Below are 57,671 nucleotides of genomic sequence, written 5' to 3' on the forward strand. Positions count from 1 at the left end.
CTTTCAGGTCGATGTATGACGCCAGACACCTCGGTCAGCTCCCTCTCCTGGGGGAGAGGGCTGGGCGGGCGGCGTTCCGATGAGGGGGCAGGCGTTACTCGGTTACAACTGATAGTTCTTCAACTCCCGAGCAATCACCATCCGCTGTATCTCGCTCGACCCCTCATAAATCTGGGTAATCCGTGCATCCCGGTAGTACTTCTCAACCGGGTAATCCTCCAGATACCCATACCCGCCATGAATCTGAATCGCTGACGAACACACCTTCTCGGCCATTTCCGAAGCAAACAGCTTGGCCTGCGAAGCCTCCGACAGACAGGGTTTGCCCGCCGTGCGCAGCCGCGCCGCGTGCAGGATCATCAAGCGCGCCGCGTTGATCTGCATCTGCATGTCCGCCAGCAGGTTGGCGATGCTCTGGTGCTCGACGATGGCTTTGCCGAACTGCACCCGATCACGGGCGTAACCCAGCGCCGCTTCGAACGCTGCACGGGCGATGCCCAAGGCTTGCGCCGCGATGCCGATGCGTCCGCCTTCCAGGTTGGAGAGGGCGATCGCCAGGCCTTTGCCGCGTTCGCCCAGCAGGTTCGCTTCAGGAATGCTGCAATTGTTCAGCGTCACGGCGCAAGTGTCGGAAGCGCGGATGCCCATCTTGTGTTCGGTACGGTCAACGATGAAGCCCGGCGTATCGGTCGGCACGAGAAACGCCGAGATCCCACGCTTGCCCAGATCCGGATCGGTCACCGCAAACACGATCGCCAGTTTCGCCCGCTTGCCGTTGCTGACAAATTGCTTGGCGCCGTTGATCACCCATTGCCCGTCGCGCAGTTCGGCGCGGGTGCGCAGGTTGTGCGCTTCGGAGCCGGCCTGGGGTTCGGTCAGGCAGAAGCAACCGATTACCGCGCCGCTGGCCAGATCCGCCAGCCAGGTCTGTTTCTGTTCTTCGCTGCCGTAATTGAGCACCGGCCCGCAGCCCACCGAGTTGTGGATGCTCATGAAGGCGCCGGTGGCGCCGTCGCCGGCGGAAATCTCTTCCACCGCCAGCGCATAGGCTACGTAGTCGACATAGGTGCCGCCCCATTCCTCCGGTACCACCATGCCCAGCAGCCCAAGTTCGCCCATCTTCGCCACAAGACCGTCATCGATCCAGCCGGCCTTTTCCCAGGCTTGCGCGTGGGGGGCGATTTCGCCCCGGGCAAAGTCCCGGGCCATGTCGCGGATCATGACCTGGTCTTCAGTCAATTCGAGATCGTGCATCACTCAGCTCCCGCTCTCTTCGAAACCGTGGAAGAAACTCGCGACCTGCTCGGCGTGCAACGCGGCGAGGGTCGGCGGGTTCCAGCGTGGTGATTTGTCTTTGTCGATCAGCAAGGCGCGCACGCCTTCGATCAGGTCGCCGCGCTCGAACCACTGGCGATCCAGATGCAGTTCGAGGGCGAAGCAGTGTTCCAGTGTCAGGTGCCGGCCGCGACGCAGCATCTCCAGGGTCACACCCATGGCCAATGGCGAGCGGGTTTCCAGCAGGTCGGCCGTGGTGGTCGCCCATTCGTGGCTGTCGGCAACCGTCACGGCGCGCAGTTGCTCGACGATGCTCGGCACGTCAGGCAAGGCGAAGAAGTGGTCGATGGCCGGGCGCAAGGCTTCCAGCGGCGCATCCGGCAGGGTTTGCACGGCGTGACGGGCCAACAGGCTTTGCAGATCCTTCAATGGCGTGTCGTGCCACTCCAACTGATCGAGCTGTTCATCGAGGGTGCCGAGTTTGCTGCTGTCCAGATACCAGTCGGCCAGCCCGCAATACAGCGCATCCGCCGCACGAATCTGCACGCCGCTGACGCCCAGGTAAATCCCCAGCTCGCCAGGAATGCGCGGCAGGAAATAACTGCCGCCGACATCCGGGAAATACCCGATCGCCACCTCCGGCATCGCCAGACGACTCTTTTCGGTGACCACCCGCAAATCGGCGCCTTGCACCAGGCCCATGCCGCCGCCGAGAACGAAACCGTCCATCAGCGCCAGCACGGGTTTGCGGTAGCGGTGGATCGTCAGGTCGAGGGCGTATTCCTCGACGAAGAAATCTTCGTGCAGCGTGTCGCCGCTTTTGTGGCTGTCGTACAGCGATCGAATGTCGCCACCGGCACAGAAGGCTTTCTCGCCGGCACCGCGCAGCGCGACCGCGTGGATATCGGCATCGGCGGCCCAGGCGTCCAGGTGTTGCTGGAGCTGGCGCACCATGTCGAGGGTCAGGGCATTGAGGCCGGCGGGGCGGTTGAGGGTCAGATGACCGATGTGATTGCGAACCTCGGCCAGCACTTCGTGTGGCGTGGCATCCATGGACGAAGTCCGCGGGGATGAAGCCTGAGCAGTCATCACTAACTCCCTGCTTTTATTGTCTTTATTCGAGAAGCCCGCGCGCGAGCGTTAGCGGATCGTAACAGTGCAAATTTGCCGTGTACAACGGGGATATGTGCATGGGGTGTCTGCATTTTTGCCTGATCTTGGCCGGGGGAACCGCCGCGCAGAGCAGCACTGGCTGTCACTCCCCGCGAAACTGTGCCTGCAGCGAGCGGACGCATGACAACAGTGCCTGCCGAGCCTCATCATGCGCCGCGGGATGGTTCATGAAACCATGGCGCATGCCTTGGAATTCCAGGTGTTCGACGCTCACACCTGCTGCACGCAATCGCGCTGCATAGGCACGGCCTTCATCCCGCAAAATGTCGAGTTCGCTGGTGATGATCAGCGTCCGGGGCAGTCCGTGCAACGCGTTGTAGAGCAGGGGGGACAACCGCGGATCGGCGCGCGATGTGCCGGGCGGCAGATAGTGGCCGAGATACCATTCGAGCATCTGTGTGGTAAGGCCATGTCCTTGCGCGAATTGCTCGTGGGATGGGTATCGGGTGTGGCAATCAAGCAAAGGGTAAAGCAGCAGCTGAAAGCCGAGACACGGTCTTTGCTGGGCCGAATCGCGCTGACAGATGACAGCGGCCATTGCCCCTCCGGAGCCACCGCCGGCGACCGCGATTCTCGAAGTATCAAGACCATGCTCTCGACCCTGCAGTGCGACCCATTGCAAAGCTGTCCAGCAATCATCCAGGGCTGCCGGAAACAGGTGTTCCGGAGGGCGGGCGTAATCAACGGCGACTACCGCACAGCCAGCCCAGTCACACATCAGTCGGCAGAATCCATCATGGGTATCCAGGTCGCCCGTGACCCAGCCACCACCATGGAAGAACACCAGCACGGCAAAAGGCCCCTTGCCCGCAGGCCAGTAAAGGCGCAGCGGCAACCGGCGACCGTGACTTTCAATCGCCATGTCGTGAACGCGGGTCACTTGAGCCTGGCGCAACGTTGCTCTGGCGTCCTCCACGGTCAAAGAGGCCTCATTCATGACCGCGATCCCCGTTCGAGCGGGCCTCTGCCTCAATCTCGATAACGAATTCAGGGCTGATCAATCGTGCGACTTCCAGCAGCATGGTGGTGGGTGGGTGTTGGTCAAAGAATTCCTTGTGGGCCTGCGCGATTTTCCGCCAGAGTTTCATATCGCTGGTGTACATGCGGGTTGCAATGATGCGCGTGCGATCCTCGCCCAGTTCTTTTAGCGCCTGTTCGATGATCTCCAGGCACCGTAGCGTCTGGGCATATGCATCGCCGGGTTTGAACGGCTTGCCGTCATCATCGAACGCCACCGTGCCGCCTACCAGAAGGGTATTGCCAGCCTTCAAGGCTCTGCAGTAGCCGGCGATGGATTCCCAAGGGGCGGCAGAAAACACGCGTTGAAACTCCATGGTTCAGACTCCTTTCCCAAGATTGATCGGAAGTGCCTTCAAGCCCCGGAATTGAAGGTTGCTGGTGCGCCAGGTCGCAGGGCTATCCGCGACAAGACCCAAATCGGGAAAGCGCTTTAGCAAGGACGTAAAAACGATCTCGGCCTCCAGGCGGAACAGCGCGGTACCCATGCAGAAGTGCTGTCCACGGCCAAATGCCAGATGGTCATGGTCCGCTCGACGGATATCGAAGGTGTCAGGGGCGGTGAATTTCGCCGGATCCCGGTTGGCGGAGGCTCGTATCAGATAGACCAGGTCTCCCGCCTTCATCGTGACGCCTTCGATCGTGACGTCTTCAGTCAGCACTCGATGGCTCAATGAACCGGCGGCATCGAAGCGCAGCATTTCCTCCACGGCCAGGTTCACCAGGGTCGGATCGTTTTTGAGGGCCGCATGCTGCGCAGGGTGTTCGAGCAAGTGCAGCAAGCCGATACAGAGTTGGTCAGTGCTGGTGGTGTAACCGGCAACCAGGATGAAGACAATTTGCGCCAGTACCTCGTCATCGCTTGCCGCACTTTCCATACTCGACTCAAGCACCCGACTGACCAGATCGTCCCGGGGCTGGCGGCGGCGCTTTTCAACGAGGTCGGCAAAGTAGGCGTACATTTCTTCAATCCCTGCCAGTGCCTGTTCAGGCCCATAGTCAGGATCGTGGCTGCCGCCCACAAACATCACGATGTCCCTCGTCCAGCGCCGCAGTTTCAGGGCATCTTCGCGATCGATGCCGTAGAGCTCGGCGAGGATCAGCGCGGGAATCCGGTCGAAAAGGCTGGCCTTGAGGTCGACCTGGCCTTGCAGGCCGGACAGCTCTTGATCGGTGATGTCCTGAATGATCTGGCGCAACGACTCAATGGCGCGAGGTGTGAATGCCTTGCCTAGCAACTGACGACTTTTCTTGTGCGCGTCTCCATCCTGGTCATACATCCATTGCGAGGCCAGGAGGACGAAGACGTTCAGTTGCTCGCGTTGTTCTTTCGATACGCGGGTGTCCACCAATTGCCGCATACGGTTCGAGGAGTAACGTCGGGTATCGGCCTGGGCGGCGTGGACGTCGCCATAGCGGGTCAGAAACCAGGCATGCAAGTGATCGCACCAATAGACCGGTTGATGAATTCTCAGGTACGCGTAGGCCCGATAGGGGTCCTGGATCGTGTAGCGGTCGGAGAAGTCCGGAAAAGATTGATTGGCCATGCTCACGCTTCCTCGTAGAGTGCAGCCGTGAAACGCTCCACGTAATCGGCTGCGTCGATGGGGGCACTGACCAGCTCCGGCGGTGGCTTGAGCAGATCGTCGATCTCACCGAGCCGGGTTCCTGTAGCGCGCAGTTCCAGTTCGTCGCCAGCGACCGACAGCCCCCAAGGGTGCAACACCGGGGAAAAGACGTGGAGTATGTCCTGAAGTGTTCCGGGAGAAACGAGCCGGTTGCGTTCGCCTTCGACGAGGATCAGGTCCAGCGCACGGGCGTAGGTGAGTGCCACGGCCTGACGGTGAGAAAAGTCGGCACTATCGCGGCATTGATCAGCGATGAGCGACTCGATGCGCTGGGCGATGTTGTGGGAGGCAAACCGTGGTCGGGTGATGGCGTCCCTGGCGACCTGAGCGCACAGGATGCTGTTGTCACCGGCGAACGTAGTGCTGATCTCGTGATCCATGCACAAGGTGACGATCTGGTTGTGATGGTGAAAACCCTGCGAACCACAAAGCTCTCTGCACGCTCTCATGACCTCCAGTCCCAGCCATGTACCGACACTTTTGACGATGGCGGCGAGAATATGCAGTTCTGTTCGCCTGGCCGGTTGATGCCAGTTCGCTTCGAACCGCGACAGCACCGCCCGCTCCAGCATCTTCAGGGCCAGCACCTTGAGTTGTACGACATACAGTCGTTGTCGGAACAGTGCCTTGGTCAGAAGAGGCTGGTTGCCCTCGTTACTCTTGACCAAACGATGGGAGCCGAAACGATACGTCAGGTGAGCACACATACTGGCGCCACCACGAGCGGCAGCAATAAGGAAAAGGCGTTCCTGGATGAATGTCTGCATCGCGCTTTTCAAGCGTTCTTTTGGCGGGATGTCGCTGCTGAAATCACCTTGCGCAGAGAACCTGGCATAGCGTTGCATCAGTGCGTCCAGCGGCAGCTTCATTGTGCAAAAACGGATGCCGGCGACTTGATTGGCGTGAATGCCACCCTTGGGATCGCAGGTGGTCATCCTGATACCTGGCAGGAGCGGGCCATTCTCTTGCTCGCGAATTGGCACGCGGAACCAGTGCAACCCCACATCCACACCTTTGACGATCAGACGCCCCAGTACCATGACCACCACTGCTGCGTGCAGTGCGTTGCCGATCCAGAACTTGCACGACTGCGCAGTGGGCGAGTTCAGAATCAGACAATGGTTGTGAGGGTCATGGGTGATCGTGGTTTGCAGGTTACCCACATCGGAGCCGCTGGCGATCTCCGTGCAGCCAAAGGCGTAAACCGCATCCAGCTGACAGATTTCCTGTTGATACTGCGCGATCTGGCGCTGACTGCCGTGGGCAAAAAAAGCGTCACCGGCAATGAAGTGGTCGACGATGCAGGCAATCAATGAATAGTCCCAGGCGCCGATAAGCGCTGCACGTTCAAGCATCAACCGGAATTCAGACTGACGGGGTTGGCTCAGCCACATGGCATTGGTCATGAGCCCGTTGCCGATGATTGCGCGCATCCGATCGATATTCAGATCCATGTATTCGCGCAGAGACACGCGATAGCGCTTTTCGGGGTCGAACAGGGGCTTTTGCAGCAACTTCAGCAATGGGTCGCTCATGAAACGTTCCTCTCGCAGATTTCGAAACCATGGATTCGAAAACCACCAGATTCACGGAGCTGGCGAAAAACACACGTGCCCGCATGCTACAGGCGGGGCATTTGGGCGGACTGCTGGTTACGCAGAAATGCGGTGTTTGAGGAAAGTAACGTTTCAGTCAAAGCGCAAAGCCAGCTCGCTTCTCAACAACATTGAGCGTTTTTCCATAGCCAGACTACCGATGTCATCGCTACTGGACATTACAGCGGGCCAGACTTCCAAGTGAAAGGCAGACAAATCTGTGCGGTACAAAGCTGAAAGGTAGTCGTTGGTCATGTCTTGGCAAGGGCGTTCGACAACCTTCGGTCGGATCACGTATTACCTGCGACCACCCAGCACTTCACCAATGCTCCGCCGTTTGGCGTGCAATTCACTGGCATGAATCAACTGTTCCAGATCCTCGGGCGTCACATCGATAAACGCCTCCATGTCCGCCAGTGCCAATTTCAGATCCTCGGCCGTGATTGCCTGAGAATCGACCGGCGCCAGGGCGGGCGCCGGTTCGGCGGGGCGTTTCGGGTAGCGGATGCGAGTCAGGTTGTTGTAGGCCAAAGCGGCCAGCAGCAGGCACGCTGCGCTGAGCATCACCGGTTCCAGGGCTTTCCAGTCCATGGCGATGGTCGTCGGATCGGCCAGCACCATGGTCAATGCCACCGCACCGGCCGGAGGGTGCAGGCAGCGCAGCCAGCACATCAGGATCAGGGCCATCCCGGCGGCGAGGCAGGCGCTGCCGAGGGTTCGACCGAGCACGTGGGCCACCAGCAACGCGACGACGCCCGCGCACAGGTAGCCGCCGATGATCGACCATGGCTGGGCGAGGGCGCCGGAGGACACGGCGAACAGCAGCACCGCCGAGGCACCCAACGGGCCGATCAGGTGGTAGGCCACTTCGATGCCGAACACCTGACTGCACGCCCACACGCTGAACAGTGTGCCGAGTGCCATGCCGATGGCAGCGCGGCTCCATTCGGTGGGGCGGGTGTTGATGGCAGCGGGCAACCAGCGAGCGAGCATGAAGAAACGATCCTTTGACGAAAACCGAAGGCAAAAAAAAGGACTTGTCCGTCAACCCGGAAAGTCCTTCGAAGCGTTCCAACTATTGGGGGAGGAACGCGTACAGTGTGCCAAGCAATCTCGATGCTGACAAATTCATATAAATGCAGTTTCAATGCATTATTTGTGAAGTAAAGCCACTCGCCGACCGCTCATGAAGCACAGGAACCCGCCCATCGCGGTCAGTGCGCTGAGGGCGTAGAACATGGTCGGCGCCGGCGTATGCATCAACAGGAAGCCGCAGATCACCGGGCTCAGTGCGCCACCCAGGGCTGCGAGGTTCTGTGCGCCGTAATAACTGCCGCGCAGCTCTTCGGGGGCCAGGGTGTCGACGAACAGGAATTCCGACGGATAAATGATCATCTCGCCGAGGGTGAAGATGAACATCGCGATGCACCACGTCAGCAGGCTGTCGGCCAGGCTGAAACCGATCAGGCCGAGGATGAACAGGCTGGTGCCGGCGGCGATCCAGTAGCGCAGCTTTTCCCGGTTGAGGAAGCGACCGATCTGGTATTGCAACAGGATCACCGCGATGGCGTTGCAAGCGAGCAGGGCGGCCATGGTTTGCAGCGCACGTTGCGAGTCTTCGACCACCAGCAGGTATTGCGACAGGTACAGCGTGAAACGTCCGTGAACGACGGTGCTGAGCAGGCAACCGCAGGTGAACATGATCAGCGTGCGGTCGTTTTTCAGGGTCACCAGGGTCTTCAGGAAGCTTTGCGGTTGGCCGATGGCGGCGATCGGGCTGGCGTCCCTGGGAATCCCGACCATCAGGAAGATGCTGGCGAAGGCGATGCCAGCGGCAATCAGGAATGGCGCAATCGGGTACACCCCGGCGATCACTACACCGAGCATAGGTCCGGTGGCGTAGCCGATGTTGGTCAGGGTATAGCGCAGGGAAAACGCCTTGGCCCGCTGACCCATGGGCAGATTTTCGCTGAGGATCGCCTTGGAACCGATCAGGAACAGCGCCGAGGCGGTTTCGGTGATGACCAGCGTTGCCGTGGTCAGGTAGAGGTTCTGCGCGAACGTCAGCAGCACGAAACCAATGGCGCTGGAAAGCATGGCGAGGATCAGTAACCGGCGTTTTTCCAGCCGGTCGATGATGTAGCCGCCGTACAACGCAAGCAGGGTGGCGATGAACACCGCGATGCCCAGTAACAGCCCGACGTCCTGTTGGTTGAGGCCCAGCTTTTTACTCAAAAACAGGGTGAGCAAAGGACTGGTGATGGCGCGGCTGACGACGATGGTCAGCGAAACGATCATCAGGCGGCGGATAACGAGCGAGTAGGTGGCCACGGAAAAACAAATGTCCTTATTTCAGTTATTTTTGTGCCTGGCTTCAGACCGGGTTGATTGCATCGCGAGCAGGCTCGCTCCCACAGGTATCGTGGTGGAAAACGTTTTTGTGAACACCTCGAACCAATGTGGGAGCGAGCCTGCTCGCGATGAGGCCAGTTCAAACGACACATTCATTCCATCAGCCATCGATCCAGACCGCCCACCGAATCCAGCCTCTCGAGTCGCCGCAGTTGAGCGAGCAGTGCGTCAGCCTTTTCCCGTGGCAACACCCGCAACGCCAGACTGAAAAATTTCTCCTCCAGCGCCGCTTCACTCAGCGGATTACCCGGCGCGCCCAGCGGCACCTCGACACACAGGCCCGCCTGACGCCCGTCGCGGGTTCGGACAATGACCACCGGCTCGCCATCCTCCGACAGTCGCTCATCCACTTCAAGGCGAATGCGCGTCAGCCATTGAGCAATGCGCGGATCGTTGCGCGGCTGTTCGTCGTAAGCCTCCAATCGGCAATGACCGTGCACCAGTCGCGCGGCGAGGGCGTAGGGCAGACTCATCTGCGCGGCAGCCAGACTGCGGGTGTCGCGGCCGCCGCACATGTCGAGCAGAAAACCGCACAGGTTGACCTGCACGTCCTCCACCTGATCTGCGCCGATCTGCAATTGCTCCAGCAACAACCCGAGTGCATCGATGGCCGAGTGGGTGCCACGACATGCGGCATAGGGTTTGATCGAACAGCGCGCGAGTTTCCACACCTGGCCCAATTCAGCATCCAGCGCATCCGGTTGCGCGCTGCCCGGTGCCAGGGTCTTGAGAAAACCACCCCAGACATCCTCGAACAAAACCGACGGCCCACTGACACCTTCGCGAGCAAAACGCGCCGCGAGCAAACCACCCTCGGCAGCGCGTCCGCTGTGCAGTTTCTTGCTTTGCGAACCGTCATGAATGAACGCCCACAACCCGCCGCTGAAACTGCCGGCGATGCCCAGTGCCGACACGGTTTGCGCTGCATCCAGGGCAAAGATCCGCGCACAGGCCGCCGCCGCGCCGAACACGCCGCAGGTGGCGGTGGAATGCCAGCCGGCGCCGTTATGCGCCGAATAACTGCCGCAGGCTTCCAGCACCCGCCGGCCGATTTCGTAGCCGATCACCACGGCGGTGATGAACTCGCGACCGTCCACCGGTCGATCCACCAATGACAGCGCCGCCATCACTGCCGGCAGCACCACCGCACCGGAGTGATCGCACCCGCCGGTGTCGTCCAGTTCCAGCGCATGGGCGGCGATGCCGTTGAGCAACGCCGCGTGCCCCGCACCGACGTGCAAGGACGAACCCCAGACCAGCGCGTTGCCCGGCTCGGCGCCGAACACCTGCCGCGCCTTAAGCGCCACCGCACTGTCGGCCCCGGCCAGCGCTGCGCCGAAGGTGTCGAGAATGTGTCGCTTGGCCTGTTCGACCAACGCCGGGGGCAGATCTTCAAACCGCGTTTCGACGCAAAACCGCGCCAGCCGCTGCATGCGTTCCGTCATACGAGGTAGTCCCGATAATGGCGTTCATACACCGAGGCCGGATGATCCTGCGCGACCGGCGATGCGGTTTGCGCCCACCACTGCGCGACGTCGGCGCCGGTGGCGATCCACACGTCGTCATGCTGCTGAATGCCTTGCAGCAACTCACGCAGCACGCCGATGCGCCCCGGCGTGGCGATGATTTCCGGGTGCAGGCGCAGCACGTAGCACAGGCCGAAACGGTGGAATCCGGCGAAGTCCATTTGCAGGTTGCCGAGGGTGTGGCTGTAGGAGGCGATCCGTGATTGCGCCGGCGGCACGGCCGGGCTCAGGTTGAAGGCGAAATAGGGTTCGTCTTCCAGTTCGTAATGCAGCGGCAACTCGACCACTTCAGGGGCGGTCGGGTGCAAGAACGGCAGATCATCGCCGCGCCATGACGAAGACCAGTGAATGCCGTGATCTTTCAAGGCTTCGATGAATCCCGGCGCGCCGTTACCCGCAGGAATCCGGAAACCGGTCGGGCGCACGCCAGTCAATACTTCCAGCGCTGCACAACCCTTGGCGACTTCCGCACTTTGCGCCGCCAGATCCAGCGTGTCGTAATCCTGATGGCGGTAACCGGCGCAGGCGATTTCGTGGCCGGCGGCCAGAATTGCGGCGATGTGCTGCGGGTTTTCCTCGGCAACGATGCCGGGCACGAACCAGCTGCTGCGCACCCCGAATTCCGTGAACAGACCGAGCAAACGCTCGACACCCCGTTGCGTGCCGTAGCGCCACACCGACAGTGTCTTGTCGCGTCCGGCGACTTCCGGGGCCTGAGTGAGGATGCCGTGAATGTCGTTGTAATCGACAGTCAGCACCACCGCGCAGCGTTTGCCGGCGGGCCAGAGAGTGCTGGAGTCAGCCATGGTGATGCTCCTTCAGCCACCAGCGGGCGACGTCACGGCAGGTGGCGAACCACACGTCATCGCGCTGGCGCATGTGTTCGAAGAGTTTCTCCAGCAACAGGATACGCCCCGGCTTGCCGGTGATTTTCGGGTGGAACAGCGTGGTCAGGCACAGGCCTTCGTCCATCGCGCCGTCGTACTCGCGTTGCCAGTTGTCGAGGGTCAGCTCGTAGCTGGCGGTGCGGTCGAGGCCGGACGGGAAGTTCGGTGCGCGGGTGTAGGCGAGGGAGGCGTAGTCGTCCATTTCCCAGCGACCCGGGATTTCCACCAGCGGCGTGTCGTGGCCGGGGACGTTGACCAGATACGGGCGGTCGTCGCCACGCATGCTGCTGGAATAGATGACGCCGTTGTCGGCCAGCATCGCCGGCGTCTCGGCGCGCCAGTCACCGGACGGGGTGCGAAAACCCTCGGCGCGGATGTGCAGGTATTGCCAGAAAACGTCGCGGGATTTGTTCATCACGGCCTGCTGCTGGTCCAGCGTCAGGGCGTAGAAAGATTCGTGTTTGTAGCCGTGGTAGGCGACTTCATGGCCGCGCTCGACGATGGCCTGGCACTGTTTCGGCCAGTTTTCCACGACCCAGGCGGGGACGAAGAAGGTGGTCGGGATCTTGAAGGTGTCGAGCAGATCCAGCAGGCGTGGCAGGGCGCGGTAGGGGCCGTAGCCGCCGAAGCCGAAGTACTCGGGTTTGTGCCAGATCGAGCCGTTGAGCATGGCGTCGCCAGTCGGGCCGTCGAGGTCGAAGGCCAGGGCGAGGCAGGCTTTGTGCTGGTCGGGCCAGGTGGGTTGCAAGGAGGACATCGATAACTCTCCAACTGTTCACGACCCCTGTGGGAGCTGGCTTGCCAGCGATGAGGCCGGTACATTCAACATTGATGTCGACTGATCGAGCGCCATCGCGGGCAAGCCCGCTCCCACAGAGGAACCAGTTACTTGCCCGCGTTAATGGTCACATCCTTGATCGCACCCAACTCCAGATCCCACTTCTTCAGAATCGCGTTATAGCTGCCGTCATCCACCATGCTCTGCAGCGCCACCTTCACCGCCTCACTCAGCTCAGGCTTCTTCTTGCTTACACCCAACCCGGTGAACTGTACGGAGATCGGCTGGCCGACCGTCTTGTACATGTCCTTTTCCTGGGTCTTGAGGTACGACAGGGTTTCGCTGCCCTGCATCGCCGCATCGATGCGGCTCTGACGCAGTTGCGCACGGGCGTCGGCCGAACCTTCGGTGCCGATCACGTTGATTGCAGGTTTACCCGCGGCTTCACAGTGTTCCTTGCTCCACGCGGCGATTTCTGCCGGGAATGTGGTGCGGCGGCTGGTGCCGACTTTCTTGCCGCACAGGTCGATGATCTCGTTGGTCGCGGTGTTTTTCTGCAAGGTGTAGAACTGCGGGCCGCTGGTGAAGTAGTCGACGAAGGTCACGCTGGCCTGGCGCTCGGCGGTATCGGTCATGCCCGACAGGACCATGTCCACGCGGTCGGTGGTCAAGGCGTTGATCATTTGCTCGAAGCCGGTTTCCTGCCACTTGATCTTGATCCCGAGGCGCTCGGCCAGGGCGTTGCCCAGGTCGTAGTCCAGGCCGGTGAGCTTGTTGGTGGCCGGATCCTTGAAGTCCATCGGCGGATAGTTGGGCATGATCGCGACGACGATCTCGCCTTTCTCCTTGATGCTCGCCGGCAATTCGGCGGCCATGGCGAAACCGCAAGACATGAGGGAGGTGAGTACTGCTGGAATGACGAAGTTCTTCATGGACGTTCTCTTATGAGTGTTGTGAAGGCCAAAGGGGCCTCAGGTTCGAACGGCAGAAATGAAGCTTTGGGTGCGCGGGTTTTGCGGACTTATTAGTATTTCTTCGGGGCTTCCAGCCTCCACGATCTGCCCGCCGTCCATGAACACCATGCGGTTGGAAACCTCCCGGGCGAAGCCCAGTTCATGGGTGACGACGATCATGGTCATGCCGGTCTGCGCCAGATCGCGCATCACCGACAGCACCTCACCGACCAGTTCCGGGTCGAGTGCCGAAGTGGGTTCATCGAACAGCATCAGCTTGGGGCGCATGGCCAGGGCCCGGGCAATGGCTACCCGTTGCTGCTGACCGCCCGACAGTTCGATCGGGTAACTGTCGCGCTTGTCAGCCAGACCGACCCGGGCCAGCAGTTCCAGGGCTTCTTCGTGCGCCTCCTTGGGCGAACGTTTGAGCACCTGGCACGGCCCCTCGATGATGTTTTGCAGCACAGTCATGTGCGGAAACAGATTGAAACGCTGGAACACCATGCCGGTGGCCAGGCGCTGGCGGGCGATCTGTGACTCGTTGAGTTCGTGCAGTTTGTGCCCGACCACGCGGTAGCCCACCAGTTCGCCATCGACCCAGAGGCCGCCCTTGTCGATCTTTTCCAGCTGATTGACGCAGCGCAGCAAGGTGCTCTTGCCCGAGCCGGACGGGCCGATGATGCACAGCACTTCGCCTTGCTCGACCTCGATGTTGATGTCCTTGAGCGCGTGGTACTGGTCGTAATATTTGTTCAGGCTCACGGCCTTGACGATGCTTCTCATGACGGATTCCTCAAGAACGCTTGCCGGCGCCGCGAGCGAAACGACGCTCCAGACGGCTTTGACCAAAGGACAGAACGGTGACGGTGGCCAGGTACCAGATACCGGCGACGATCAGCAGCTCCATGACCCGGGCGTTGGCGTAGTAGATGTTCTGGGCGTTGTAGAGCAGTTCCGAGTACTGGATCACGCTCGCCAGCGAGGTCATTTTCACCATGCCGATGAATTCGTTGCCTACCGGCGGGATGATGATGCGCATGGCCTGGGGCAGAATGATCCGGCGCAGCGCTTGCAGGCGCGGCATGCCGATCGACTTGGCAGCTTCGTACTGGCCGGTGTCCACCGACAGCAGACCGGCGCGCACCACTTCAGCGGTGTAGGCGCCCTGGTTGATGCTCAAGCCGAGCAGGGCGGCCACGAACGGCGTCATCAGGCTGACGGTGTCGAGTTCGAACAGGCCGGGAATGCCGATGGTGGGGAAGATCAACGCCAGGTTGAACCACAACAGCAGTTGCAGAATCAGCGGCGTACCGCGAAACAGCCAGGTGTAGGTCACTGCCACGTAACGCAGGATCGGGTTGGCCGACATGCGCATGATCGCGGTGATCACCCCGAACACGATGCCCAGCGCCATGGCCAGAACGGCCATGATGATCGTGTTGAGCAGGCCCCACATGATCGCTTCGGAAGTCAGGAACTGGCCGATGTACGACCATTCGATCTTGCCTTCGGCGAAGGCCCGCACCAGGCCGATGATGGCGATGACGATCACGGTGGCGAAGAAGATCCGCCCGTAATAGCGCCGTGGCACATGCTGGTACTGGGTAATGTCGAACTGGTTTTCCGCCAGTTTGCGCTCCGCCTGGAGTCGTTCTGCCTGAGTCTGGCTCATGGTGTTTCTCCGTACACTGTACTTATCGATCACCCCCCTCCCGGTGGGAGGGGGACCCGGCTTAGAGGCGGAAGCCCTGGTAGTTTTCGGTCCACTGCTGCTGCGCGGCGAGGGCGGTTTTCAGGCGGCCGATCTGCTCGCGCACTTGTTGCGGCGCGGTGCCGCCCCAGCCGCTGCGGGCAGCGATGGCGGCTTCCAGGGTCAGGCTGTCACGCACATCTGCCGTCAGGCGCGGGTCGATCTCGGCCAGCAGCGCCGGCGAGGCTTCCCACAATTCGAGGTCGTGTTTTTCGCAGGCCTGCACCAGTGCGCCGGTGATTTCGTGGGCTTCCTTGAACGGCACGCCGCGCACCGCCAGCCAGTCGGCGACTTCGGTGGCGAGGGTGAAACCCAGCGGTGCCTGACGCCGCAGTTCCTCGACGTTGACGGTCATGGTCGCGACCATCCCGGCCATCGCTGGCAGCACCAGCAACAGGGTGTCGACGCTGTCGAGCACGCCGTTCTTGTCTTCGCTCAGGTCGCGGTTGTACGACAGCGGCAGGGATTTGAGCGTCGACAGCAGACCGGTCAGGTTGCCGATCAGGCGTCCAGCCTTGCCCCGGGCCAGTTCGGCGATGTCCGGGTTTTTCTTCTGCGGCATGATCGAACTGCCGGTGGCGTAGGCGTCGTCCAGATCGACCCAGCGGAACTGGCGCGACGACCACAGGCAGAACTCTTCGGCCAGACGCGAGATGTTGATCCCGAGCATGCTGGCGATGAACAGGAATTCGGCAACGTGATCGCGGCTGGCCACGGCGTCGATAGAGTTTTCACAGACCCCGGCGTAACCCATTTCCTTGGCCGACTGCTGCGGCTGGCGAGCGATGGCGGAACCGGCCATGGCTGCGGCACCGAGGGGCGACAGCGAAGTGCGTGCGTCCCAATCCACCAGGCGTTGCACGTCACGCAGCATCGATTGCGCGTGGGCCAACAGGTGATGGGCAAACACGATCGGTTGCGCCTGCTGCAAGTGAGTGAAGCCCGGGCAGATGCTCTCGACGTGTTGCTCGGCCTGATCCACCAGCGCCGTTTGCAGGGCCAACACTTCCACGGCCAGGGTGCGGACGTGGTCACGCAGGAACAGGCGCAGATCATTGGCGGTCTGGTCGTTGCGTGAGCGGCCGGCGCGCAGTTTGCCGCCCAGAGCGCCGAGGCGCTCGGTCAACAGGCGCTCGATGAAGGTGTGAACGTCTTCGTCGTCCAGCGTCGGGGCGATGCGCCCGGCAGCGAAATCGGCACCGATGCCGTCCAGGGCTTCGATCATCGTGCGGGTTTCCTGCTCGTCCAGCAGGCCGGCACGTTGCAGTTCCCCGGCGTGGGCCTTGGAGCCGGCCAGATCGTACGGCGTCAGGCGGAAATAGCGCTCGGGGCAACGGGACAGGGCCGCCAGGGCTGCGGACGGACCGCTTTTGAAACGGGCACCCCAGAGACGGTCGGTGGTTTGAGACATTTGTTGTTTTCCTCGTCGGTAACGCGAACTGAAATCGGTGTGCCGGGCCCTGAAAATCACGCTGAAGAGTTAGCGGACAGAGTCAGGCCAAAGCAGTTTTCAAGAGGGCAGTTGCAAAGAGACAATAGCTGATCGAAGTGTCAGCTTTTCATGTTTGGCGATCAGTGAGTTGGCACTGATGTTCGAGGTTTTTTGGCGGTTGCCAAGGCCTGTTTTCTGTGATCATTATTATTAGTCGGCGATGTTTTTGTTGTTGGACACAGATTGTTGAACATTGCGCCAGAGGTAAATCAGCATTATGGAAACCCCACTTTCCAATTCCGGAAACCCGCCGCTGAAAACGGCTCACCGAGCACCGCTGGCCCTCAGCGGACTGGATTTCAAACTGCTCAAGGTGTTCAAGGCCGTGGTAGAGGCAGGTGGCTTCAGCGCCGCGCAGAACGAGCTGAACGTGGGCCTTGCGGCCATCAGCAAGCAGATCTCCGACCTGGAAATCCGTATCGGCATGCGCCTGTGTACCCGAGGTCGCGAGGGGTTTCACCTGACCGAAGAGGGGCGTCTGGTTTATCAGGCGTCGATTGATCTGTTTGCGTCGGTTGACAACTTTCGCGACCGGCTTAGTTCGGCGCAGAATGAACTTGTTGGTGACCTTGGTGTGGGGGTTATTGATAATACGATCACGGATGAAAGTTCACCGTTAGTTGCGGCGCTTAAAAGAATCAATGAGGAATCGCCGAAGGTAAGGTTTCAACTTCAATCCACGCAACTGGATGAGGTTGAAAGAGGCGTCGTAGAGGGGCGTCTGGTGGCCGGGATAGTACCTGTATATCAAAAGCGCGAAGAGTTCGATTACTACCCGTTATATGAAGAACGCTCGGAAGTTTACTGCGCTGTCGGCCATCCATTGTTCGACATGCCGGAGTCGCAGATGAACAGCACTGTGCTGCAGGATTACGAGTGCATCAACCACCGCTACGCGATCCATCGTGACAAGCTCAACTTTGCCCGCTACGACAGTTTTTCCGCTTCGGCGACCCAGGTCGAAGCCGTGGCGCTGCTGATCAAGACCGGGCGTTTCGTTGGCTTCCTGCCCCGGCATTACGCGGCCACGCTGGTGGCGGCAGGGCAGTTTCGTGCGGTGCTGCCGGAGCGCATCAACATTGCCACGCCGTTCAATCTGATCCTGCGTCACAACACCGTGCGCAGTCCGTTGGTGAAGGCGTTTGCCCGGGCGTTGGGTGTTGATCTGAAGGCACCGCTGTAATTCAGCCGAGCATCAATCGCATCGCGCAACGTCGCTCGCCGGGCAAACCGTGGGCGATTTCGTCGTTGAGTACCTCGATCAAACGGGGGCCGGCGTCCACTTCGTTCAAAGGCACAAAACCCATGCGTTGATAGAACGGCGCATTCCACGGCAGGTCGCGAAAAGTGGTCAGCGTGACGGCTTCAAGTTGCTGCCGTCGTGCGTGTTCAATCACGCCCGACAGTAACTTGCGGCCGATGCCCTGGCCCTGAAAGTGTTGGCCGACGGACAGTTCCTCGATATGCAACTGGCTGTCGGTTTCAACCGCCCTTAAAAAACCGGCAAGTTGTCCGACAGTATGCTCTGCAACCCATACACGTCCCTGTTCGATGGCCTGCAAATGTTGCGCCTCGTCAGGTACATCGCTGTCGGCCAGCCAGGCCAGCGCAGGGTCGAGGCGAAACAGTTCAGCGGCCGAGCGTTCGATGGCAGGGAGGGCGGCCGCGTCTGCGGGCCGGGCGGGGCGAATGAGGAATGTCATGCAGGAACTGCCGATGGCTGCGATCTTGGGAAGCTCTGCAAGATCGCAGCCTTCAGCGGGGTCTACAAGGGTTTCAGGTACAACAACACGTAATCGTTCTTGTCGAAGCGACCGCTCAGTACCGGTTGCAGGCTGGCCAGCGGTGTGCCTTGCAGTGATTGCATATCCTTGCTGTCCATGATCAGCCAGGCCGGCCCCTGTAGTGCCTCCAGTTGCTGAACGGTCTCGGTGAACTGCGGTTGCAGGTCCTGCTCGACGTTGACCATGAACTTGATCGCCTTGGCGTCTTTGCCCATGCCATGCAACACCAGCGGCGCCGGGTTCTGTTGAACCTGTGCGAACGCCGCACGACTGAAAGAGCGGGTGTCGTAGAGTGCGCGCTCCACCGGCTCGAACACGGCTGCATAGACCGTCCACAACGCCAGGACGGCGCTCAGGGCCAACACTTCGGCACGCCAGCGCGGCTTCCACAGTCGGGACAATGCCAGCAGTTGCAGTGCGCCGAGCACGATCAGCACCGGCATGACACCGGTCAACAACTCCGGGAACTTGCGTCGCGCAACCAGCAGGGCAACGATCAGCAACAGTGGTGTCAGCATCCACACGCCCTGAACGATCCCGCGCAACCAGGCGAATACCCGTCCGTGAACCACCTGGAACGGATACGCCGCGATGATCGCTGCCATCGGCAGCATCGGCAGCAGGTAACGCGCTTTCTTTGCCTGTGGAATCGACAGACCGACCATGACGATCAACCCGGCTGCTGCGCAGTACTGCACCAGGCGCAACGCCGGCCCGCGCTGATGCGGTTTGCTCAACCACGCCGCCGCCAGCGCCACAATGGCCAGCGGATAAGCCAGCGCGTAGTTGCCCATTGAACTGGTGAAGTAATACAGCGAACCGCTGACACCTTCACTGCCATCCATGCGCCCCATGAACTGCATGCGGATCACGTCTTGCAGGAAAGCCTCGCCACCGCTGAGTTTGGCCAGCCACAACAACAGACCGACACACACCGCGAGCAGGATCGACGCCAGCACACCGAACACGAACAGCCGTGTCCACTGACGGTTGAGCAGGTAATAACTGCAGAGCATGCCGGTTGGCACCACAAGCCCGATCGGCCCACGGATGCCGAAACCCAGTAACAACAGGACGAAAATCAGCGGCCAGCGCCGGCCGGAGCCGAAATGGTCGTGTGCGTAGCCCAGGTAGAACACCGACAACGCAACGGCGGCCAGCATCAGGTCCTGCGACACTGCGCGGACTTCCGTGACGAAAGTGCTGGTGAGCATCAACAGCGCAATACTGATCAATGCCCAGCGTTGCGAATGCACCGCCAGCAAGCGGTACATCAATGTCACGATCACACCGCCGGCGATGGCGCTGGGCAACCACGCGGTCAGGGTATTGACCGCGCCGAAGGGCAGCGACAACAGCCAGATGAACAGCGTCGAGACGGCCGAATAGTCAGCGTAAGGCTCGCCGTAGGTGGTCGGAAATACCGTCGGCCCGTGTCGCAGCATTTCCTGGGCAAACAGTACAAAGCGTGAATCAAAGCCAATGGGTGCCTGTCCATAAACCCCGGCGATAAACAACAACAGTGCCAGCAGCCCTGCGATCAGGGACTGCCGGCGGATGGCAGGCGACAACGTAATCAAGCGACGGCCGCAGTGTTGGGCCATTGTTGCAGCGGGATCGGCAATTTGCGCGAGTCCCCGCGACCGATCGGGAAGTACTTGAAGCCGTTGCGCGACAGGCGATCGGCGTCGTACAGGTTGCGGCCGTCGAAGATCACCGGATCCTTGAGGCGTTGCTGGATCAGGTCGAAATCCGGTGCCTTGAACTGTTGCCATTCGGTGCAGATGATCAGCGCGTCGGAACCGGCAAGCACCGATTCAGGGGTGCCCATCAGCATCAGTTTCTCTTCATTCGGGTACAGATGCTGGGTTTCCTGCATCGCTTCCGGGTCGAAGGCACGAACGCTGGCGCCGGCGGCGAACAGCGAGTCGAGCAGCACACGGCTTGGCGCATCGCGCATGTCGTCGGTGTTCGGCTTGAACGCCAGGCCCCACAGGGCAAAGGTCTTGCCGCGCAGATCGCCTTTGTAGAACGCGTTGATGCGGTCGAACAGCTTGTGCTTCTGACGCTCGTTGATCGCTTCGACCGCTTGCAGCAGGTCGCTGGAGCAATGGGCCTGTTCGGCACTGTGGATCAGCGCGCGCATGTCTTTGGGGAAGCACGAGCCGCCGTAGCCGCAGCCCGGATAGATGAAGTGGTAACCGATGCGCGTGTCGGCGCCGATGCCCTGGCGTACCGATTCGATGTCGGCGCCCAGGTGCTCGGCCAGTTCGGCGATCTGGTTGATGAAACTGATCTTGGTCGCCAGCATGCAGTTGGCGGCGTACTTAGTCAGCTCGGCGCTGCGCAGGTCCATGAACATGATGCGGTCATGGTTGCGGTTGAACGGCGAGTACAGATCGCGCATCACATCGCGTACTTCATCGCCTTCGCAGCCGATGACGATGCGATCCGGGCGACGGCAGTCGGAGACCGCCGAACCTTCCTTGAGGAATTCCGGGTTGGAGACGATATCGAACTGCAGCGCGCGACCAGCCTTGTCCAGCGCGGCCTGGATATGTGCGCGCAGGGTGTCGCCGGTGCCGACCGGTACGGTGGATTTTTCCACCAGGATCAGCGGTTGCTCGCGATGACGGGCGACGGCATCGCCTACCGACAGCACGTATTTCAAATCGGCCGAGCCATCCTCGCTGGACGGAGTGCCCACGGCAATGAACGCCACGCGACCGTGAAGCACGGCGGCTTTCTCATCGGAAGTGAAGTGCAGGCGACCGGAATCCAGGCCTTCACGGACCAGGCTCGACAGGCCCGGCTCGAAGATGCTGACGTGACCCTGGCTGAGCAGTTCGACCTTCTTCTGATCGATATCCATGCACACGACATCATGGCCGACCTCTGCCAGAACCGCGGCTTGCACCAGGCCGACGTAACCGCTTCCAAATACTGTGATTTTCATGGAGCACTCCTCAAATCGGGCGCTTGTGCCGGACGAGTGTTGATAGTGATGACACCGAGCATGACCAGTGCCACGCCCAGTGATTTGGTGAAACTGAAGGATTCGTTGAACAGCGGCAGACTGGCCGCCAACAGGTACACCAGCGCATAACTGATACTCAGCAGTGAATAGGCCCGGCCCAGCGGCAGATCACGCAGGGCGGCGAGCCAGCAGAGCATCGACAGCGCATAGGCGACGATGGCCGTGAACACCACCGCCAGCGCCGTCAGGTCGACGGTGCCGGTGGTCAATGCGGACAACCATTGTTCAGGCTGCGGCAGGCGCGTCATGCTCCAGCGCATGCCCAGTTGGGCGCCGCTGACCAGCAGTACGCTGCCTAGCGTGAAGCCGATTCCGCGTTTCTGACTCATGACTGCTGCCCCAGCAGTGCCACGCCGCCGATCACCAGTGCGACGCCGATCCAGTGCCGGCGATCGATCGGTTCGCGAAACACGAAACGCGCGATCAGTGTGATCAGCACAAAGTTGAGGCTGAGCATCGGGTAAGCGATGCCCACTTCAAGGCGTTGCAACACCAACAGCCAGACCAGCAGGCCCGAGCCCAGTGCGAACAGGGCCAGCCACAGCCAGGGCGAGCGCAGTTTGCCGGCCCAGGACGAGTCGACACCGCGCCAGCTCTCTACGGCATATTTCTGTGCAACCTGGCCCAGGCACGTCAGCAGACATGCCGTCAGCAACAGCAACCCACTCATGACGGATCCTTGGGCAGGACGATGATCACCAGGTTGCCTTGCTCGTAACGGGTGCCGTCCTTGGGCAGCAGGTCGACTTCATGCAGCTCGTCGTCACCCTTGACCCGCATGACCACGCCGACCGAGCCGGTGCGGCGGGCATCGCGTACCCACTGCTGGACTTCATCGGTGGTGATGCGCTGTTCCGCGCCTTCTGGATAGCTCAGGCCGTACTTCAGCTCGCCCACGGTGTTGTACAACGCCACTTTGGGTTGCTTCAGGCGCCAGGCCAGTGCCGAAGCGGCACCGAGATCGTTGCTCAGCAGGTGAGCCGTGCCGGACAGTTCGTCGAGGTGATGCAGGATGAACTGGTCCGGAGTCTTGTTGGCTACCACCGACTTTGGCAGCGCGGCCGGCAGGACGCCGATCAGCAACAGACTGCCGAGCGCCGGAGCGGCCCAGCACTGCAGCGGCAGAAACGCTTGCGCCAGGTTGGCGATGATCCAGCCGATCAGGGCAATGAACACCAGCACCATGCTGTGCAGCTCATGGTCGTACACCGGTTTTTTCAGTTGCAGGTAAACCAGTGCGATCAGCGTGACGACACCCAGAACCAGGTTAAGCAAGCCGTTAATGCTCAGTGCCCGGCCCTGTTCCAGACGCAAACGGTCGGCCAGGGCATGACCCAGCAACAGCGCCAGCGGCAGCAGGCACGGCAGGATGTAGGTCGGCAGTTTGCCGTTGGCGGTGCTGAAAAACGCCAGGGGCATCACCAGCCACAACAGCAGGAAAGCAATGCCCGGTTGGGCACGGGTCTGCCAGGCCTGCTTGAAGGCCGGCGGCAGCATGCCGACCCACGGCAGGCTGAACGCGACCAGCAGCGGAAGGTAGAACCACCACGGTGCATCGTGCTGGGCATCGTCACCGGCAAAGCGGCGGATGTGTTCGTGCCAGAAGAAGAACCGCCAGTAGTCCGGTTCCTGCGCGTGAACCGCGAGGACCCACGGCAGGCTGACGACGATCGCCACGGCAACCGCCACCGGACCGTAGATCAGCAGTTCACGCCAGCGCTTCTGCCAGAGCATCCAGGGCAGGGCGATCAACACCGGCAGCAGCCAGGCGAGAAAACCCTTGGTCATGAACCCCATGCCGCAGGCCAGCCCCAGGACCGCCCAACTGATCACACGTTGCCAGGTACTGCGGCTGTCAACGGCAAACCACAGGGCGACAAGGCTCAGGTTGACCCAGAAGGTGAACTGCGGATCGAGGTTGGCATAACCCGCCTGACCGGCAACCACCGTGAAGCTCATGTAGAGCAAGGCGCAGATGAAGCTCTTGCTCGGTTCGTTCCACAGGCGACGGGCGACCAGGAAGCACAGCAGCACGCTCAAACCGGTGCTGAGGGCCGAGGCGAAGCGGACGCCGAACAGGTTTTGTCCGAACAGTTCCTGACCCAGCGCGATCATCCAGTAACCGGCAATCGGTTTCTCGAAATAACGCAGGCCCATGAAATGCGGGGACACCCAGTTGCCGCTCAGCAGCATGTCCTGGCTGATCTGGGCGTAACGGGTTTCGTCGGGAATCCACAGGCCATGGGTGCCGAGTGGCAGCAGGTAGGCAAGCAGAAACAGTCCGATCAGCAGCGGCAATGCCCAGCGTTTGCTCATGCCCCTTGCACTCCCAGCCAGCCTTCACGGCCTTCGAGGACGCCACGTTGCACACGGCCGACAGGCAATGTGTTGAGAAACTCGGGCAACAGGTCACCCAAGGGCTGGAAGTTGATTTCTCGCTGGCGTGCATCGGCCAGCAAACGGCGAAAATCTTCGGCCATCAGAATCCCTTCTACTTCGGCATGAATGGTGTAGTTATTGAGGTTGTCCGGGTGGAACCGGTCAAGAATGAAGGCGTTGAAATCCTTCGCCGCCACGCTCGGGCCGACCACCTCATCGAACGTCGGCATGTCCACCGGAATCTGCGGCGCGCCAGCTGAACCATCGGCCAGCAGCGGTCGAAACAGCCGATTCCCGCGGCAATCGCTGTTATAGCGAAAACCGAAGGTCTCTTTGGCTTCGATCACGCGCTCGTCCGCGCGCCAGCCGGCGGCGGCCGAGCACTGGATCTTCTCGCCGATGATGTCGCTCAGGGTGTCGACGCCGCGACGGATCTGTTCGATCAGTTGCGCGTCGCTCCAGGTCCCGGCATTGGCCTGCCAGCCGTGGTGATCCCAGGCGTGCAGGCCGACTTCATGGCCGGCGTCCCGGGCCTGACGCATCAGGTGCCCGAGATCGCGACCGATCGGTTTGCCCGGCCACGCGGTCCCGGCCAGCAGGATGTCCCAGCCATACAGGCCGGCGGCGTTGGAACGCAGCATTTTCCAGAGGAATTGCGGGCGGATCAGGCGCCACAGATGTCGACCCATGTTGTCCGGGCCGACACTGAAGAAAAACGTTGCCTTGACCTGCGCTTCGTCGAGGATTTCCAGCAACCGGGGCACCCCTTCACGGGTGCCTCGGTAGGTGTCGACATCGATACGAAGACCTGCCTGCATCAACGCTTGTCCGCGATTTCGAGCATGGCTTCACGCAGGAAGAAGTCCAGGGTGTTGCCGATGGTCTGGCGCATTTCCACGGTTGGCTCCCAGTTCAGCAGGCGCTTGGCGTTGGCGATGCTTGGCTTGCGGTGTTCCACGTCCTGGTAGCCGGCACCGTAGAACGCCTTGCTTTCCACGTCGCGGAAACCGGCGAACGGAGGGAAGTTGCTGCGCAGCGGGTGAGCTTCGAACTGACGCAGCAGTTCTTCGCCCAGCTGACGGATGCTGGCTTCGTTTTCCGGGTTGCCGATGTTGATGATCTGGCCGTTGCAGACATCGTTGTCGTTGTCGATGATGCGTGCCAGGGCTTCGACGCCGTCAGCGATGTCGGTGAAGCAGCGTTTCTGCTCGCCGCCGTCGAACAGGCGGATCGGGGTGCCTTCCACCAGGTTCAGGATCAGTTGGGTGATGGCGCGGGAGCTGCCGATACGGGCCGAATCCAGACGGTCCAGACGCGGGCCCATCCAGTTGAACGGACGGAACAGGGTGAAGTTCAGGCCTTTGGCGCCGTAAGCCCAGATCACGCGGTCCAGCAGTTGCTTGGACACCGAGTAGATCCAGCGCTGCTTGTTGATCGGACCGACGATCAGGTTCGAGTTGTCTTCGTCGAAGTTCTTGTCCTGGCACATGCCATAGACTTCCGAGGTCGACGGGAAGATCACGCGTTTGTTGTACTTGACGCAGTAGCGAACCAGTTTCAGGTTTTCTTCGAAGTCCAGCTCGAATACGCGCAGCGGGTTGCGGGTGTATTCGATCGGGGTGGCGATGGCCACCAGCGGCAGGACCACGTCGCACTTCTTGATGTGGTACTCGATCCACTCGGAGTGAATGCTGATGTCACCTTCGACGAAGTGGAAGTTCGGGTGGCTGCGCAGACGATCAATGGCGTCGGAACCGATGTCCAGACCATAGACTTCGTAGCGGTCGTCACGCAGCAGGCGCTCGGACAGGTGGTTACCGATGAAGCCGTTGACACCGAGGATCAGCACGCGGGTGCGGCGTGGTGCACGGCCGGACTCGGCACCGCGCAGCAGCGAACCGTCTACCAGACCGAGTTCGTTGGCCAGTTGCGGGCCGCTCAGGTACAGACCGTTGTCGTTGCGCTGACCGGCATTGATCACCAGCGAGTCTTCACCGCAGGCGATGCGCAGCGGATCGACGCTGATCACGCGACCTGGAGCCTGACCTTCATTGCCCTTGACGACTTCGGCGCTCCAGACGATCAGCTTGTGCTCGCCCACGGCGCAGAAGGCGCCCGGGTACGGACGGGTCACGGCGCGAACCAGGTTGAACAGCTGCTCGGCCGGTCTGGCCCAGACCAGCTTGCCGTCAGCCGGCGTACGACGGCCGAATACGGTGGCCTTGGATTCGTCTTGCGGGGTTTCGGTGATCTTGCCTTGCAGCATGTTCGGCAGAGTGTCACGCAGCAGGTCGCTGGCGGCAGTGCGCAGTTTGGCGTGCAGGGTCAGACCGGTATCGCTGCGCTCGATGGCAACGCGTTGCTGGGCAACGATGGCGCCGGCATCGGCGCGCTTGACCATGCGGTGCAGGGTGACGCCGGTTTCGGTTTCGCCGTTGACCAGCACCCAGTTGGCCGGTGCGCGGCCACGGTAGCGTGGCAACAGCGAGCCGTGCAGGTTGAACGCGCCTTTTTTGGCCAGGGCCAGCAGTTGCTCGCTCAGCAGGTTGCGGTAGTAGAACGAGAAAATGTAATCAGGGTCGAGCTTGGCGATGCGCTCGATCCACAGCGGGTGGTTGGCGTCTTCCGGCGCGTGAACCGGGATGCCTTTGCTGGCGCACAGTTGCGCAACCGAGGCGTAGAAGGCGTTTTCTTTCGGATCGTCGGCGTGAGTGAACACTGCTGCAATGTCGTAGCCGCTGTTAAGCAGGGCTTCAATGCCGGCGCAGCCAATATCGTGGTAAGCGAAGACAACAGTTTTTGCACTCATGAGAGAACCTGATCGGAAGTGGAATTGGAAGTAAGGCCGTCAACGGTGACCGCAGGCGCCGGGGAGGCCGGCTGGCTGCGCAACACCTTTTCAATGAAGAAGCGCGGGCGGGCGCGCACGTCGCTGTACATGCGTCCCAGGTATTCACCCAGCAGACCCATGCCGATGAACTGGCCACCGGTGAACACGAACAGCACCGCAAACAGTACGAACGTGCCGTCACCGGCCCAGACCGCGCCGAATGCCAGGCGCAGGACGATCAGCGCAACGGCGAACAGCGCACCCAGACCTGCCATCGCGAAGCCGACGATGCTCAGCAGACGCAGCGGCGTGGTGGTCATGCAGGTGACCAGATCGAACATCAGGTTGATCAGGCGCATCGGGCTGTATTTCGAATCACCGTGTTCACGCTCGGCGTGGGCCACGACGATTTCGGTGGTGTGGCGGGCGAAGCTGTTGGCCAGGATCGGAATGAACGTGCTGCGTTCGCGGCAGGCGAGCATCGCGTCGATGATGGTGCGGCGGTAGGCGCGCAGCATGCAGCCGTAGTCGCTCATGGCCACGCCCGTGGAGCGTTGCACGGCGAGGTTGATCAGCTTTGACGGGTAGCGGCGCAGGGCCGAATCCTGACGGTTGCCGCGCACGGTACCGACGACGTCGTAACCCTTTTCGGCTTCGGCCACCAGGCGCGGAATTTCTTCCGGCGGGTTCTGCAGGTCAGCGTCGAGGGTAATGACCACGTCGCCCTTGCACTGCTCGAAACCGGCCATGATCGCAGCGTGCTGACCATAGTTGCGGTTGAGGATGACCGCCACGAACGGGCTGTTTTCGCGACCGGCGGCTTCTTCCAGCATGCTGGCCGACTCGTCGCGGCTGCCGTCGTCGACCAGCACGATTTCGTAGTCATGTCTGAGTTGGGCGCAGGCTGCCTCTGTGCGTCGAAGCAGCTCGGGCAAACTGTCCTGTTCGTTGTAGACCGGGATGACGATCGACACGCATTTAATCGGGTAAGGTCTCACGAGCGTTTGTCCATAAGAGTGGCGATGGCGCCGACAACACGATCCAGATCCTGGTCGGTCATGTCGGGGAAAAGCGGAATGGAGCACAGCCGCGCCGAGTTCCATTCGGTGTCGGGCAGGTACAGGTCAGGGTCACGCTGGCGGTACCAGGTGTGCAGGTGGGTGGCGATGAAATGGATACCGGTGCCGATGCCTTGGTCCTGCAGGCCCTTCATGAAGGCTTCGCGATCCATCCCGCAGCGCTCGCTGTCGATGCGCAGGATAAACAGGTGCCAGGCGTGTTGCTGGGCGTATTGCTGCGGCACGGCCAGCGGCTGTACGGGCAGGCCTTCGAGCTTTCGCAGGTATTGACCGGCCAGTTCGGTGCGGCGGGCGTTGATGGCGTCCAGACGCTCCAGTTGCACCAGGGCAATGGCGGCGTTGATGTCGGCCAGGTTGTACTTGAAGCCCGGCTCCATGACCTGGGCCTGCGGCTTGCGGCCACCGGTCAGGCGGTCGTAGGCATCGACGCCCAGACCGTGGAACTTGAGCATGCGCACACGGTTGGCCAGGGCTTCGTCGTCGGTGACGAACATCGCGCCTTCGGCGCAGGTCATGTTCTTGATCGCGTGGAACGAGAAGATCGCGGTGCCCCGGGAACCGACATGGCGGCCCTTGTAGCGGGTCCCGGCAGCATGGGCGGCGTCTTCGATCACGGCGATGCCGTGCTTGTCCGCCAGTGCATAGAGCGGATCCAGATCGAAGGCGGCACCGGCGTAGTGCACCGGAATGATGGCCTTGGTGCGTGGCGTGATGGCGGCTTCGATGCGGGCGGCGTCGGTCATCAGGGTGTCGCGGTCGACATCGACGAACACCGGCGTGGCGCCCAGCAGGGAAATCATGTTGGCGGTGGAGACCCAGGTCTGCGACGGCGTGATGACTTCATCGCCGGGGCCGATACCCAGGGCCAGCAGGGTCATGTGCATGCCGCCGGTGGCAGACGACAGTGCAACGGCGTGCTTGCATCCCACGTACTGCGCGAACTGTTCTTCAAGTGCCTGGTTTTTCGGCCCGGTGGTGATCCAGCCCGAGCGCAGAACCTGCTCGACAGCCGCAATTTCTTCATCGCCGATACTCGGGCGAGAGAAGGGGAGAAACGCCTGACTCATGGACACCTCATTGCGAAAAAAATGGACAGATCCATCTGTTCATCGGATCCAATCCCAGCGTAGACGCAAAAAACAGGTTTTGCATCAACGAGTTGCTTGGTAAGCATGACGTCGGGGGTTGGTTGACTTTTCAGGCGATGCCCGGCAGGTTGGGCGTTACCGACTGAGGACCTATCTAGCTAAGGTTATTCCCGATTTTGTGAAAGGAATATGAAAAACCGGTCGGCGAATCGTTTATCTTAAATTCATACAGCCGCTGTTCAGATTTCCGCGGTTTTATCTGAAAAGTCCTACTAAAAGACTCTTCTTTACATCAAGTTCATTGCAGTTGTTAGTTGTTGTGCTGGACTGTTTTTACTCAAGGCCTTTCGTTTGAGCAGCTTACCCATTACCCCTTCAGAATCCATCGCAAGTAATCCTTTGTCCTTGTATCTGGCGCGTTTGGCACCTTCCAGCCAACTCACAATGCGGTACGTTTTACAAGATGCCGCCGATCGTCTCGGCTTCGAAGACATGAATGTCGAGGACATTGCATGGCACGCCTTACAACCCGAGGATGTTGTGGCGTTAGTGGCGGCATTGCGTGCAGACAACTATGCCCCCAACACCTCTTCACTTTATGTAAACGCCATTCGTGGTGTCATGAACGAAGCCTGGCGCATGAGCCTGATCAGCCAGGATCACCTGTTGAAAATGCGCTCGGTCAAGGGGATTGCCGGTACGCGGCTGTCTCAGGGGCGCAATCTGAAGCGCACGCTGATCCATGAGTTGATGGAAGTCTGTGCGGCGGATCCGCGTCCGCAGGGGCTGCGTGATGCGGCCGTGATTGCATTGCTGTACGGCACCGGCATGCGCAAGTCGGAATCGGTGGACCTGGACCTGAGCCAGGTGGATTTCGCCGAGCGCAGTCTTTGCGTCACCGCCAAGGGCAACAAACAACTGATCAAGTACGCGCCGGCCTGGGCCTTTGCCAAGCTCAACGCCTGGCTGGAATTTCGCCGTTCACAGCTCAACGAAGGCGAGAGCGACGATGTGTTTCTGTTCAATCGCATTCGCCGTGGCAGCCATATCACCCGAGAGCGCATCACCAAGCACGCGATCTATTACATTGCCCGCCAGCGTGGCACACAGGTCGGGGTGAAGATCATGCCGCACGATTTCCGACGTTCCTTCATCACCCGGGTCATTGAAGAGCATGACCTGTCGATTGCCCAGAAACTGGCGCACCACAGCAATATCCAGACCACCGCCAACTACGACGTGCGCGACGACAATGAACGTCGCCGCGCCGTGGACCGTTTCGACCTGTAGAAAAGCGTCACCGCACCTCGAAGACGTGCGCGGCCCCGAGAACCGACAACTGCACCGCGCTGCCCGCCGGCGGCGCGTGCATCCCGGAGCTGCGCACCAGCAATGAACGGCCGCAGGCTTCTCTGGCTCCGGCAAGCAGTTCAACCGTCAACGTGCAGGTATTGCCGCCGAAATCGCGGTCGGTGACGACGGCATTGCAGCCTTGCGGATCGTCGGGGAGATCGGACAATTGCAGCTGCTCGGGGCGCAGCATGATCTGCGCCGGACCGGAAAAGCCGTTGATGTTCACCGCCACCCGTCCCAGATCGCAGTGGGCCCAGCCAGCCTCGATCCGCGCCGGCATGACCACCGCTTCCCCAAGAAACCTTGCAGTCTGCTCGTCGTCCGGGTAGCGGTACAGGTCCATCGGATGCCCCGACTGTACCAGTCGCCCGTCACGCATCACGGCCAACTGGTCGGCAAATGACAGCGCTTCGCTTTGATCGTGGGTGACCAGGATTGTGGTCACGCCGGCGCTCTCCAGCAGGCGGGCGACCATTTTGCGCATGTCGGCGCGCAGGCCGGTGTCGAGGGCGGAAAAGGGCTCGTCCAGCAGCATCAAGCGTGGTTGCTGGGCCAGGGCACGGGCGAGGGCGACCCGTTGCTGCTGGCCGCCTGACAATTCATGGGGCCAGCGGCTGGCCATGCTGGCGTTGAGGGCCACGCTGTCCATCAGCGTCTGAATGCGCTCGGTCCTGGCGCTGCCGGTGACGGCAAGCCCGAAGCCGATGTTGTCGGCCACGCTCATGTGCGGGAACAGCGCGCCATCCTGCGGAACATAGCCAATCTGGCGCTGGTAGGCAGGCACGGCGTGGGTGCTGTCGACCAGCGTCTGGCCGTTGAGCGACAGGCTGCCGGCGTCGGGAAACTCGAAGCCGGCAATCATCCGCAACAGCGTGGTCTTGCCCGAGCCTGACGGGCCGACGATCACCGTGCGGCTGCCGGTCGGGACCGACAGATTGATGGTATCCAGCGCCGTTTGCGCGCCGAAGGATTTGCTGAGATTGATGATGTCGAGAGCGTTCATCGGCCGGCACTGCGCCTGGATTGGTGATAGAGGATGGCGGTGAGCGGCAGCGAAATTACGATCATCAGCAGCGCGTAAGGCGCTGCGGCGGCGTAGTCGATCTCGCTGGTCATGGCCCAGAAACCGGTGGCCAGGGTGCGCGTGCCGTTGGGCGCGAGCAACAGGGTCGCGGTCAGTTCATTGGTAATCGCCAGGAACACCAGTGCTGCACCCGCCGCCGCACCGGGCGCAGCCAGGCGCAGGGTGATCAGCCACAAGGCGCGCAACGGCGAGCGGCCGAGGCTTTGCGCGATGTTTTCCAGCTCCACGGGCGCCTGAGCGAAACCGGCACGCAGGCTGACCAGCGCCCGCGGCAGGAACATCAGCAGGTACGCCAGCAGCACGGTGATGGTGGTCTGATAGATCGGCCGGGCGAAGTGGATCGTCACGGTGACCAGCGCCAGCGCCACGACAATCCCCGGCAGAGAGCTGGTGATGTAGTTGCAGCCTTCGAGCAGACGTTGCAGTTTGCCGGGCGCACGGATCGACAGCCAGGCAATCGGGATCGCCGCAAGGCTGGTCAGTAATGCACCGGCCACGCCGAATGACAGGGTTTGAAGCAAGGCCGGCAACAACTCTTCGCCCTGCCAGACTTCAGCGCCCCCGGCGATCAGCCATCTGCCCAGCGTGAGCATCGGGACACCGAGGGCCAGCAGGCAGGTCAGGGTTTGCAGGCACAGGCCCAATGTGGCGGTGCTGCGTTTCAGGCCCACGGTCCGCTGTTCCCGGGCGCTGCCGGAACCGACCCGGGCATATCGTGCATGGCCACGAGCGGCGGATTCCACGGTCAGCATCGCCAGACAACACAGCGCCAGAACACTGGCAAGCATGTTGGCGGCCGGGCCGTTAAAAGTGGATTTGAACTGATCGAAAATGGCCGTGGTGAAGGTGTCGAAGCGGATCATCGCGTACAGACCGTACTCGGCAAGCAAGTGCAAGCCCACCAACAGCGCCCCGCCACAGATCGCCAGCCGCAATTGCGGCAGCACCACCCGGAAGAATACGGCCCACGGTTTTAGTCCGAGTGATTCGGCAACGTCTTCTATCGCCGGGTCGAGACGACGCAATGTCGCCGCGATCGGCAGATAAAGGAACGGGAAATAGGCGATCACCGACACCAGCACGCCAGCCGGCAGTCCATTGATCGATGGAACCAGACTGACCCACGCATAGCTGTGTACAAACGCCGGTACCGCCAGCGGCGCGACGGCCAGCACTGACCACAATCGCCGTCCCGGCAGGTCGGTACGTTCGGTGAGCCAGGCCAGAGTGATGCCGAGCACAATGCAGATCGGCAGGGTGATCAGTACCAGCAGCACGGTGTTGATCAACAGCTCTGCTACCCGTGGGCGAAAGATCATGGCTTCGATCGTCGCCCAGCCGGTGTACCACGACACCCCGATGACAAATGCGATCGGCAGAAGTGACAGCAGCGACACGCCGACCGCCAATACGACCACCCAGGGACTTCCGCGCCCGTTGAGGGCGCGGGGTCTGCGTGACCGTTTGGCGGGGGGCGCCACAGCGATCCCCGCCGGTAGAGTTTCAGGCATCAATTAAAGCAGTCCCGCCTGAGTCATCAGTTCGACGGCTTTCTTGCTGTCGAGCTTCGACGCATCGACTTTCGGCGCGTCCAGATCCTTCAACGGCACCAGTTTGGGGTTGGAAGTTGCGTCCTTGCCAACGGCGTACTCAAAGGAGTTGCCGGTGCGCAGCACGTCCTGGCCTTGTTTGCCGGTGATGTACTGGAGGAATTTCTGGGCCTCTTCCTGGTGTTTGCTGGACTTCAGCACGCCACCACCGGAGATGCTCACGAACGCGCCCGGATCCTGATGCTTGAAGTAGTGCAAAGCAGTGTTCTTGCTGTTCTCGCCAGTCTTGGACTGATCGACGAACGCGTAATAGTGATAGATCACGCCGCTGTCCACCTGGCCAGCGTTCACCGCTTTGAGCACGGAGCTGTTGCCACGGTAAGCGGTGGAGTTGGCTTTCATGCCCTTGAGCCATTCGAGCGTGGCGGCTTCGCCTTTCTGCTCCAGTACGGCGGCGACGATGGCCTGGAAGTCCGCACCGGCAGGGGATGCAGCCCAGCGACCTTTCCACGCCGGGGTCGCCAGATCCATCAGCGATTTTGGCAGGTCTTTCTCCGGCAGCTTGGCCGGGTTATAGACAAAGACTGTCGAGCGAGCGGCGATGCCGACCCACTGGCCATGGGCCGGGCGATAAGCCGAACCCACTTGCTCAAGGGTGGCCGGTGCCACCGGGGCGAACAACTTGGCATTGTCCACCAGCACCATGGCCGGGGAGTTTTCCGTCAGGAACACGTCCGCCGGAGAGGCTGCGCCTTCCTGCACGAGCTGGTTGCCCATTTCCGTGTCGTCACCGTTGCGGATCGTGACCGGGATCCCGGTTTCCTCGGTGAAACCGGCCACCCAGGCCTTGGTCAGGGTTTCGTGCTGGGCGTTGTAGACCACGATCCCGACGGAATCGGCCGCAAACACCTGTCCGGCTGCAAGCAGCGCGGTTGCCAGAGTAGCGTGCTTGAGAAAGGACGGAAGGGATGGACTCATGACGGAGCAGCTCCTGTTTTTCAGACGTTATGGGCAAGCATTCGCCGAAAATCTTCAATGCGAATGATTTGCATATATTGGCTGGCTGGCAATGTAGAGCGGCAAATGAGAAAAAAACGTCAAAGAAACCATTAATACATGTAATTTTCATTCAGGTTAGCAGTCGCGGGGCGGGGACGCCGGGTGAACCCGGCGCTGTCTTTCAGGAGCCTTGGGGCAGGTAGGCGACGCTTTGATCCTCGCGGCCATGGAACACTTGTTCGCCGCGAGTCGGGGTGGTCGTGATGACTTGATGGTCTCGACCGAGTTGAGAGAGCGGCACAGGATCGCCGGTGCGGTACTGGGCGACAAAGATCGTACGTTGCGGATCCCAGTGTCGGCCGCTGTTGCGTTCCAGCCATTGGAACATCGCGCCGGCATCGCCATCGCGAGGGAAGTCGCGGGTTTCCGGCACGTAGTAGAACGGCTCGCCGCCGGTCTGCAGGTACATCGGGACCTTGTTGTCCACCTCGACCATGACGAAGTGCCATTGATTCAGCGGCGCCCGCTGGCTGGCCTGCAGGCGCACGGTCTCGCCGAAACGGATCACGCCGCCACCGCTGTTGGTCCAGGGGTAGAGCACGCCGAGGATCCCCAGCAACAATACCGTGGCCACGGCAAAACCGATTTTCAGGCCACGCCCGCCGAACGGGCTTTCGGCATTGCGCGCGGCCATGCGCCGGGTGATCCACCAGGCCCCGAGCAACTGCGCGAACGGCACCAGTGGCAGCACGTAATAACTGCGTCGGCTGCCGCTGGCGGTGAAGAACAGCATCAACAACCCGAGGCCCTGAATCAGCCAGCGGGTATCCGGTTCGATGTGTTTCCAGTTCCGCGCCGCGACCCACAGGGCAATGATCCAGCACGGTGCCCAGGGCAGGGTGTAGATCGGCAGGTACAGCAAATAGGTGTAGATCGGGCCGATGTTGTCGAACGGCTGGAAAAACCGCACGACGTTTTCCCGCAGGACCAGTCCCAGGCCGCTTTCCCCGTAGTTCGGCGCACCGTAGAGGTGGGACAGGAGGAACGGCGTCATGTAGAACGCCCCGGCAATCACCAGCGCTGCGAGCAGGCGCAGGTTGAGATGGCGCCTCCAGCGACCTTCATTCAGAAGGTGCGGCAGCAGCACCAGCCCGGGCAGGATGAAACCGATCAGGCCTTTGAATAACGAGGTCAGGGACAGCAACACGCAGAACACCAGATAGCGCGAAAACCGCGTGTCGTCCGGCCCCCGCCAGTACCACCAGACCGCTGCCAGAACACCACACACCGTCAGGATGTCAGCGGTGGCGACCCGCGCCCAGAACACGAAATAGAACGTGGTTGCCAGCATCCACCCGGCGATCAGGCCCGTGCCTTTGCGAAACAATTGCTCGCCCAGCAGATACACCAGCCAGACGCTTAGCCACGCGGACACCACCGAAGACAGGCGCAGCGACCAGTGATCGAGACTGCCGGTCAACCAGGCGGTCGCGGTGATCAGCCAGTACGACAGCAACGGCTTGTCGTAGTAGGGATCACCTTTGAGGTACGGATCGAAGTAGTCGCCGCTTTGCATCATCTGCAAGGCGATGTTCGCCCAGCGGGTTTCTGCGCCCCACAGTTCGCGGCTGCCCAGACCGAGCAGCAGCATCAGGGCGCTGGCAGCCAGCAGGAGCAGCAGGGCGCCCCGGTCGTTATTGCGCAAGGTCATGGCTGGCGCTGCGGGAAGATGAAGATCTGCAGAGTGCCGCGACGATAATGCTTGCCGTCTACCGGCAGCAATTCGACTTCCTGCTCTTCCTGCGTACTGTTGACGCGCATGACCACCCCGACCGCGCCTTTCTTACGCGCTTCGGTCATCCACTGGCCGACACCGTCCATGGTGACCTTGCGTGCTGCCATGGCCGGGTCTTCGAGGCCGTATTTCAGTTCACCGATGGTGTTGAACAGATCCACTTGCGGCCGCTTCAGGCGCCATGCCAGCGCGGAGGCCGCTCCCAGGTCATTGCTCAGCAGGGACGCGGTTTCACTCAGTTCCTGTTGATGCTCGGCAATGAACTGGTCGGGCATCTTGCTGTTGACGATCTGCCCCGGCATGGCCGCCGGCAACAACGCCACCAGCAGCCCGATACCCAGCGCCGGCATGGCCCACAGCGTCACCGGGCGCAGCACTTGCAGGGCGTTAACGATGATCCAGCCCACCAGCACGATATAGGCCAGCGACAGGCTGAACATCTCGGTGTTTTCGTAGATTTCCTTGGTCGCTTGCAGATAAAGCAGCGCCACCAGCGCCGCGCTGGCGATGAGGGTGTTGATCACGCCGTTCAGGCGCAGGACGCGGCCACTGTTCTGATCCCGCCAGTTGACCACGGTCTTTCCCATCAACAGGGCGATCGGCAGCAGGCACGGCATGATGTAAGTCGGCAGCTTGCCGCTGCTCAGGCTGAAAAAGGCCAGTGGCAGAAGGAACCACAATGCAAGGTAGGCGGTTTTGGCTTCACGCTTTTCACGCCAGGTGCGCAGAAGCGTCGAAGGCAGCAGAACGGCCCACGGCAGGGTGGAGGCCAACAGCAACGGCAGGTAGAACCACCACGGGCGAGCGTGCTGCGCGGCATCGCCGGCGGCAAAGCGACGAATGTGTTCGTGCCAGAAGAAGAAGCGCCAGAAATCAGGTTCCCGATAATGAACGGCCAGTACCCACGGAAGGCTTACGAGGGTGCAGACCACCACCGCGACCAGTCCGTAACGCACCAGTTCGCCGAAACGGCGTTGCCAGATCATGTACGGCAGGGCGATCAGTACCGGCAGCAGCAGGGCCAGAAATCCTTTGGTCATCAGGCCCATGCCGCACGCGACACCGAGCAGCGCCCAGCCACCCAGGCGCGCCCGAGGCGTCTGGCTGTCGATGGCAAACCACACGGCGACCATGCTCAGGTTGACCCACAAGGTGAACTGCGGATCGAGGTTGGCGTACCCGGCCTGGCCGGCAATCAGCCCGAAGCTCATGTACAGCAGGGCGCTGGCGACGCTGATGCGCGGGTTGTTCCACAGTCGGCGCGCCATCAGATAGGTGAGCCAGACGCTGGCACCGGTACTCAGTGCCGACGCAATGCGCACGCCGAACAGGTTTTCGCCGAAAATCGCCTGGCCGATGGCAATCATCCAGTAGCCGGCAATGGGTTTTTCGAAATAGCGGATACCCATGAAATGCGGCGCGACCCAGTTCCCGCTGAGCAGCATTTCCTGGCTGATCTGTCCGTAGCGGGTTTCATCGGGGATCCACAGGCCGTGAGTCATCAACGGCAACAGGTAAAACACCACGAAGGCCAGAATCAGGCCGGGAATGGCCCAGCGTTCGAAGGTCGTGGTGGGGGAGAAATGACGGGCAGCGTGTCGCAGCGGGATGTTTTCAGACGTCATGACAAAGCCTTGGTACCGAACGAAGTTCTTGTGTCGATGGCCTGCCCGGCGCGTTCCTGAGCGGGCGGGGTCACCGTGTTGAATGAATGCAGGTGTGCGATCGAGCGACGGGCATTTCCTGTATCCAGAGAACTGCCGAACCTCCAGGCCGGAGTTCTCGCACTATAGCCAAGCTTAAAAAAAACCGTTGTCCAGTAAATCGGGGGCAGATACATCTCTCATTACAAATTAATGAAATTCGTTACTGGCTAGTTAAAAAAGTGCAACGTTGCCGCGCCGCCCCAACTAAAGCATTAATGACTATTGAGTTGAGACCAGGCATTCGCATTCATGATGCCCAATACTTTAAGTTCGCCTTTGTCATCAATGCGTGCAAACAGAGTACTGCCATATTCGGCGGCGACCGCGTGAGGAAAACCGGTCTGTTTTTCGAAATCACTGATGCATCCGCTGTGGGTGATCAGCACCAGATTGCGCCTGGCAACCTTGTGCGCCACCACATCGTTGCGCAGAGAGGAACCGCAGGACTCGAGCCAGATCTGGGCGGTAGCGTCCTGACCGAACATGGCTCGCGCTGTCTGTACGGTACGGGTCAACGGGCTGGTGAACACCTGCGCCTGCTGCATGCCCAGACTCATGAAGCCTTTGCCTACCTGCGCTGCAGAGTCGTTGCCCGCCTGAGTGATGCCGTCGGCCGGGCCCAGGCAAAGGTTGTCGGAACGGTCGCACCGCTCGGCATGACGCACCAGTGCCACGACTTCTCCAGCCTGCCAGGCCCGGGTCCAGTCAGCCCGGGCGGCCTTGCCGGCCTGGCCCAGATCGACGGGCGAGCGGGTCACCCAGACGAAGCCGCTGACCAGCGCAATGGCGACGACTACACCGATGCCGGTCAACAGTTTTCCAAGTCGCAGCGTACGGCGTTGTTTATATGTCGCTGTCAATTGCATCTGTCGCTCCACGGCATGCCCCTTGACGTCGCAGGCGAGATTGGCCGGCGATTTAATCAACTTTTATAGTTGTGTACTTGAATAATGGCTGAACATTACGTTCGTGCACGTCGGGGGGCGGTGAAGAACATGTGAAAATTTTGCGAGAGTTGAAAGTGCGCAATTAATCCGGTGTTTGATAACCAGACTCAAATACCCTTTTTTTACCGGCCAGTCTTAACAAATGTTTATGTTTGCGGTGAAGCTGCGCAGGTTCGGTCAATGTGGCGGTGCTCGCCTGTTGTTGACCGCAAAGTCTGAATTCAGCCGTGGAGTCATCGACCCGAATGGATCTCAAGCAAAGCCTGACGAAACGGATCGTCATCGTGTTCGCTTTGATGAGCGCCCTGGTCGCCGGGGTGTTTGCACTGGGCATCGTTGCCGCCGTGCATGTGGTCGAGCACAGACTGGCCACCAGTACCTTGAGCGGTGGTCTGCACCGCTTGCTGGCGATGGAGGACATCAATCGCTGGAGCCATCAGCCGGAAAAGAGCGAACTGTTTTTCTTCGAAGGCGGACCGGGCCCGATGGCCCTCATTCCTTCGCTGGCGGCACTGGCGCCCGGTTTTCAGGAGATCAGCTTCAATGGCGATGACTTCTTTGCCATGGTCGAGGTGGTCGGTGGACGCAAGTACGTGTTGTTGCGCGATCAGGAAAGCCTCGAACATCGCGAGCGGTTGTTGTTCATGGTGGTCACGGTCGGTTTTGTCCTGAGTGTTCTGCTGGCGCTGGTGCTTGGCCGTTTGCTGGCCCGGCGAGTCATGGCACCGGTCATTCGTCTGGCGCGTCAGGTGCGCCACCGCGATCAGTTGCTGGTGCTGGCGCCGCCGCTGCACCCGGACTACGCAGCAGACGAAGTGGGGGAGCTGGCGCTGTCGTTCGACCAGACCCTGGGGCGCCTGCGTGAAACCCTGAGTCGCGAAAAACTGTTCACCAGCGATGTCAGCCATGAGCTTCGCACGCCGTTGATGGTGCTTGGCGGCTCCTGCGAGTTGCTGCTGGCCAACCCGTCGCTGGACGCCCGCTCGACCGCGCAGGTCAACCGGATCGCCCGCGCCGCCCACGAGATGCGCCAACTGGTCGATACTTTTTTGATGCTGGCCCGGGCGGAGGATGATGCCGGCAATGATGTCTGCGTGACGCTCAAGGAAGTCGCGGACGCTCAATGTGAAATCTGGGGCCGGTTGATCCGCGAAAAGGGCCTGCAGTTTTTCTACGAGGTGGATCAGCCGTGCAAGGAGCGCTTCAACCTGACGTTCCTGCAATCGGTCATGGGCAACCTGTTGCGCAATGCCTGGCACTACACGGATCACGGGTTCGTCCGACTGACCCTGACGAGCAACGGTTTTGTAGTGGAAGACAGCGGCATCGGCATTCCGGAGGAACAGCGTCAGGCGGTGTTCCAGCCATTCGTGCGTGGTGATGAGGGCCGCGGTGAAGGCCTCGGTCTGGGGTTGTCGCTGGTGCAGCGGATCTGCAGGCGCCAGCACTGGCGGGTGCAGTTGAGCAGCGGCCAGTCCAGTGGCAGCCGTTTCAGCGTTGAATTGAAGCCGGCGACTCAGGACGGCGGGCAACTGCGCACATTGCCGGCGGCCTGACGGATCAGCGCGGCGAGGCGTTTGACGTTGTTCTGCTGAGCGTTCACCAGATCGTCGATGCTCGATCCGGACGGCGTCTGCAGAATCGAGCGGCAGGTGAGCAGGCCGCTGTCGCCTGCATCGGCCGGACGCAAGCGCCATTTCACGTCCATCAGCCCGTATTGCCCGGGAATCGAATCGAAACGCTGCACATCGATGCGCACCGACGTTCTGCGCGCAACGCCAGCGTTGCTCAGCTGATCCACCAGTGCGCTGCGCAGCTCATCGCCGAGGCTGGCGCCCCACCATTGGGTTTCCAGAATCGCCAGGCCGTTGTTGCCTTCGCGGATGACGATTTGCGGGCGGTCGACCTGGGGCGGAACGCTGATGCTTTCAATCGCGATGTCCTGCCCTGATCGGCCAGGCATCGGCTGTGCCGGGGTCAGGGTGTGGAAGCTGATCGGGTCGCTGCGACAGGCACCCAACAGCAGGCACGCAGCGAGCACGGTGAACTTCAGCGGTAAAGCCATGGCAAAGCTCCTGTGCTCAATTGCGCGGCGGGCCTTTGAGGTCCAGTGGCGCAGCGTTGTCGGGGCGACCGCGAATCAGCGATTCCGGATGGCGACCGAGGTAATCCGACAGTTCACGCAACGAGCGCGACATGCGCCCGAGCTCGTCGAGGGTCTGGGTGAGTTTCTCCCGCTGCGGCGAGTCCTCGGCCAGGGTCGAGCTGGCCGATTGCAGGGTCTTGCTGACGTCGGCCAGGGTGTTCTGGACGCCGGGCAAGGTCTTGGCGTTGAACTGGGTCAGGCTTTTACGCAGCTCGACGAGGTTGCCGTCGAGATTGCCGGCAATGCGCTCCACGGGCAGTTTGTTGAGCTTGTCGACCATGGCCTCGAGTTTTTCCTGCAGCTGTTCAAGGCTGCCGGGGATGGTCGGAATGACGATCGGACGGGCCGTCGTGTCAAACGCGACTTTTTCGGCCTTGGGGAAGAAGTCCAGAGCGATGTACAGCTGCCCCGTCAGGAGGTTGCCGCTGCGGGCCTGAGCGCGCAGACCGTTGTCGACGAAGGTGCCGATCAGGCGCACGGCGGCGGCTTCGTCTTCGGGGTTGTGGTTGAGCACCTGGAGCATCTTCTCGTGGGCCCGTCCGAGGCGTTGCGGGTAGATCACGATGCCGACGTTGACCGGGAAGCTGCGTTTCTTCTCGTCGTAGTCCAGGTTGATACTCACCACCCGGCCGATTTCCATGCCGAGGAATTCAACCGGCGCATCGACCTTGAGACCGCGCATCGCTTGATCGAAACGCAGTCTCAGGTACTGCGGCTTGCCGGCAGGCGGGGCGAGGGCGGTCTGCTGGTCTTCGAACAGGTCGAAGGTCTTTTCTTCAGCGGCGGCGACATCGTTGGGGCTGTACTCCGGGGCGCGGAAGGCGACGCCGCCGATCAGCAAGGTCGACAGCGATTCGGTTTTCACCGCAAAGCCATTGGCGCCGACATTGACGTCAATGCCGCTGGCGTTCCAGAACCGGGTGTTCTCCGTGACGTAGGCATCGTTCGGCGCATGGATGAACACCTCGACATTGACACCCTTGCCATCGGCATCCAGGGCATAGGCCACGACCTGGCCGACCGGGATCTTGCGGTAATAGACCGGTGAGCCGATATCCAGCGACCCAAGGTCCTGGGTGTGCAGATTGAAGCGCTTGCCCGGTTCGCCATAAGTGATCGGTGGCGGGTTTTCCAGCCCTTTGAAGTGTTTGGCGCGCGAGTCGGACTGGCCGATATCGGCTCCGATGTAGTCGCCGGACAGCAGCGTATCGATACCTGAAACACCGCCAGCGCCGATACGGGGTCGCACCACCCAGAACTTCGAGTCTTCGCGGGTAAAGGTTTCGGCCTGCTTGGCCAGTTTGATCGTGGCGTTGACGCTTTTCTGGTCGCCGCTCAGCTCGACGTCCGAGACCTGGCCGATCACCACGTTACGGTATTTGACTTCGGTCTTGTTGGCGGTCAGACCGCTGCCGGTCTTGAAGGTCACGACGATGGTCGGGCCTTCCTGCATCAGGTTGTGCACCACCAGTGAAATGCCCACCAGCACCGCGACGATCGGCACGATCCACACCAGGGAAATGCTGAAACGCCGGGTCTTGACCGGGGCTTGGCCGGGTGCTCGCGGTTGATCGGCGGCTGACGACTCCATCCATGACCTCCAGAGTGTGTTGGGCACTGAGCGTCAGGAACGCAAAAGCACTTCATCAATATAGAAGTGCTTTGCGATAGAGCAAATCGGCGAGCCTCAGCCCAGCAGTTCCCGCAGGCGATACCAGAGCATGCCCAGCGCCAGCAGCGGCGAGCGCAACGCCGGACCGCCGGGGAAGGTCATGTGCGGCACGCCGCTGAACACGTCCATGCCTTGGCTGTGGCCGGTATGAATCGCTTCGCCCAACAGCCTGGCGCACCAGTGCGTGACGTTCAGGCCATGGCCGGAGTAACCCTGGGCGTAGAACACGTTCGGGTGCTGTTTGAGCCGCCCGACCTGCGGGAAGCGATTGGCAGTGATGCCGATCTTGCCACCCCATTGATAGTCGATGCGCACATCCGCCAGTTGCGGGAACACCTTGAGCATCTTCGGTCGCATGTAGGCTGCGATGTCCGCCGGATCCTTCCCGGAATAATGGCAGGCGCCGCCGAACAGCAAGCGCCGGTCCGCCGAGAGCCGGTAATAGTCGAGGCCGACTTTCTGATCGCAGAGCGCCAGATTCTGCGGGATCAGTTCGGCAGCACGCTCTTTGGACAGGGGCTCGGTGGCGATGATGTAGCTGCCCGCCGGCAGGACCTTGCCGCTGAGCTGTTGCTCGAGTTCGTCCAGATGCGCGTTGCAACCGAGCACCAGACTGCCGGCGCGCACCGTGCCCGAAGCGCAGCGCACTTGCACCGTGGCACCGTGGACGATTTCCAGCACCGGGCTCTGCTCGAAGATCCGTACCCCGAGCGACGCCGCCAGCCTCGCTTCGCCCTGGACCAGATCGAGCGGGTGCAGATGGCCCGAACCCATGTCGATCAGGCCTCCTTTGTAGACACCTGAATTGACGACTTGCCGGCGCATGTCTTCAGGGCTGACCAGTCGCGTTTCGTGGGCATAACCCGAGAGCGCGAGACTGTCTTGTTCGGCCTTGAACGCCTCGAACTGCGCCGTGGTGTTGGCCAGTTCGCAGAAGCCCCAGCGCAGGTCGCACTCGATGGCGTTGTCGCCGATGCGCCGGCGCACCAGCTCAACCGAGTCGACGCCGGCCTGTTGCAGATAGCGCACGCCTTCTGTGCCGACATGACGGGCGAAGCCCTCGACCTCATGGCCGATGCCACGTATCAACTGGCCGCCATTGCGTCCGCTGGCGCCCCAGCCGATGCGCCGACCTTCGAGCAGCACCACCGAGAGGCCGCGCTGCGCCAGCTCGATGGCGGTGTTGACGCCGGTAAAACCGCCGCCGATCACGCAGACATCGGCGATCAGGTCGGCTTCAAGCGCAGGGTACTGCGTGCTCGCCCGGGCCGACGCGGCGTAGTAGGAGCGAGCATGTTCCTGGGTGTACTGATTCATTTGTTCGACTTCACTTTGCTCCAGGAACGGGTCATCAGACGCATGATCGACTGGGGCGGGGTGGTGGAAATGTAGAGTTTGTCGAGCACTTCCTGAGTCGGGTACACCTCTGGATTGCTGACCAGTGCCACGTCCATGTACTGCTTGGCCGGCGGATTCGGGTTGGCGTAGCCGACCGAGGCGCTGACCTTGGCGATCACTTGCGGGTCGAGCAGGTAATTGATGAAAGCGTGGGCTTCTTTGGTGTTGCCGGCATCGGCGGGAATCGCCAGCAGGTCGAACCACAGGTTCGCGCCTTCCTTGGGGATCGCGTAGGCGATGTTCACGCCGTTCCTGGCTTCCTTGGCGCGGTTGGCGGCCTGGAACACGTCGCCGGAGTAACCGAAGGCCACGCAGATATCGCCGTTGGCCAGATCCGACACGTATTTCGAAGAGTGGAAATAGGTGATGTACGGGCGGATGCTCAGCAGTTTGGCTTCAGCTTTCTTGAAGTCTTCCGGGTTCTCGCTGCGCGGGTCCATGCCCATGTAATTGAGGATCGCCGGGAACACTTCGTCCGCCGAGTCCATCATCGATACGCCACATTGGGTGAGTTTTTTCAGGTTCTGCGGCTCGAACAGCACGGCCCAGGAATCGATGTGATCGATGCCCAGCACTTGCTTGACCTTGTCGACGTTGTAGCCGATGCCGTTGGTGCCCCAGAGGTACGGCACCGAGTGTTCGTTGCCCGGGTCGTTTTTCTCGAGCAGGGCCAGCAGTTTCGGGTCGAGGTTCTTCCAGTTCGGCAGTTGCGAGCGGTCCAGTTTGAGGAACGCCCCTGCCTTCACCTGACGGGCCAGGAAGTGGTTGGACGGCACCACCACGTCGTAGCCGGTGCGTCCGGCGAGCAATTTGCCTTCGAGGGTTTCGTTGGAGTCGAAGACGTCGTAGATCACCTTGATCCCGCTGGATGACTGGAAGTCGGCGAGGGTAGTTTCGCCAATGTAATCGGTCCAGTTGTAGACGCTGACCTGCGGTTGGGCGAGGGCACCGGCACTGCATGCCAGGGCCAGAGCCAGAGCCAGAGCGGCGGGGATCACGGATTTCAACAGACGCATATCGACACCTCTTCGAATTATTGGATTTTTCAGGTGATTCTCTGGTGTGCCATCGCGAGCAGGCTCACTCCCACAGGGGAATGCATTTCAAATGTGGGAGCGAGCCTGCTCGCGATAGCGATGGATCAGTCAATGAAGGTCTCAGACGCTCAGCAACAGGAACTCACGCTCCCAGGAGCTGATCACGCGCTTGAAGTTTTCATGCTCGGCACGCTTCACCGCCACATAACCACGCACAAACTTGCTGCCCAGGTACTCGGCGACGGTGTCGCACTCTTCCATCTGGGTCAGGGCCTCTTCGATGGTGATCGGCAGGCGCAGGTTGCGGCGCTCATAGGCGCGACCTTCGACGGCAGCGCTCGGTTCGATGCCCTCGACCATGCCGATGTAGCCGCACAGCAGGCTCGCGGCGATGGCCAGGTACGGGTTGGCGTCGGCGCCCGGCAGGCGGTTTTCCACGCGCATTGCCTCAGGACCGGAGGTCGGAACCCGCAGGCCGACGGTGCGGTTTTCTTCGCCCCATTCGACATTGACCGGCGCCGAGGTGTCCGGCAGGAAGCGGCGGAACGAGTTCACGTTGGGCGCAAACATCGGCAGCACTTTCGGGATCAGCTTTTGCAGACCGCCGATGTGATGGCGGAACAGGTCGCTCATGGTGCCGTCGGCGTTGGCGAAAATCGGCTTGCCGGTGGCGATTTCCACCACGCTCTGGTGCAGGTGCATGGCGCTGCCGGGTTCGTCGCCAATCGGTTTGGCCATGAAGGTCGCAGTGACGTTGTGCTTGAGTGCGGCTTCGCGCAGGGTGCGCTTGAACACGGTGATCTGGTCGGCCAGATCCAGCGCGTCGCCATGACGGAAGTTGATTTCCATCTGCGCCGGGCCGTCTTCGTGAATCAGCGTGTCCAGGTCCAGGCCTTGCAGTTCGCACCAGTCGTAGACATCTTCGAACAGCGGATCGAATTCGTTGGCCGCATCGATGGAGAACGACTGACGACCGCTTTCGGCACGCCCGGAACGGCCCAGCGGTGCCTTCAACGGCAAGTCCGGGTCTTCGCAGCGCTGGGTCAGGTAGAACTCCATTTCCGGCGCCACGATCGGCTTCCAGCCCTTGTCGGTGTACAGCTGCAGGACTTTCTTCAGCACGTTGCGCGGTGACAGTTCGATCGGATTGCCGAACTTGTCGAAGGTGTCGTGGATCACGATGGCCGTTGGCTCGATGGCCCATGGCACCACGTACACCGCGTCGCTCACCGGTTTGCAGACCATGTCGATGTCGGCCGGGTCGAGCAGGTCGTAGTAGATGTCGTCGTCGACAAAATCCCCGGTTACCGTTTGCAGCAGCACACTTTCCGGCAGGCGCATGCCTCGCTCATGCAGGAACTTGTTGGTCGGTGCAATTTTGCCGCGGGCGATGCCGGTCAGGTCGCTGACCACGCATTCCACTTCGGTAATCTTGTGATCTTTCAGCCATGTGAACAGCTGATCGAAAGGGGCATTCATAAAGACCTCGTCGTTGGTTTTGTTGACGCGGGGGAATCGCGATTTCATCTTTCGCAGGCTTCCCCTGTGGCGCGTTGACGACTATCTTGGGCGGGCCTTGCCGTTCCATCTATCCACTTTCAGCAGCACCAAAGCGCACCAAAAGAGTGCGCAAGGTCCCCCATGACGACGTGCAATCCGCTACAGGTTCAAGCTTTCAATACCGCCGATGTCGCCGAGCAGATCCGCGCGACACCGGGCTGGGTCCAGCAGTATCAACAGATGTCGCCGGGGCATTTCGCCGGGCGAATCCGCTATCTGGACCTGGAAGGCGTGGAGGTCTACGAAGAACAGATGAACACCCGGGTCGAGCAGAATTTCAGTGCGCCGCCGGGGTCTCTGGCGTTCTGCTTCGATCGCAGTGACAACGCGCTGTATCTGCTGAATGAAGAGAGTCGCAACATCTGGATCACCCCGGAGAACTACCAGGAAATCGCCGTGGTGTTCGGTCCCGAATTCGTCCGCCAGAACGGTCTGGACGTGGCTCGGCTGGAAGGTCTGTTCATGGCGCCACTCAACGGCGCGCAGAATGCGCTGTTCAGCCGCTGGTTAAGCTCCACGCTCACGAAGTTGTCGCAAGCCCTTGATCAGCCAAGCAAAGAAGCGCTGACCCAGCAGTTGCTGGAGGACTGTCTGTTCATCCTCGATAACGCCTGTGTGTGTCTGGACAGCGGTGGTTTGCAGCGCCGCGCCGAAGAGCGGACGACCATGAAACGGGTGGGGGAATGGGCGGCGGATTCGCCGGAAGAAACCCTCAATCTGCTGGAACTGGCCCAGGTCGCCGGGGTGTCGTTGCGGCAGTTGCAGCAGACGTTCAAGGCCTACACCGGGATGTCACCGACTCAATGGCTTCGTCTGCGGCGGCTCAACGGGGCGCGCCGGGAATTGCTCGGCGCAGCCGCTTCAGGCACCACGGTGGCGGAGGTGGCGATGAACTGGTCGTTCTGGCATCTGGGGCGGTTTTCCAATAGTTATCGGGCGCTGTTCAATGAGTTGCCGAGTGAGACTTTGAAGCGATCCTGCCGCTAACAGAAAGCGATTTCCCTCTCAGGCGCCCTTTCTGAGCAACTGCCCGAGCGCTTCCAGTTCGCCTTTTTCCACATCGGAAACCAGTACGAACCGCATGTGGTTTGCCTGCCAGGAAACCACGTTGAAGCCGCGAATCGCCTGGCTCTGCAAGGGTTTGTCGGCCTCCGGCGTCGGCAGGATAAACACATTGATGATGTGTTTGGCCCGGCCGTAACTCAGGGCGGCGGTGGTCTGGTGTCGCAGGTAATCCAGCCGCCCGCCGAGCAGTGGGAAGCCCTGTGCCGCGTAGTCCGCGACCGGCGGCGAGAAATCGAGCTTGCCGGTGAACCAGGGTTTGACGGTATGGCGGTCGGAAGACACCACGTCGTTCAAGTGTTCGCCCATCAACGAGCGGACATGGCTGGAGACGGCTTCGTCCATCAACGGTTGTTCGCTGCCGGGCGTTGCCACGTAGAGCACCAGCGCCATCGCCAGTGCTGCTGCGGAAAATGCCGGGGCGAACCAGTTTTGCCAACGCCGACTCGGCGAGGCGGGCGTTTGCGCGGCCAACACACTGGCGAGCAGTGATTCCGATGCCGCGTAATAGGGCGCGTGGCGCTTCACACTGATCTTCAGCACCTTCGCCTCGGCATGCCGTCGGGAACACTCGCCGCAGGTGTTCAGATGCGCAGCCACTTGCGCAGCCACCTCCGGATCAAGTTCCTGATCCAGAAAACCGTGCAGTTGCGTGCGGCAAATCGCGCAATCGAGTTCATTCATGTTCGTGCCACTTCAGTAATTCGAGCTTGAGCATCGCACGGGCCCGGGCCAGCCTCGACATGACCGTGCCGATGGGAATATCGACCACCAGGGCGATGTCCTTGTAGGGCATGTCTTCGAGCTCCTTGAGCACGATGACCTCGCGAAAGGCCGGCGGCAAGGCGCTCAATGCCCGCTGGATCAGTGCCGCGTTTTCCGTGTGAATGGCCAGCAGTTCCGGCGTCTGGTGGTGGCTCAAGGCGCCTTCGTGGTGATCGGTTTCGTCGTCGACAGGCACCCAGTGGCGCCCGGCCGAGGCCTTGAGCCAGGTGTAGCTTTCGTTGCGCACGATGGTCAGGAACCAGGCCTTGGCATTGCCGTCAGTGAAACGCTGCAAATACCGGAAGGCACGCAACGCGCTTTCCTGCACCACGTCTCGCGCGGCGCTGTCGCTGCCCGTAAGCCAGCGCGCGAGGTTGTAAGCCGCGTCCAGGTGCGGCGCAACCAGTTCCTCGAATCGATTCATAGTGATTTCCGCACCGTCACACCCCCTATAACCGTGATGCGTCGTGTTTTATTCCCTGGAAAATTTGTGTTGCGGCGCGGAATAAACGTTCGTCCCGCAAGGTTCTTCCTGGTGTCAGCTACATCACTGTAGTCCGCCCTCGAGGACATACCGATGGACAATCAAACAAAACATCCACTGCGCACCGACGGCTTGCTGCATAACCCGGACCGGCGAACGCTGCTCAAATGCTCGGCATGGGCCGGGGCCGGTGTCCTCTGGGCCTTGAGCGGCGGCATTCCCAGAGCCTTTGCGATGGATGAAGCGGGTAACGTCACCGACCCCAAGGCGTTGGCCAGCACCTTTCATTTCGTGCAGATCAGTGACTCGCACATCGGCTTCAACAAGGACGCCAACCCGGAGCCGGTGAAAACCCTGCAAGTGGCAATCGACAAGGTCATCGCACTGCCGAAACGGCCGTCGCTGATCCTGCACACCGGCGACATCACCCACCTGTCCAAGGCCGAGGAATTTGACACCGCAGCGCAGGTACTCAAAGGCCTGCCGTCGACCGTGCATTACATCCCCGGCGAACACGACACCCTCGACGAGGGCGGCGGCAAGCTCTATCTGGAACGCTACGGCAAGGGCACCAAAGGCAATGGCTGGTACAGCTTTGATGACCACGGCGTGCATTTCATCGCGCTGGTCAATGTCTTCAACTTCCAGGCTGGCCATGAAGCCAGCCTCGGCGCCGATCAACTGGCGTGGCTGGCCGATGATCTGCGGGCAGTTTCGACCAGCACGCCGATCGTGGTGTTCACTCACATTCCGCTGTGGACGATCTATCAGCCCTGGGGCTGGGGCACCGAGGACGGCGATCAGGCGATTGCGATGCTGCGCAAATACGGCTCGGTCACGGTGTTGAACGGGCATATTCATCAGGTCATCCAGAAGATCGAAGGCAACATCACCTTCCATACCGCCCGTGGCACGGCGTATCCGCAACCCGCACCGGGCGCGGCACCGTCGCCGGGGCCGATGACGGTGGCGGCCGATCAGTTGCGCAACTATCTGGGGATTACCGAGGTGCGGGCGACACAAGGCGATCATCCGTTGGCACTGATCGATTCGACACTGGTCCAGGGGAGGGCGACCCAATGAAAGCGCGACTGTTGGCAATGCTGTGCCTGTTTTTGTCGATGCCGGTCTGGGCACAGGAAGTAAAGGTCGATATCAAGGAGTTCATGTTCGGCCCCAAGGACCTGACCGTGGCCGTCGGCACCCAGGTGACGTGGGTCAATGACGACCAGATCCCGCACACGGTGGCCGAAACCCACAAGGTGTTCCGCTCGGGGGCGCTGGACACCCATGACAGTTTTTCCTGGGTGTTCAATACGCCGGGCGAGTTCGAGTATTTCTGCGTGCTGCATCCGCAGATGATCGGCAAGATTGTGGTCACTCAATAAACAGAAGGCTCGCCTCTTACAGGGGCGCGCCTTTTTTTCAGCTGTTTTCAGAGCTGTACCCGACGCAGCCTGCCACTCAACGCAACGACTTTATTGTCTGGCGTGGGCAGGAGGCGCCCCGTCAATCCCATGCCTTCGCTCACCAGTACCGCGTCCTGCACCAGACACAGATTGGACGGGGTATCCAGGTCACGGGCGAGCACGGTCACTTCGCCCGTTTGCAGATTGCAGCTCAACAGTCGCCCGCTGAATCGAGTGAATCCGCCATGCAGCGGTTCGCCATTCCAGTCAGGCGGCAACGGTTGTTGCAGACGGCTACAGAGCTCCAGCACCAACACATCGCCTTGCGGACACAGTGCCAGCCCGGTGGGCAATTGCAGGCCACGAATCAGCACTTCGATCCGGCCGGTGTCGGGCCAGACCCGAATCACCTGACCGGCCTGATCGTCAAAGTCGATGCCTTTGCGGGCGGGGTCGTTGTGCAGCTCTCCGGAGAACAGGCTGAGCAGCACGGCGTCTGTCGCCGGTTCGTGGATCAGTGTGACGGGAACGGCTTCCTGTCCCATGTCCAGATCGGGCAACTGGACCAGGACCTGTTCATCCTCGCCGCTACGGAATTCCACCAGTTGGTTGGTATCGGGTTTGACGGCCAGCCAACTGTGGCGGGTCGGGTGATAACACAGTGCATTGAGATTGCCCCGACTGTGAAACACCGGCTCGGGCGGGGTGTATTGCAGGTCCAGCAGTTTCGAGCCCGCGACATAATCGGTCTGGCTGACCAGACAGCGTCCTTCACCGCAGGCGATGTCCGACAGGCCCATGATTTCATCGCGCAGCATGCGGGCCTGCATGTTCATCGAGCGAAAACCCGGCGCCAGTGTTTCAGGGGCGAGATACGCGCCGGGCTTGAGCGGGTCCGGTCGCAGTCGGCTGATGCGGCCGCTGAACGTCTGGTCCGGCAGGCCTGATCCAGCCTCGACCAGCAGCAGGCTGCCATCGGCCTGCACACAGGCGCCACGTGGATTCAGCAGGCCTTCGGCGATGATAGTGCTGGGGCGCAGCGTCTCGCGGGGGCGCGCAGGAACATGAACAGTCATAGGTTTCTCTCCATGGGCTGAGGGATGCGATTACTGCGGTGGCTGCCAGGGTTCGCCCGTGAGGTAGGCCCGCAACAGTGCCCGCTGACAAGGCGACATCGAGCGCACCACGGGCATGAACAGCGTGGTGCCTTTGTAGGCATCCGAAGTGCGGGCGAGGATCGGATTTTTCGCGCCCATGATCGCGTCGGGCTGGTTCAGCGGGATGTAGCGCGACATGGCTGGAAAGGCCAGGTAGTGAAAGCGCAGGACGTTTGGATACATCATTTCCCAGGTGATGCTGGTGCCTCTGGGGATACCGAAGTCGGTCTGGGCGTATTTGCGGAAGTTGGTGAAATACGTGCCGCTATCCTGACCGTTAACGGTGTAGGTCAGGGCGACGAACCCTGCCAGGGGCGCCGCTGCGGGTTTTACGTTGACGGAGAACGTGACGGACAACTGACCGGGGCTCACCGTCAGGGCCGGGGGGAAATAAAGGAAGTCGCAGTAGCGCTGTTGTGTGTAATACGGTCCCGAGGGCGCGGCGGTGAGATCGATTTCGGTTGTGCTGGTCACCGCAGCACCCAGATACCGGACCTGTAGCGTAATCGACAGGCCCTGCGGGTAGTCCTCGGTATAGACACTGCGTTGATCGGCGTAGACCCGATAGACCGACTCTGTTGCCTGCAAGGTAGTCCCGGCGACCTTGCCGGGGGCGCTGATGGCCAGTGCCGAGGATCTGACCGCCGACTGTTGGGCTGTATTGAGAGGCAGATCGACAATGCCGCCATACACGTAATAGTCGAGCAGGGGACTGCTGGTCGGATCGAGTGTGGAGAGGTTGGTGTCACCGGCTGCGAGGGTGACAGGACCGTAATTGCCGTTAGGTCCGATAGGGCTGGTGATGTCATCCCGGACGAGCCTGAACGTCTCTTTCGGAATGATGTTGACCATGTCGACGCTCAGCATTGCCGCGCTGCTCAGGTCGGCATAGCCGGTGCCGCCCGTGCCCTGATTGACGATCTGACGGCCCGCCTGACAGTCCAGCGGCTCATTGGCGAACGCCGGCGCCAATGTACCGATGACCCGGCCGATGCTCGGGTTCGGGGTGTCTCTGCCGGCGGCATAATCGGCTTGCAACTGGGGCGTGGTCATCGTCGGGCACATTTCGAACATCACGAAGCGCAGGACGATACCGGTGGCACCCGGAGCCTGAATGATCGATCGCAAGCCACTGCTGTTCTGGTTCCAGCTGACAATACTGCTCAGCTGGAAGGTCAGCTGGAAGGTGCCGCTTATACGGCAGGAACCGGGTGCATCCAGCTCCTTCGGCGTTGGCTGCAGCACCCGCTTGCCGAGATCCTGGCTGCTGCAAACTGCATTGTCGTGAATCAGCAATTGGATGTTGTTACTGCCACCGATTTGCAGGCCACCGACAAATATCTGGGTGGTGGTGGTCGAGGTGGGATCGAGGTCCACCATCATCGGGCCCGATACCGGCCCTTGTCCGGTCACCGGGTCCACGGAACCCAGCAGATAGACCGGCTGGCCCACCATATCGCCAGTGGTACTGACGCTGCCCGGGCTGCCCTGAGAACTGATCAGCGCGTTTTGCATGTCGACGACATGCTGCCCGTAATGATTCCAGCCGCCAGCGGTGTAATAGTCGCCCGTAGGCGCATTGATCATGCTGTTCAACTGATCGTCGGTATAAGACCGGGCCCCCGATGCCAGGGTCGAAGTGGTCAGGTCAAAGATCGGCCAGTTGTCATCGCCGTCATAAGGAATGGTCGGGGAGTTGTTCGGCAGGCTGACATCCGTGCGGATGCCGCCCCAGAAATTCAGTCGCGGGCCATTGAGGATGCTCATGATTTATTTCCCGTCCTTGATGGTTTTGCCGAGCGGCGAATGGGCGAATTTGAACAGATAGGAGTAATCGGACTTGTAGGGGCTCTTGACCGGCGTCGCCATGGAGTGACAGTTCATGCAACTGCTGTTGGGCTGGATGTAGCTTTCCATGGTCACGTTGGCCGAGAGTGCTGGCGTCGGCTGGCCCAGCGGGTTGCTCGGGTTATCCGGCATCAACGGGCGTTGGGTGGTGATGAGCTGGTAGTACTTCAACACGCTGTTTTGCAGCCCCGGGTCGGCCTGGTAACGGGCGTTGATCTGGTTTGTGATGTCAGCGATCGGCGTGACCCGGTTCAGCGGGTTCGGGGTCTGGAACGTGGTGCCGGGTTTGGGCACGCAGACCTGATGCGGGCCCTGAGTCTGCCAGTCGCAGGGTGACTGGTTGAGGGATGCGGCGGGCGCAGCGACGTTGAAGTAGGAGTAGGCCGTGCCTGCGACAGGCTGATCGACCCATTGGCCGTTCACCAGTGCCTTGGGCGGAACGTTGTCGACCTGTTCGAACGTCGACCAGATCCACTGCGGATAACCGTTGGCCTTGGTGATGATGTGCAGGCCGACCAGCCCCAGAAACGCCTCGGTGACACCGTTCTTCTGGCCCTGATCATTGAAGGTCGCCACCCGGGCGAGCAGGGTCAGGTAACGGCTGGCGTTGTCATGGGCGGTGAGGATTCGCCAGCTCGACTTGATCTCGATGACGCCCCACGGAAACGTGATGTTGTTGGCTTTGGAGACGACATCGGCGTTGTAGAAGTTGTTGCCCACGATGTAGTTGTATGAAGTCTCGTTGGCCGAAATGTCGTAGTAGGTCGGGTTTTTCGCCTGATCGATCAGCCAGCCGCCGACCGCCTGATCGACGGCGTTGACCTGAGCGCTGTTTTTCAAAGAAGCGATGTTGATGATGTTGAAGCTTTTTGCGATCTGCGGGGAATTCCACGGCCCCGGATTGGCAGCGTTCGGCAGAAAGATTTCCCCGACGGTCTTGTAGGTCTGCCACACGGTATAGCCGGCTGCACCAGGCTGCTTGGTGCAGTCGGGATTGCCGCGCTGCCCGCTCTTTGCCGGCCAGCTCAGGGCGATGAACATCTGCCAGCTGTATTGATCGAACTGATCCTGCCCGGCCGTGGCGGCCGGTGCGGTACCGGGCGGCTGGCAGTTCAACTGGCTGGCCTGCACCGATGGCATGGCTTGTTCCCTGGCCAGCGCCGGCAGGCTGGCCAGGCCCAGCAACATCACGGAAAAACAGAGTGTGGTTTTCATGGCGATCCTTCGTCGTTGATCACGGTTTACGCTGCATGAGCTTGTTCCACTGCGCCTTTTGGCCGTTGCTCTGCGACGTCGGCGGCTCGAACAACTGGCAGGGCGGCGGATTCGACGGGCACATGGCGGCAACCTGTGCCCAGGTCTGTTTCGGGTCCGGTTTGGCGATGCGGAAGTCGGTGTAGTTCTGGCTGACGATCGGTGCGTTGGCGACGCTGGTGTCACCGGAAAAGAAGAACGACTGCGGCGACCGGTAGGGTGGTTGCCCCGACATTTTTTTGTAGAAGGCATAGCCGAACAGGATCGGACCTTGCGGCGAGTCGAGATCCAGGGCGTAGGCCTGCACGCTGCCATCGAGATTCTTGCTGCGCTCGGCGCTGTAGGGCAGGTGTTCGATGAAATCCTGCCGTGGCGGATGATTCATCGGTGAGAACATGCAGCAGGCCGGCATGTCTTTCGGGCGATCCTGCGGATAGGTCAGGAAGTACGCCTTGTTGCCCAGGGAGACGAACGAGCAGGTGTAGTTGTTGTTCTTGATCGGGAAGATCGGCAGGCAGTATTTCTCGTAGTGCTCCATCATCGCGCCGAAGCCGTCGCCGTCCGGCGCAATGTAGGTCGTGTCGTAGTAGCTGGTCCCCCGGGAGACGGTGTAGTCCGCAGGCTTCAGGGTCGTTGGCGGGTTGCTGTAGGGCGGCGGGTTGTTTTCGTAGTTATGCATCACCCGGTACATGGTCCAGTTGCTGATCCAGAACGCCGGAAAGAACGGGTCGGAAGGCTCACCCGGATTGCGTTTGGCGATGCAGTTGCCGTTCTGTTCATTGCACCCCAGCGTGTTGTGTACGCCATTGGTGAAGTAGACGGCGCCGCTGTCCTGGGCGAATGCGGATGGACAGAACAACAGGATCAACAGCAACAGACGGTTCAAGAGGCTGACGTTCATGGGTCACTCCCTGGCAAGGCGCACTGCGGGTCTGAACGCCCGCAGTGGCTCATCTTTCCTGATGGATCAGAGGTCGTCGTAATCGCTCATCTTCAGTGGCATGGGCGGGAAGTTGCGCTTGACCAGTTTCTGCGCCCACAACTCCAGCACGGCGCGCCGGCTCTGCGACAGGTCGCGGGTGATAGGCATCGCGAGGGTGCTTTCTTCCTGGTACTCCTTGCTGATCAGCCGGATCAACTGGTCGACCGCGCCTTCCACTCGCGTCCGGGAATTGAGCGGCATGAACTTGTTCATGATCGGGTACAGGTAATAGAACGTCTTGAGGACCCTTGGGTAGATGAAGTCATCCCAGATCGCTTCGGGCGCATTCTTGTCCTTGTAGATGTCGTTCCAGTAATTGACGAAGTCCTGTTGCAGCTGCATGTCCAGAGGCAGGACGCGCAGCGGGGCGAGGAAGTCGGTCTGGGCGTCCGTGAGCGGGAAGCTGAAAGGGATGACCGGGTCGCTGGAGTCTTCCTTGACGATGAAGCGCAGCGTCGGGAAGCCCGGGGCCACAGCCTTGAAACTCACCTGGGCGATGCCATTGGCGTCGGTGGTGGTGGCGACGTAGGAGTAATCCACCGTCTGATCGTTATCCAGCGTTCCGCTGACGTACACGCCGGCGTCGAATTGCAGGCAAGGGCTCAGGGGGGCCGTGATCGGTTGACTTGGGCCATTCATGAATGACTGATAACTGACCTCAACGCCCACCGGTTTGTCTTTGGCTTCCAGATTGACCAGTCGACGACCGCTGCCGGTGGCCAGGTAGTTCGCTACCGGCGCCGTGCCCTTGAACTGTGGCAGGTTGGCGGTGTTTTTGTTGCGGTCTGCGTTGTCGTAAAACAGCGTGAAGTCGGGGTTATTCAGGAACGTCAGGTAGTAGTCGCTGGTGGTCACGTTGTAAGGGTTGCCGTATTCCACCACCCAGAGTGTGGTGTTGGCAGCCGGTTGACCATTTTTCTGCACCATGATGTTCAGCGTCTTGCGGTCGTTCACGTCGACGAAGGTGCCACTTTCTACCACCTCGGCGGTCCAGACTTGCTGAGTGGCGGCTTTCACGGGGCCTGATGACGTCTGTTGCTGCAGCTCCAGCGGGCCGGATTGCAAGGTGGTCGCTTGCGTGGCGCTGAGGGGGATATCCAGCAGGCCCGAGCGCTTGTCGAACGCCGACTGTCGATACTGCTCGAAACCGATGTCGACCACCGGCACGAAATTCCCGTTCTGCGATACGCCCAGCTTGTAGTCGCCGGCCTGGAACTTCTCGGCCGTCAGGACATCGGCGTTCTTGTCCAGCGGATAGAACGGAAACGTGTTGGCCAGATCCAGCGACAACATGTTGTTGGTGATCTGCGCCGAGGTCACACCCAGATTGGTGCTGGTCGGCTCAGACATGCCGGGGCGAGTGACCATGATCTTCTGGTCGGTGACCAGACGCGGGCCGGCGGGCGCCGTAGGGTATTCGTGGTCGAACCACAGACCCAGGGTCGCTACGGTACGGTTGTAGGCGGGGTTGAAGAAAATATCGGATACGTTGTCCAGCCCCTTCTGATACATCGCCGTCAAACGGGCCTGCGCCGATTTGTCATTGTCGCGGGTGTCGACGTACGGGAAGTCGTTGAACACACCGTTCCTGTCGTAACAGGTGAGGTACGTGGCGAACCTGAACATCAGGCCCTGAGCGTTTTGAGCCTCCATCTGTTGCTGAAGATTGCGCAGCAGGACGGAATCGCCGATGACCCATTCCAGATTGTCCCGGGGAAAGCAGGTCTGCCAGGTGGTGGTGACATACGCCAGACCACCGAAGTCGCCGGCCCAATTGAACGTCAGGAAGCGGTCGAGCATCCGGTATTCACGGTTCAACGTCAGGCCACAGGTGGCATCCCCGAGCTGCAGCTTGTCGAAGTACAGCGCTGTGAAGGTGTTCTGCCACGGGCTGATATCCACGAAACGCGCGGCCGTCGGACTCTGACTGCCAAAAGGATTGCCAAGCAACTGGAAGTCTCTGCCGACCAGTGCGTCCTGAGCAATGTAGGTGTTGGCCTGCAACTCGCCGCCAATAATGGTCGAGCGGGTACTCTGGTAACTCACGGTCCCGCAGGCGTTGTCGCCAAACAGGTCCCATTCGCCGGGTATGAACGGGAAGGTTTTTGGGCTTCCGTTGGTCGGAACCTGCTGCACATAGGGCGGCAGATCATTCTGCTGCACGGGTGAAATGATCCAGGGCATCAGAGTGGTGGAAGCGTTCGCCTGGGTGATGTCGTAGTAGCGGGTGAACGGCCAGTTGATGTCCATCTTCACCGCGTCATAGAGCGGCAGCACATCATTGTTGTTGGCCGTTGGCGGGTTCCAGAACATATGGCCGTTGAGGTAGATCCGGGGGAAGTTCAATACGCTCATGTCGTGCTCCTTAGCGTTGCCACTGGGCGCGCTTCAGCGACCAGACAAAGTCCAGTTTTTTGTAGCCGTCGAAAGCGGACGGCGGCAGCGGGGTTGTCGGGTAGACGATGCCGCCATCCTTTTTGATGGCGAAATCGAAATAGCCCTTGTCGTTCGAATAGGCCGCAGTGCCATGGCAGGCCAGGCAGGACGAAGTGTTCTGGAATGCCGATTCCAGCTGCGAGTTGGCCAGTACCTGAGTGATGGGCTGGAACTCGACCCCGATCAGCTCGTACTTCGACAGCGTCGGGTTGTTGGCCTGGAAACTGACGTTCACCGGTTTCGCGGCCGGGGTCGGCCCGGTGGTGTTGGTCATCGGTTTCGGTGTGGGGTCGTTGGTCACCGTGTATTTGCTGTTGTTGACGTTTTCGAAGGTGGTCCAGACC

General features: G+C 60.8%; 49 protein-coding genes and 1 pseudogene (1 of these 50 running past the window's edge). 6 read left to right on the forward strand and 44 right to left on the reverse strand.

Going from position 1 to position 57,671, the window contains the following annotated elements; all coding sequences use genetic code 11:
* Positions 1-102 precede the first annotated feature (102 nt).
* The 15 genes from J5M72_RS03800 to argH all read right to left on the reverse strand — a co-directional run bounded on the left by J5M72_RS03800 (position 103) and on the right by argH (position 16,405).
* Complete coding sequence (locus tag J5M72_RS03800) at positions 103-1,254, reverse strand: acyl-CoA dehydrogenase family protein (RefSeq protein WP_039768643.1); 1,152 nt, start codon at positions 1,252-1,254, stop codon at positions 103-105.
* A 3-nt stretch (positions 1,255-1,257) separates the two neighbouring features.
* Positions 1,258-2,364 (reverse strand): enoyl-CoA hydratase/isomerase family protein, encoded by a 1,107-nt coding sequence (locus J5M72_RS03805; RefSeq protein WP_169430496.1) that lies wholly within the window; start codon positions 2,362-2,364, stop codon positions 1,258-1,260.
* Positions 2,365-2,530: 166 nt separating this feature from the next.
* Entirely contained in the window at positions 2,531-3,385 is an 855-nt protein-coding gene (locus J5M72_RS03810; protein WP_207864080.1) for an alpha/beta hydrolase, read from the reverse strand.
* Positions 3,378-3,782 (reverse strand): RidA family protein, encoded by a 405-nt coding sequence (locus J5M72_RS03815; RefSeq protein WP_207864082.1) that lies wholly within the window; start codon positions 3,780-3,782, stop codon positions 3,378-3,380. Before J5M72_RS03815 ends, J5M72_RS03810 begins: the two co-directional genes overlap by 8 nt.
* Positions 3,783-3,785: 3 nt before the next feature.
* Positions 3,786-5,012 (reverse strand): cytochrome P450, encoded by a 1,227-nt coding sequence (locus J5M72_RS03820; RefSeq protein ID WP_207864084.1) that lies wholly within the window; start codon positions 5,010-5,012, stop codon positions 3,786-3,788.
* Between the two features lie 2 nt (positions 5,013-5,014).
* On the reverse strand, positions 5,015-6,628 hold the full coding sequence (locus tag J5M72_RS03825) for an acyl-CoA dehydrogenase family protein (protein WP_207864086.1): 1,614 nt from the start codon (positions 6,626-6,628) through the stop codon (positions 5,015-5,017).
* 357 nt (positions 6,629-6,985) lie between these two features.
* Positions 6,986-7,681, reverse strand: a complete 696-nt coding sequence (locus J5M72_RS03830) for an HPP family protein (protein WP_207864088.1) — start codon at positions 7,679-7,681, stop codon at positions 6,986-6,988.
* A gap of 159 nt (positions 7,682-7,840) precedes the next feature.
* Positions 7,841-9,019: an MFS transporter gene (locus J5M72_RS03835; protein ID WP_207864090.1), complete on the reverse strand. Its 1,179-nt coding sequence runs from the start codon at positions 9,017-9,019 to the stop codon at positions 7,841-7,843.
* Between the two features lie 173 nt (positions 9,020-9,192).
* Positions 9,193-10,545: an MmgE/PrpD family protein gene (locus J5M72_RS03840; protein WP_207864092.1), complete on the reverse strand. Its 1,353-nt coding sequence runs from the start codon at positions 10,543-10,545 to the stop codon at positions 9,193-9,195.
* Positions 10,542-11,432 carry a polysaccharide deacetylase gene (locus J5M72_RS03845; protein WP_207864094.1) on the reverse strand — a complete coding sequence of 297 codons (891 nt, stop codon included), beginning with the start codon at positions 11,430-11,432 and terminating at the stop codon, positions 10,542-10,544. Before J5M72_RS03845 ends, J5M72_RS03840 begins: the two co-directional genes overlap by 4 nt.
* Positions 11,425-12,270, reverse strand: coding sequence for a polysaccharide deacetylase (locus J5M72_RS03850; protein ID WP_096821471.1), 846 nt, complete (start codon positions 12,268-12,270; stop codon positions 11,425-11,427). Before J5M72_RS03850 ends, J5M72_RS03845 begins: the two co-directional genes overlap by 8 nt.
* 128 nt (positions 12,271-12,398) lie before the next feature.
* Positions 12,399-13,223, reverse strand: a complete 825-nt coding sequence (locus tag J5M72_RS03855; protein ID WP_207864096.1) for an ABC transporter substrate-binding protein — start codon at positions 13,221-13,223, stop codon at positions 12,399-12,401.
* A 39-nt stretch (positions 13,224-13,262) separates the two neighbouring features.
* A complete protein-coding gene (locus J5M72_RS03860) occupies positions 13,263-14,027 on the reverse strand; it encodes an amino acid ABC transporter ATP-binding protein (protein ID WP_064381510.1) in 765 nt (254 codons plus the stop codon).
* Positions 14,028-14,037: 10 nt separating this feature from the next.
* The gene (locus J5M72_RS03865) at positions 14,038-14,916 is read right to left on the reverse strand and encodes an amino acid ABC transporter permease (protein ID WP_207864098.1); all 879 of its coding nucleotides are present in this window, start codon (positions 14,914-14,916) and stop codon (positions 14,038-14,040) included.
* A 61-nt stretch (positions 14,917-14,977) separates the two neighbouring features.
* On the reverse strand, positions 14,978-16,405 hold the full coding sequence (argH, locus tag J5M72_RS03870; protein WP_085745592.1) for an argininosuccinate lyase: 1,428 nt from the start codon (positions 16,403-16,405) through the stop codon (positions 14,978-14,980).
* 298 nt (positions 16,406-16,703) lie between these two features.
* Here argH and J5M72_RS03875 point away from each other — a divergent pair, with 298 nt between their 5' ends.
* The gene (locus J5M72_RS03875) at positions 16,704-17,669 is read left to right on the forward strand and encodes a LysR family transcriptional regulator (protein ID WP_207864100.1); all 966 of its coding nucleotides are present in this window, start codon (positions 16,704-16,706) and stop codon (positions 17,667-17,669) included.
* 1 nt (position 17,670) lies between these two features.
* On the opposite strand, the gene J5M72_RS03880 is transcribed toward J5M72_RS03875, so the two are convergent.
* The 10 genes and pseudogenes from J5M72_RS03880 to arnB form a co-directional block, all read right to left on the reverse strand.
* Positions 17,671-18,189: a GNAT family N-acetyltransferase gene (locus tag J5M72_RS03880; RefSeq protein WP_207864102.1), complete on the reverse strand. Its 519-nt coding sequence runs from the start codon at positions 18,187-18,189 to the stop codon at positions 17,671-17,673.
* A 62-nt stretch (positions 18,190-18,251) separates the two neighbouring features.
* On the reverse strand, positions 18,252-19,850 hold the full coding sequence (locus tag J5M72_RS03885) for a glycosyltransferase family 39 protein (RefSeq protein ID WP_207864510.1): 1,599 nt from the start codon (positions 19,848-19,850) through the stop codon (positions 18,252-18,254).
* A pseudogene (locus J5M72_RS03890) lies at positions 19,836-21,226 on the reverse strand (UDP-glucose/GDP-mannose dehydrogenase family protein); the annotation flags it as partial. The gene J5M72_RS03885 and the pseudogene J5M72_RS03890, both read right to left, overlap by 15 nt.
* Entirely contained in the window at positions 21,223-21,636 is a 414-nt protein-coding gene (gene arnF / locus J5M72_RS03895; RefSeq protein ID WP_207864106.1) for a 4-amino-4-deoxy-L-arabinose-phosphoundecaprenol flippase subunit ArnF, read from the reverse strand. The pseudogene J5M72_RS03890 and the gene arnF, both read right to left, overlap by 4 nt.
* The gene (gene arnE / locus J5M72_RS03900; protein WP_169430482.1) at positions 21,633-21,977 is read right to left on the reverse strand and encodes a 4-amino-4-deoxy-L-arabinose-phosphoundecaprenol flippase subunit ArnE; all 345 of its coding nucleotides are present in this window, start codon (positions 21,975-21,977) and stop codon (positions 21,633-21,635) included. Before arnE ends, arnF begins: the two co-directional genes overlap by 4 nt.
* Entirely contained in the window at positions 21,974-23,623 is a 1,650-nt protein-coding gene (gene arnT, locus J5M72_RS03905) for a lipid IV(A) 4-amino-4-deoxy-L-arabinosyltransferase (RefSeq protein ID WP_207864108.1), read from the reverse strand. The genes arnE and arnT (J5M72_RS03905) overlap by 4 nt, the downstream gene beginning before the upstream one ends.
* Positions 23,620-24,504, reverse strand: coding sequence for a 4-deoxy-4-formamido-L-arabinose-phosphoundecaprenol deformylase (arnD, locus tag J5M72_RS03910; RefSeq protein WP_207864110.1), 885 nt, complete (start codon positions 24,502-24,504; stop codon positions 23,620-23,622). The genes arnT (J5M72_RS03905) and arnD overlap by 4 nt, the downstream gene beginning before the upstream one ends.
* Complete coding sequence (arnA, locus tag J5M72_RS03915; protein ID WP_207864112.1) at positions 24,504-26,495, reverse strand: bifunctional UDP-4-amino-4-deoxy-L-arabinose formyltransferase/UDP-glucuronic acid oxidase ArnA; 1,992 nt, start codon at positions 26,493-26,495, stop codon at positions 24,504-24,506. Before arnA ends, arnD begins: the two co-directional genes overlap by 1 nt.
* Positions 26,492-27,514 carry an undecaprenyl-phosphate 4-deoxy-4-formamido-L-arabinose transferase gene (gene arnC, locus J5M72_RS03920; protein ID WP_169430478.1) on the reverse strand — a complete coding sequence of 341 codons (1,023 nt, stop codon included), beginning with the start codon at positions 27,512-27,514 and terminating at the stop codon, positions 26,492-26,494. The genes arnA and arnC overlap by 4 nt, the downstream gene beginning before the upstream one ends.
* Positions 27,511-28,662, reverse strand: coding sequence for a UDP-4-amino-4-deoxy-L-arabinose aminotransferase (gene arnB / locus J5M72_RS03925; protein ID WP_207864114.1), 1,152 nt, complete (start codon positions 28,660-28,662; stop codon positions 27,511-27,513). The genes arnC and arnB overlap by 4 nt, the downstream gene beginning before the upstream one ends.
* Positions 28,663-29,049: 387 nt before the next feature.
* Here arnB and J5M72_RS03930 point away from each other — a divergent pair, with 387 nt between their 5' ends.
* Positions 29,050-29,973 (forward strand): tyrosine-type recombinase/integrase, encoded by a 924-nt coding sequence (locus J5M72_RS03930; RefSeq protein ID WP_347709513.1) that lies wholly within the window; start codon positions 29,050-29,052, stop codon positions 29,971-29,973.
* Between the two features lie 7 nt (positions 29,974-29,980).
* Here the strand turns inward: J5M72_RS03930 and J5M72_RS03935 are convergent, their stop codons facing one another.
* The 6 genes from J5M72_RS03935 to J5M72_RS03960 all read right to left on the reverse strand — a co-directional run bounded on the left by J5M72_RS03935 (position 29,981) and on the right by J5M72_RS03960 (position 38,036).
* Positions 29,981-31,039 carry an ABC transporter ATP-binding protein gene (locus J5M72_RS03935; protein ID WP_207864115.1) on the reverse strand — a complete coding sequence of 353 codons (1,059 nt, stop codon included), beginning with the start codon at positions 31,037-31,039 and terminating at the stop codon, positions 29,981-29,983.
* The gene (locus tag J5M72_RS03940; protein ID WP_169430474.1) at positions 31,036-32,631 is read right to left on the reverse strand and encodes an iron ABC transporter permease; all 1,596 of its coding nucleotides are present in this window, start codon (positions 32,629-32,631) and stop codon (positions 31,036-31,038) included. The genes J5M72_RS03935 and J5M72_RS03940 overlap by 4 nt, the downstream gene beginning before the upstream one ends.
* Before the next feature lie 3 nt (positions 32,632-32,634).
* On the reverse strand, positions 32,635-33,648 hold the full coding sequence (locus J5M72_RS03945; RefSeq protein ID WP_207864116.1) for an iron ABC transporter substrate-binding protein: 1,014 nt from the start codon (positions 33,646-33,648) through the stop codon (positions 32,635-32,637).
* 202 nt (positions 33,649-33,850) lie between these two features.
* Positions 33,851-35,380 carry a glycosyltransferase family 39 protein gene (locus tag J5M72_RS03950; protein ID WP_207864117.1) on the reverse strand — a complete coding sequence of 510 codons (1,530 nt, stop codon included), beginning with the start codon at positions 35,378-35,380 and terminating at the stop codon, positions 33,851-33,853.
* The gene (gene arnT, locus J5M72_RS03955; RefSeq protein ID WP_207864118.1) at positions 35,377-37,089 is read right to left on the reverse strand and encodes a lipid IV(A) 4-amino-4-deoxy-L-arabinosyltransferase; all 1,713 of its coding nucleotides are present in this window, start codon (positions 37,087-37,089) and stop codon (positions 35,377-35,379) included. Before arnT (J5M72_RS03955) ends, J5M72_RS03950 begins: the two co-directional genes overlap by 4 nt.
* Before the next feature lie 293 nt (positions 37,090-37,382).
* Positions 37,383-38,036: a histidine phosphatase family protein gene (locus J5M72_RS03960; protein WP_169430470.1), complete on the reverse strand. Its 654-nt coding sequence runs from the start codon at positions 38,034-38,036 to the stop codon at positions 37,383-37,385.
* Positions 38,037-38,362: 326 nt separating this feature from the next.
* Between J5M72_RS03960 and J5M72_RS03965 the strand changes: the two genes are divergently transcribed.
* Positions 38,363-39,673: a HAMP domain-containing sensor histidine kinase gene (locus tag J5M72_RS03965; protein WP_169430469.1), complete on the forward strand. Its 1,311-nt coding sequence runs from the start codon at positions 38,363-38,365 to the stop codon at positions 39,671-39,673.
* Here the strand turns inward: J5M72_RS03965 and J5M72_RS03970 are convergent.
* The 5 genes from J5M72_RS03970 to J5M72_RS03990 form a co-directional block, all read right to left on the reverse strand.
* Entirely contained in the window at positions 39,634-40,182 is a 549-nt protein-coding gene (locus J5M72_RS03970) for a PqiC family protein (RefSeq protein ID WP_169430468.1), read from the reverse strand. The genes J5M72_RS03965 and J5M72_RS03970 overlap by 40 nt on opposite strands.
* Positions 40,183-40,198: 16 nt before the next feature.
* Complete coding sequence (locus J5M72_RS03975; protein ID WP_207864125.1) at positions 40,199-41,854, reverse strand: MlaD family protein; 1,656 nt, start codon at positions 41,852-41,854, stop codon at positions 40,199-40,201.
* A 96-nt stretch (positions 41,855-41,950) separates the two neighbouring features.
* On the reverse strand, positions 41,951-43,252 hold the full coding sequence (locus tag J5M72_RS03980; protein ID WP_207864127.1) for an FAD-binding oxidoreductase: 1,302 nt from the start codon (positions 43,250-43,252) through the stop codon (positions 41,951-41,953).
* Positions 43,249-44,349 (reverse strand): polyamine ABC transporter substrate-binding protein, encoded by a 1,101-nt coding sequence (locus J5M72_RS03985; protein ID WP_207864130.1) that lies wholly within the window; start codon positions 44,347-44,349, stop codon positions 43,249-43,251. The genes J5M72_RS03980 and J5M72_RS03985 overlap by 4 nt, the downstream gene beginning before the upstream one ends.
* Positions 44,350-44,490: 141 nt before the next feature.
* Entirely contained in the window at positions 44,491-45,849 is a 1,359-nt protein-coding gene (locus J5M72_RS03990; protein ID WP_169430464.1) for a glutamine synthetase family protein, read from the reverse strand.
* Positions 45,850-46,011: 162 nt separating this feature from the next.
* Between J5M72_RS03990 and J5M72_RS03995 the strand changes: the two genes are divergently transcribed.
* A complete protein-coding gene (locus J5M72_RS03995) occupies positions 46,012-46,917 on the forward strand; it encodes a helix-turn-helix domain-containing protein (RefSeq protein WP_207864132.1) in 906 nt (301 codons plus the stop codon).
* A gap of 18 nt (positions 46,918-46,935) precedes the next feature.
* Here J5M72_RS03995 and J5M72_RS04000 read toward each other — a convergent pair whose 3' ends face one another.
* Positions 46,936-47,676: an anti-sigma factor gene (locus tag J5M72_RS04000; protein WP_207864134.1), complete on the reverse strand. Its 741-nt coding sequence runs from the start codon at positions 47,674-47,676 to the stop codon at positions 46,936-46,938.
* Positions 47,669-48,181: a sigma-70 family RNA polymerase sigma factor gene (locus tag J5M72_RS04005; RefSeq protein ID WP_207864136.1), complete on the reverse strand. Its 513-nt coding sequence runs from the start codon at positions 48,179-48,181 to the stop codon at positions 47,669-47,671. The genes J5M72_RS04000 and J5M72_RS04005 overlap by 8 nt, the downstream gene beginning before the upstream one ends.
* A 153-nt stretch (positions 48,182-48,334) precedes the next feature.
* Between J5M72_RS04005 and J5M72_RS04010 the strand changes: the two genes are divergently transcribed.
* Positions 48,335-49,324, forward strand: coding sequence for a metallophosphoesterase (locus J5M72_RS04010; RefSeq protein ID WP_207864138.1), 990 nt, complete (start codon positions 48,335-48,337; stop codon positions 49,322-49,324).
* Complete coding sequence (locus J5M72_RS04015; protein WP_207864140.1) at positions 49,321-49,629, forward strand: plastocyanin/azurin family copper-binding protein; 309 nt, start codon at positions 49,321-49,323, stop codon at positions 49,627-49,629. The genes J5M72_RS04010 and J5M72_RS04015 overlap by 4 nt, the downstream gene beginning before the upstream one ends.
* Before the next feature lie 47 nt (positions 49,630-49,676).
* Here J5M72_RS04015 and J5M72_RS04020 read toward each other — a convergent pair whose 3' ends face one another.
* From J5M72_RS04020 to J5M72_RS04045, 6 genes are all read right to left on the reverse strand, one after another.
* Positions 49,677-50,726, reverse strand: coding sequence for a hypothetical protein (locus J5M72_RS04020; RefSeq protein WP_207864142.1), 1,050 nt, complete (start codon positions 50,724-50,726; stop codon positions 49,677-49,679).
* Positions 50,727-50,756: 30 nt separating this feature from the next.
* A complete protein-coding gene (locus J5M72_RS04025) occupies positions 50,757-52,574 on the reverse strand; it encodes a hypothetical protein (protein WP_207864144.1) in 1,818 nt (605 codons plus the stop codon).
* Between the two features lie 3 nt (positions 52,575-52,577).
* Positions 52,578-53,870 (reverse strand): hypothetical protein, encoded by a 1,293-nt coding sequence (locus J5M72_RS04030; protein ID WP_207864147.1) that lies wholly within the window; start codon positions 53,868-53,870, stop codon positions 52,578-52,580.
* A gap of 19 nt (positions 53,871-53,889) precedes the next feature.
* Positions 53,890-54,810 (reverse strand): hypothetical protein, encoded by a 921-nt coding sequence (locus J5M72_RS04035; RefSeq protein WP_207864149.1) that lies wholly within the window; start codon positions 54,808-54,810, stop codon positions 53,890-53,892.
* A gap of 66 nt (positions 54,811-54,876) precedes the next feature.
* On the reverse strand, positions 54,877-57,246 hold the full coding sequence (locus J5M72_RS04040; RefSeq protein WP_207864151.1) for a hypothetical protein: 2,370 nt from the start codon (positions 57,244-57,246) through the stop codon (positions 54,877-54,879).
* 10 nt (positions 57,247-57,256) lie between these two features.
* Positions 57,257-57,671: the end of a hypothetical protein gene (locus tag J5M72_RS04045; protein WP_207864153.1), read on the reverse strand. The gene runs 728 nt beyond the window's last position; the window shows 415 of its 1,143 coding nt (coding positions 729-1,143); its start codon lies beyond the right edge, outside the window — the gene reads right to left on this strand; its stop codon occupies positions 57,257-57,259.

Origin of the sequence: Pseudomonas sp. 58(2021) (assembly GCF_017491585.1) — a bacterium.
Taxonomy (GTDB): Bacteria; Pseudomonadota; Gammaproteobacteria; order Pseudomonadales; family Pseudomonadaceae; genus Aquipseudomonas; species Aquipseudomonas fluorescens_BT.

What these genes read in the sequence shown, in the direction of transcription:
- arnT (WP_207864118.1), bottom strand. Translation starts at nt 37,089, where the DNA reads ATGACGTCTGAAAACATCCCGCTGCGACACGCTGCCCGTCATTTCTCC.
- J5M72_RS03990 (WP_169430464.1), bottom strand. Translation starts at nt 45,849, where the DNA reads ATGAATGCCCCTTTCGATCAGCTGTTCACATGGCTGAAAGATCACAAG.
- J5M72_RS04030 (WP_207864147.1), bottom strand. Translation starts at nt 53,870, where the DNA reads ATGAAAACCACACTCTGTTTTTCCGTGATGTTGCTGGGCCTGGCCAGC.
- J5M72_RS03880 (WP_207864102.1), bottom strand. Translation starts at nt 18,189, where the DNA reads ATGACATTCCTCATTCGCCCCGCCCGGCCCGCAGACGCGGCCGCCCTC.
- J5M72_RS04025 (WP_207864144.1), bottom strand. Translation starts at nt 52,574, where the DNA reads ATGAGCATCCTCAATGGCCCGCGACTGAATTTCTGGGGCGGCATCCGC.
- arnB (WP_207864114.1), bottom strand. Translation starts at nt 28,662, where the DNA reads ATGAGTCAGGCGTTTCTCCCCTTCTCTCGCCCGAGTATCGGCGATGAA.
- J5M72_RS03825 (WP_207864086.1), bottom strand. Translation starts at nt 6,628, where the DNA reads ATGAGCGACCCATTGCTGAAGTTGCTGCAAAAGCCCCTGTTCGACCCC.
- J5M72_RS03840 (WP_207864092.1), bottom strand. Translation starts at nt 10,545, where the DNA reads ATGACGGAACGCATGCAGCGGCTGGCGCGGTTTTGCGTCGAAACGCGG.
- arnF (WP_207864106.1), bottom strand. Translation starts at nt 21,636, where the DNA reads ATGAGTCAGAAACGCGGAATCGGCTTCACGCTAGGCAGCGTACTGCTG.
- J5M72_RS03995 (WP_207864132.1), top strand. Translation starts at nt 46,012, where the DNA reads ATGACGACGTGCAATCCGCTACAGGTTCAAGCTTTCAATACCGCCGAT.
- arnA (WP_207864112.1), bottom strand. Translation starts at nt 26,495, where the DNA reads ATGAGTGCAAAAACTGTTGTCTTCGCTTACCACGATATTGGCTGCGCC.
- J5M72_RS03860 (WP_064381510.1), bottom strand. Translation starts at nt 14,027, where the DNA reads ATGAGAAGCATCGTCAAGGCCGTGAGCCTGAACAAATATTACGACCAG.
- J5M72_RS03865 (WP_207864098.1), bottom strand. Translation starts at nt 14,916, where the DNA reads ATGAGCCAGACTCAGGCAGAACGACTCCAGGCGGAGCGCAAACTGGCG.
- J5M72_RS04035 (WP_207864149.1), bottom strand. Translation starts at nt 54,810, where the DNA reads ATGAACGTCAGCCTCTTGAACCGTCTGTTGCTGTTGATCCTGTTGTTC.
- J5M72_RS03945 (WP_207864116.1), bottom strand. Translation starts at nt 33,648, where the DNA reads ATGAGTCCATCCCTTCCGTCCTTTCTCAAGCACGCTACTCTGGCAACC.
- arnT (WP_207864108.1), bottom strand. Translation starts at nt 23,623, where the DNA reads ATGAGCAAACGCTGGGCATTGCCGCTGCTGATCGGACTGTTTCTGCTT.
- J5M72_RS03985 (WP_207864130.1), bottom strand. Translation starts at nt 44,349, where the DNA reads ATGCGTCTGTTGAAATCCGTGATCCCCGCCGCTCTGGCTCTGGCTCTG.
- J5M72_RS04020 (WP_207864142.1), bottom strand. Translation starts at nt 50,726, where the DNA reads ATGACTGTTCATGTTCCTGCGCGCCCCCGCGAGACGCTGCGCCCCAGC.
- arnD (WP_207864110.1), bottom strand. Translation starts at nt 24,504, where the DNA reads ATGCAGGCAGGTCTTCGTATCGATGTCGACACCTACCGAGGCACCCGT.
- argH (WP_085745592.1), bottom strand. Translation starts at nt 16,405, where the DNA reads ATGTCTCAAACCACCGACCGTCTCTGGGGTGCCCGTTTCAAAAGCGGT.
- J5M72_RS03815 (WP_207864082.1), bottom strand. Translation starts at nt 3,782, where the DNA reads ATGGAGTTTCAACGCGTGTTTTCTGCCGCCCCTTGGGAATCCATCGCC.
- J5M72_RS03830 (WP_207864088.1), bottom strand. Translation starts at nt 7,681, where the DNA reads ATGCTCGCTCGCTGGTTGCCCGCTGCCATCAACACCCGCCCCACCGAA.
- J5M72_RS03975 (WP_207864125.1), bottom strand. Translation starts at nt 41,854, where the DNA reads ATGGAGTCGTCAGCCGCCGATCAACCGCGAGCACCCGGCCAAGCCCCG.
- J5M72_RS03845 (WP_207864094.1), bottom strand. Translation starts at nt 11,432, where the DNA reads ATGGCTGACTCCAGCACTCTCTGGCCCGCCGGCAAACGCTGCGCGGTG.
- arnE (WP_169430482.1), bottom strand. Translation starts at nt 21,977, where the DNA reads ATGAGTGGGTTGCTGTTGCTGACGGCATGTCTGCTGACGTGCCTGGGC.
- J5M72_RS03820 (WP_207864084.1), bottom strand. Translation starts at nt 5,012, where the DNA reads ATGGCCAATCAATCTTTTCCGGACTTCTCCGACCGCTACACGATCCAG.
- J5M72_RS03940 (WP_169430474.1), bottom strand. Translation starts at nt 32,631, where the DNA reads ATGCCTGAAACTCTACCGGCGGGGATCGCTGTGGCGCCCCCCGCCAAA.
- J5M72_RS03980 (WP_207864127.1), bottom strand. Translation starts at nt 43,252, where the DNA reads ATGAATCAGTACACCCAGGAACATGCTCGCTCCTACTACGCCGCGTCG.
- J5M72_RS04010 (WP_207864138.1), top strand. Translation starts at nt 48,335, where the DNA reads ATGGACAATCAAACAAAACATCCACTGCGCACCGACGGCTTGCTGCAT.
- J5M72_RS04005 (WP_207864136.1), bottom strand. Translation starts at nt 48,181, where the DNA reads ATGAATCGATTCGAGGAACTGGTTGCGCCGCACCTGGACGCGGCTTAC.
- J5M72_RS03935 (WP_207864115.1), bottom strand. Translation starts at nt 31,039, where the DNA reads ATGAACGCTCTCGACATCATCAATCTCAGCAAATCCTTCGGCGCGCAA.
- J5M72_RS03805 (WP_169430496.1), bottom strand. Translation starts at nt 2,364, where the DNA reads ATGACTGCTCAGGCTTCATCCCCGCGGACTTCGTCCATGGATGCCACG.
- J5M72_RS03810 (WP_207864080.1), bottom strand. Translation starts at nt 3,385, where the DNA reads ATGAATGAGGCCTCTTTGACCGTGGAGGACGCCAGAGCAACGTTGCGC.
- J5M72_RS03875 (WP_207864100.1), top strand. Translation starts at nt 16,704, where the DNA reads ATGGAAACCCCACTTTCCAATTCCGGAAACCCGCCGCTGAAAACGGCT.
- J5M72_RS03850 (WP_096821471.1), bottom strand. Translation starts at nt 12,270, where the DNA reads ATGTCCTCCTTGCAACCCACCTGGCCCGACCAGCACAAAGCCTGCCTC.
- J5M72_RS03960 (WP_169430470.1), bottom strand. Translation starts at nt 38,036, where the DNA reads ATGCAATTGACAGCGACATATAAACAACGCCGTACGCTGCGACTTGGA.
- J5M72_RS03855 (WP_207864096.1), bottom strand. Translation starts at nt 13,223, where the DNA reads ATGAAGAACTTCGTCATTCCAGCAGTACTCACCTCCCTCATGTCTTGC.
- J5M72_RS03800 (WP_039768643.1), bottom strand. Translation starts at nt 1,254, where the DNA reads ATGCACGATCTCGAATTGACTGAAGACCAGGTCATGATCCGCGACATG.
- J5M72_RS03965 (WP_169430469.1), top strand. Translation starts at nt 38,363, where the DNA reads ATGGATCTCAAGCAAAGCCTGACGAAACGGATCGTCATCGTGTTCGCT.
- J5M72_RS03950 (WP_207864117.1), bottom strand. Translation starts at nt 35,380, where the DNA reads ATGACCTTGCGCAATAACGACCGGGGCGCCCTGCTGCTCCTGCTGGCT.
- J5M72_RS04040 (WP_207864151.1), bottom strand. Translation starts at nt 57,246, where the DNA reads ATGAGCGTATTGAACTTCCCCCGGATCTACCTCAACGGCCATATGTTC.
- J5M72_RS03970 (WP_169430468.1), bottom strand. Translation starts at nt 40,182, where the DNA reads ATGGCTTTACCGCTGAAGTTCACCGTGCTCGCTGCGTGCCTGCTGTTG.
- J5M72_RS04000 (WP_207864134.1), bottom strand. Translation starts at nt 47,676, where the DNA reads ATGAATGAACTCGATTGCGCGATTTGCCGCACGCAACTGCACGGTTTT.
- J5M72_RS04015 (WP_207864140.1), top strand. Translation starts at nt 49,321, where the DNA reads ATGAAAGCGCGACTGTTGGCAATGCTGTGCCTGTTTTTGTCGATGCCG.